This is a genomic window from Bradyrhizobium sp. YR681 (assembly GCF_000282615.1).
In the GTDB taxonomy this organism is placed as follows: domain Bacteria; phylum Pseudomonadota; class Alphaproteobacteria; order Rhizobiales; family Xanthobacteraceae; genus Bradyrhizobium.
Map to the genome: position 1 here is coordinate 1 of NZ_AKIY01000324.1, position 51,695 is coordinate 51,695.

The 51,695-nt window shown below is 63.0% G+C and carries 51 protein-coding genes and 1 tRNA gene; 29 read left to right on the forward strand and 23 right to left on the reverse strand.

Features of this window, described 5'->3' with window-relative positions; all coding sequences use genetic code 11:
- The 3 genes from lptC to PMI42_RS34525 form a co-directional block, all read right to left on the reverse strand.
- A partial coding sequence (gene lptC / locus PMI42_RS34515) for an LPS export ABC transporter periplasmic protein LptC (protein ID WP_008143895.1) occupies nucleotides 1-573 on the reverse strand: 573 nt, incomplete at its 3' end.
- A 157-nt stretch (nucleotides 574-730) separates the two neighbouring features.
- Nucleotides 731-1,345, reverse strand: coding sequence for a ribonuclease D (locus PMI42_RS34520; protein ID WP_008143897.1), 615 nt, complete (start codon nucleotides 1,343-1,345; stop codon nucleotides 731-733).
- 141 nt (nucleotides 1,346-1,486) lie between these two features.
- Nucleotides 1,487-3,010, reverse strand: a complete 1,524-nt coding sequence (locus tag PMI42_RS34525; protein ID WP_008143899.1) for a glycosyltransferase family protein — start codon at nucleotides 3,008-3,010, stop codon at nucleotides 1,487-1,489.
- Between the two features lie 406 nt (nucleotides 3,011-3,416).
- On the opposite strand from PMI42_RS34525, the gene PMI42_RS34530 reads away from it, so the two are divergent.
- Nucleotides 3,417-4,688: an MFS transporter gene (locus PMI42_RS34530; RefSeq protein WP_035967475.1), complete on the forward strand. Its 1,272-nt coding sequence runs from the start codon at nucleotides 3,417-3,419 to the stop codon at nucleotides 4,686-4,688.
- 40 nt (nucleotides 4,689-4,728) lie between these two features.
- Here PMI42_RS34530 and PMI42_RS34535 read toward each other — a convergent pair whose 3' ends face one another.
- The gene (locus PMI42_RS34535; protein WP_240535314.1) at nucleotides 4,729-5,112 is read right to left on the reverse strand and encodes a response regulator; all 384 of its coding nucleotides are present in this window, start codon (nucleotides 5,110-5,112) and stop codon (nucleotides 4,729-4,731) included.
- 101 nt (nucleotides 5,113-5,213) lie between these two features.
- Here PMI42_RS34535 and PMI42_RS34540 point away from each other — a divergent pair, with 101 nt between their 5' ends.
- The 3 genes from PMI42_RS34540 (at nucleotide 5,214) to PMI42_RS38295 (ending at nucleotide 8,565) form a co-directional block, all read left to right on the forward strand.
- Nucleotides 5,214-6,404, forward strand: coding sequence for a GAF domain-containing sensor histidine kinase (locus PMI42_RS34540; RefSeq protein WP_008143907.1), 1,191 nt, complete (start codon nucleotides 5,214-5,216; stop codon nucleotides 6,402-6,404).
- 381 nt (nucleotides 6,405-6,785) lie between these two features.
- Nucleotides 6,786-7,178 (forward strand): hypothetical protein, encoded by a 393-nt coding sequence (locus PMI42_RS34545; protein ID WP_008143909.1) that lies wholly within the window; start codon nucleotides 6,786-6,788, stop codon nucleotides 7,176-7,178.
- Nucleotides 7,179-7,308: 130 nt separating this feature from the next.
- Complete coding sequence (locus PMI42_RS38295; protein ID WP_008143912.1) at nucleotides 7,309-8,565, forward strand: DNA methyltransferase; 1,257 nt, start codon at nucleotides 7,309-7,311, stop codon at nucleotides 8,563-8,565.
- On the opposite strand, the gene PMI42_RS34550 is transcribed toward PMI42_RS38295, so the two are convergent.
- The 3 genes from PMI42_RS34550 to PMI42_RS34560 form a co-directional block, all read right to left on the reverse strand.
- Entirely contained in the window at nucleotides 8,537-10,366 is a 1,830-nt protein-coding gene (locus PMI42_RS34550; RefSeq protein WP_008143914.1) for a hypothetical protein, read from the reverse strand. The genes PMI42_RS38295 and PMI42_RS34550 overlap by 29 nt on opposite strands.
- Before the next feature lie 11 nt (nucleotides 10,367-10,377).
- A complete protein-coding gene (locus PMI42_RS34555; RefSeq protein ID WP_157195869.1) occupies nucleotides 10,378-11,373 on the reverse strand; it encodes an ATP-binding protein in 996 nt (331 codons plus the stop codon).
- A gap of 100 nt (nucleotides 11,374-11,473) precedes the next feature.
- A complete protein-coding gene (locus PMI42_RS34560) occupies nucleotides 11,474-11,728 on the reverse strand; it encodes a hypothetical protein (protein WP_008143918.1) in 255 nt (84 codons plus the stop codon).
- A 383-nt stretch (nucleotides 11,729-12,111) separates the two neighbouring features.
- Between PMI42_RS34560 and PMI42_RS34565 the strand changes: the two genes are divergently transcribed.
- A complete protein-coding gene (locus PMI42_RS34565; protein WP_008143919.1) occupies nucleotides 12,112-12,699 on the forward strand; it encodes a hypothetical protein in 588 nt (195 codons plus the stop codon).
- Nucleotides 12,700-13,130: 431 nt separating this feature from the next.
- Complete coding sequence (locus PMI42_RS38300; protein ID WP_008143920.1) at nucleotides 13,131-13,829, forward strand: recombinase family protein; 699 nt, start codon at nucleotides 13,131-13,133, stop codon at nucleotides 13,827-13,829.
- On the opposite strand, the gene PMI42_RS39825 is transcribed toward PMI42_RS38300, so the two are convergent.
- Nucleotides 13,779-13,991, reverse strand: a complete 213-nt coding sequence (locus PMI42_RS39825; RefSeq protein WP_162137432.1) for a hypothetical protein — start codon at nucleotides 13,989-13,991, stop codon at nucleotides 13,779-13,781. The genes PMI42_RS38300 and PMI42_RS39825 overlap by 51 nt on opposite strands.
- A gap of 42 nt (nucleotides 13,992-14,033) precedes the next feature.
- Here PMI42_RS39825 and PMI42_RS34570 point away from each other — a divergent pair, with 42 nt between their 5' ends.
- From PMI42_RS34570 to PMI42_RS34580, 3 genes are all read left to right on the forward strand, one after another.
- Nucleotides 14,034-14,411, forward strand: a complete 378-nt coding sequence (locus PMI42_RS34570; RefSeq protein WP_008143923.1) for a hypothetical protein — start codon at nucleotides 14,034-14,036, stop codon at nucleotides 14,409-14,411.
- 20 nt (nucleotides 14,412-14,431) lie between these two features.
- On the forward strand, nucleotides 14,432-15,148 hold the full coding sequence (locus PMI42_RS34575) for a hypothetical protein (RefSeq protein WP_240535315.1): 717 nt from the start codon (nucleotides 14,432-14,434) through the stop codon (nucleotides 15,146-15,148).
- Between the two features lie 76 nt (nucleotides 15,149-15,224).
- A complete protein-coding gene (locus tag PMI42_RS34580; RefSeq protein WP_240535316.1) occupies nucleotides 15,225-16,574 on the forward strand; it encodes a hypothetical protein in 1,350 nt (449 codons plus the stop codon).
- A 370-nt stretch (nucleotides 16,575-16,944) separates the two neighbouring features.
- Here the strand turns inward: PMI42_RS34580 and PMI42_RS34585 are convergent, their stop codons facing one another.
- On the reverse strand, nucleotides 16,945-17,181 hold the full coding sequence (locus PMI42_RS34585; protein ID WP_008143929.1) for a helix-turn-helix domain-containing protein: 237 nt from the start codon (nucleotides 17,179-17,181) through the stop codon (nucleotides 16,945-16,947).
- Nucleotides 17,182-17,296: 115 nt separating this feature from the next.
- Here PMI42_RS34585 and PMI42_RS34590 point away from each other — a divergent pair, with 115 nt between their 5' ends.
- Together PMI42_RS34590 and PMI42_RS34595 are read left to right on the forward strand one after the other, a co-directional pair.
- Entirely contained in the window at nucleotides 17,297-17,725 is a 429-nt protein-coding gene (locus tag PMI42_RS34590) for a hypothetical protein (RefSeq protein ID WP_008143932.1), read from the forward strand.
- 114 nt (nucleotides 17,726-17,839) lie between these two features.
- Nucleotides 17,840-18,817, forward strand: coding sequence for a hypothetical protein (locus tag PMI42_RS34595; RefSeq protein WP_157195870.1), 978 nt, complete (start codon nucleotides 17,840-17,842; stop codon nucleotides 18,815-18,817).
- A 1-nt stretch (nucleotide 18,818) separates the two neighbouring features.
- Here PMI42_RS34595 and PMI42_RS34600 read toward each other — a convergent pair whose 3' ends face one another.
- On the reverse strand, nucleotides 18,819-20,477 hold the full coding sequence (locus PMI42_RS34600; protein WP_240535317.1) for a tyrosine-type recombinase/integrase: 1,659 nt from the start codon (nucleotides 20,475-20,477) through the stop codon (nucleotides 18,819-18,821).
- Nucleotides 20,478-20,565: 88 nt separating this feature from the next.
- Nucleotides 20,566-20,652, reverse strand: a tRNA-Leu gene (locus tag PMI42_RS34605).
- A gap of 148 nt (nucleotides 20,653-20,800) precedes the next feature.
- Here PMI42_RS34605 and PMI42_RS34610 point away from each other — a divergent pair.
- Complete coding sequence (locus PMI42_RS34610) at nucleotides 20,801-21,766, forward strand: complex I NDUFA9 subunit family protein (RefSeq protein WP_008143940.1); 966 nt, start codon at nucleotides 20,801-20,803, stop codon at nucleotides 21,764-21,766.
- A gap of 184 nt (nucleotides 21,767-21,950) precedes the next feature.
- Here the strand turns inward: PMI42_RS34610 and PMI42_RS34615 are convergent, their stop codons facing one another.
- A complete protein-coding gene (locus PMI42_RS34615; protein ID WP_008143941.1) occupies nucleotides 21,951-22,757 on the reverse strand; it encodes an undecaprenyl-diphosphate phosphatase in 807 nt (268 codons plus the stop codon).
- Between the two features lie 169 nt (nucleotides 22,758-22,926).
- On the opposite strand from PMI42_RS34615, the gene PMI42_RS34620 reads away from it, so the two are divergent.
- The 3 genes from PMI42_RS34620 to PMI42_RS34630 all read left to right on the forward strand — a co-directional run bounded on the left by PMI42_RS34620 (nucleotide 22,927) and on the right by PMI42_RS34630 (nucleotide 25,740).
- Nucleotides 22,927-23,619 (forward strand): glutathione S-transferase family protein, encoded by a 693-nt coding sequence (locus PMI42_RS34620; protein WP_008143943.1) that lies wholly within the window; start codon nucleotides 22,927-22,929, stop codon nucleotides 23,617-23,619.
- Nucleotides 23,568-24,743 (forward strand): tRNA epoxyqueuosine(34) reductase QueG, encoded by a 1,176-nt coding sequence (gene queG / locus PMI42_RS34625; protein WP_008143946.1) that lies wholly within the window; start codon nucleotides 23,568-23,570, stop codon nucleotides 24,741-24,743. Before PMI42_RS34620 ends, queG begins: the two co-directional genes overlap by 52 nt.
- Before the next feature lie 199 nt (nucleotides 24,744-24,942).
- On the forward strand, nucleotides 24,943-25,740 hold the full coding sequence (locus PMI42_RS34630) for an acyl-CoA thioesterase domain-containing protein (RefSeq protein ID WP_035967481.1): 798 nt from the start codon (nucleotides 24,943-24,945) through the stop codon (nucleotides 25,738-25,740).
- 9 nt (nucleotides 25,741-25,749) lie between these two features.
- On the opposite strand, the gene PMI42_RS34635 is transcribed toward PMI42_RS34630, so the two are convergent.
- Together PMI42_RS34635 and PMI42_RS34640 are read right to left on the reverse strand one after the other, a co-directional pair.
- Nucleotides 25,750-26,217, reverse strand: a complete 468-nt coding sequence (locus tag PMI42_RS34635; RefSeq protein ID WP_008143949.1) for a nuclear transport factor 2 family protein — start codon at nucleotides 26,215-26,217, stop codon at nucleotides 25,750-25,752.
- Nucleotides 26,218-26,362: 145 nt separating this feature from the next.
- Nucleotides 26,363-27,163: an alpha/beta hydrolase gene (locus PMI42_RS34640; protein ID WP_008143951.1), complete on the reverse strand. Its 801-nt coding sequence runs from the start codon at nucleotides 27,161-27,163 to the stop codon at nucleotides 26,363-26,365.
- A 272-nt stretch (nucleotides 27,164-27,435) separates the two neighbouring features.
- Here PMI42_RS34640 and infC point away from each other — a divergent pair, with 272 nt between their 5' ends.
- Entirely contained in the window at nucleotides 27,436-27,975 is a 540-nt protein-coding gene (gene infC / locus PMI42_RS34645) for a translation initiation factor IF-3 (RefSeq protein ID WP_085969949.1), read from the forward strand.
- A 230-nt stretch (nucleotides 27,976-28,205) separates the two neighbouring features.
- Here infC and PMI42_RS34650 read toward each other — a convergent pair whose 3' ends face one another.
- Nucleotides 28,206-28,610: a hypothetical protein gene (locus PMI42_RS34650; protein ID WP_008143956.1), complete on the reverse strand. Its 405-nt coding sequence runs from the start codon at nucleotides 28,608-28,610 to the stop codon at nucleotides 28,206-28,208.
- Nucleotides 28,611-28,885: 275 nt separating this feature from the next.
- Here PMI42_RS34650 and rpmI point away from each other — a divergent pair, with 275 nt between their 5' ends.
- Both rpmI and rplT read left to right on the forward strand, forming a co-directional pair.
- Nucleotides 28,886-29,086: a 50S ribosomal protein L35 gene (rpmI, locus tag PMI42_RS34655; protein ID WP_008143958.1), complete on the forward strand. Its 201-nt coding sequence runs from the start codon at nucleotides 28,886-28,888 to the stop codon at nucleotides 29,084-29,086.
- 80 nt (nucleotides 29,087-29,166) lie between these two features.
- Nucleotides 29,167-29,526 carry a 50S ribosomal protein L20 gene (gene rplT / locus PMI42_RS34660; protein ID WP_008143961.1) on the forward strand — a complete coding sequence of 120 codons (360 nt, stop codon included), beginning with the start codon at nucleotides 29,167-29,169 and terminating at the stop codon, nucleotides 29,524-29,526.
- A gap of 3 nt (nucleotides 29,527-29,529) precedes the next feature.
- Here the strand turns inward: rplT and PMI42_RS34665 are convergent, their stop codons facing one another.
- Complete coding sequence (locus PMI42_RS34665) at nucleotides 29,530-29,946, reverse strand: hypothetical protein (RefSeq protein ID WP_008143963.1); 417 nt, start codon at nucleotides 29,944-29,946, stop codon at nucleotides 29,530-29,532.
- Nucleotides 29,947-30,093: 147 nt separating this feature from the next.
- On the opposite strand from PMI42_RS34665, the gene pheS reads away from it, so the two are divergent.
- From pheS to PMI42_RS34680, 3 genes are read left to right on the forward strand one after another with little or no spacing between them, the layout of a single operon-like run.
- A complete protein-coding gene (pheS, locus tag PMI42_RS34670; RefSeq protein ID WP_008143967.1) occupies nucleotides 30,094-31,176 on the forward strand; it encodes a phenylalanine--tRNA ligase subunit alpha in 1,083 nt (360 codons plus the stop codon).
- Nucleotides 31,173-33,581 (forward strand): phenylalanine--tRNA ligase subunit beta, encoded by a 2,409-nt coding sequence (gene pheT / locus PMI42_RS34675; protein ID WP_008143969.1) that lies wholly within the window; start codon nucleotides 31,173-31,175, stop codon nucleotides 33,579-33,581. Before pheS ends, pheT begins: the two co-directional genes overlap by 4 nt.
- Nucleotides 33,578-34,348 carry a sulfite exporter TauE/SafE family protein gene (locus tag PMI42_RS34680; RefSeq protein ID WP_008143972.1) on the forward strand — a complete coding sequence of 257 codons (771 nt, stop codon included), beginning with the start codon at nucleotides 33,578-33,580 and terminating at the stop codon, nucleotides 34,346-34,348. Before pheT ends, PMI42_RS34680 begins: the two co-directional genes overlap by 4 nt.
- Here PMI42_RS34680 and PMI42_RS34685 read toward each other — a convergent pair.
- Nucleotides 34,345-35,742 (reverse strand): flavin monoamine oxidase family protein, encoded by a 1,398-nt coding sequence (locus tag PMI42_RS34685; protein ID WP_008143973.1) that lies wholly within the window; start codon nucleotides 35,740-35,742, stop codon nucleotides 34,345-34,347. The genes PMI42_RS34680 and PMI42_RS34685 overlap by 4 nt on opposite strands.
- A gap of 187 nt (nucleotides 35,743-35,929) precedes the next feature.
- Here PMI42_RS34685 and PMI42_RS34690 point away from each other — a divergent pair, with 187 nt between their 5' ends.
- On the forward strand, nucleotides 35,930-36,910 hold the full coding sequence (locus PMI42_RS34690; RefSeq protein WP_008143975.1) for a YiiX/YebB-like N1pC/P60 family cysteine hydrolase: 981 nt from the start codon (nucleotides 35,930-35,932) through the stop codon (nucleotides 36,908-36,910).
- A gap of 151 nt (nucleotides 36,911-37,061) precedes the next feature.
- Here the strand turns inward: PMI42_RS34690 and PMI42_RS34695 are convergent, their stop codons facing one another.
- Complete coding sequence (locus PMI42_RS34695; protein WP_007598521.1) at nucleotides 37,062-37,337, reverse strand: metal-sensitive transcriptional regulator; 276 nt, start codon at nucleotides 37,335-37,337, stop codon at nucleotides 37,062-37,064.
- Between the two features lie 63 nt (nucleotides 37,338-37,400).
- On the opposite strand from PMI42_RS34695, the gene PMI42_RS34700 reads away from it, so the two are divergent.
- Together PMI42_RS34700 and nikR are read left to right on the forward strand one after the other, a co-directional pair.
- On the forward strand, nucleotides 37,401-39,848 hold the full coding sequence (locus PMI42_RS34700) for a heavy metal translocating P-type ATPase (RefSeq protein ID WP_008143980.1): 2,448 nt from the start codon (nucleotides 37,401-37,403) through the stop codon (nucleotides 39,846-39,848).
- Between the two features lie 139 nt (nucleotides 39,849-39,987).
- On the forward strand, nucleotides 39,988-40,434 hold the full coding sequence (gene nikR / locus PMI42_RS34705) for a nickel-responsive transcriptional regulator NikR (protein WP_008143982.1): 447 nt from the start codon (nucleotides 39,988-39,990) through the stop codon (nucleotides 40,432-40,434).
- A gap of 143 nt (nucleotides 40,435-40,577) precedes the next feature.
- Here nikR and PMI42_RS34710 read toward each other — a convergent pair whose 3' ends face one another.
- Nucleotides 40,578-41,525, reverse strand: coding sequence for a hydroxymethylglutaryl-CoA lyase (locus PMI42_RS34710; protein WP_008143985.1), 948 nt, complete (start codon nucleotides 41,523-41,525; stop codon nucleotides 40,578-40,580).
- Nucleotides 41,522-42,700 (reverse strand): CoA transferase, encoded by a 1,179-nt coding sequence (locus tag PMI42_RS34715; RefSeq protein ID WP_008143987.1) that lies wholly within the window; start codon nucleotides 42,698-42,700, stop codon nucleotides 41,522-41,524. Before PMI42_RS34715 ends, PMI42_RS34710 begins: the two co-directional genes overlap by 4 nt.
- Nucleotides 42,701-42,804: 104 nt before the next feature.
- On the opposite strand from PMI42_RS34715, the gene PMI42_RS34720 reads away from it, so the two are divergent.
- The 3 genes from PMI42_RS34720 to PMI42_RS34730 all read left to right on the forward strand — a co-directional run bounded on the left by PMI42_RS34720 (nucleotide 42,805) and on the right by PMI42_RS34730 (nucleotide 46,455).
- Nucleotides 42,805-43,737: a LysR family transcriptional regulator gene (locus PMI42_RS34720; protein ID WP_008143990.1), complete on the forward strand. Its 933-nt coding sequence runs from the start codon at nucleotides 42,805-42,807 to the stop codon at nucleotides 43,735-43,737.
- Between the two features lie 336 nt (nucleotides 43,738-44,073).
- Nucleotides 44,074-45,489, forward strand: a complete 1,416-nt coding sequence (locus PMI42_RS34725) for an MFS transporter (RefSeq protein WP_008143992.1) — start codon at nucleotides 44,074-44,076, stop codon at nucleotides 45,487-45,489.
- Nucleotides 45,490-45,714: 225 nt separating this feature from the next.
- Nucleotides 45,715-46,455 (forward strand): sulfate transporter family protein, encoded by a 741-nt coding sequence (locus tag PMI42_RS34730; protein ID WP_008143996.1) that lies wholly within the window; start codon nucleotides 45,715-45,717, stop codon nucleotides 46,453-46,455.
- Nucleotides 46,456-46,534: 79 nt separating this feature from the next.
- Here PMI42_RS34730 and PMI42_RS34735 read toward each other — a convergent pair whose 3' ends face one another.
- From PMI42_RS34735 to nth, 3 genes are read right to left on the reverse strand one after another with little or no spacing between them, the layout of a single operon-like run.
- Nucleotides 46,535-48,163, reverse strand: coding sequence for an MFS transporter (locus PMI42_RS34735; RefSeq protein ID WP_008143997.1), 1,629 nt, complete (start codon nucleotides 48,161-48,163; stop codon nucleotides 46,535-46,537).
- Nucleotides 48,150-49,286: an HlyD family secretion protein gene (locus PMI42_RS34740; protein ID WP_008144000.1), complete on the reverse strand. Its 1,137-nt coding sequence runs from the start codon at nucleotides 49,284-49,286 to the stop codon at nucleotides 48,150-48,152. Before PMI42_RS34740 ends, PMI42_RS34735 begins: the two co-directional genes overlap by 14 nt.
- A 57-nt stretch (nucleotides 49,287-49,343) precedes the next feature.
- Nucleotides 49,344-50,111 carry an endonuclease III gene (gene nth / locus PMI42_RS34745; protein ID WP_008144002.1) on the reverse strand — a complete coding sequence of 256 codons (768 nt, stop codon included), beginning with the start codon at nucleotides 50,109-50,111 and terminating at the stop codon, nucleotides 49,344-49,346.
- 22 nt (nucleotides 50,112-50,133) lie between these two features.
- Here nth and PMI42_RS34750 point away from each other — a divergent pair, with 22 nt between their 5' ends.
- Both PMI42_RS34750 and PMI42_RS34755 read left to right on the forward strand, forming a co-directional pair.
- Complete coding sequence (locus PMI42_RS34750) at nucleotides 50,134-50,652, forward strand: DUF2244 domain-containing protein (RefSeq protein ID WP_008144003.1); 519 nt, start codon at nucleotides 50,134-50,136, stop codon at nucleotides 50,650-50,652.
- Nucleotides 50,653-50,708: 56 nt separating this feature from the next.
- Entirely contained in the window at nucleotides 50,709-51,605 is an 897-nt protein-coding gene (locus PMI42_RS34755; RefSeq protein ID WP_008144005.1) for a methylated-DNA--[protein]-cysteine S-methyltransferase, read from the forward strand.
- Nucleotides 51,606-51,695 lie beyond the last annotated feature (90 nt).

Consider the following 51,695-nt stretch of genomic DNA (forward strand, 5'->3'; position numbering starts at 1 on the left):
GCCCAGCCGATCGGCGGTCAGCGTGCCGTTGGTCAGCTTGACGTCGACGTGCTCGTCCGACGAGACCGTGCCCTTGCCCATGTCGACGAAGGCCGAGTTCAGCCGCGCCTCGTAGCCGGTCGAGGTGCGCAGGAAGATGTCCTTGTGCAAATCGAGCTGCTGCTGCTTGTTGTCGAAGCGGCCGGTGCGGGCATCGAGCAGCAGGGTGGATTTGTCTTCCATCAGCACCTTGGCGCGCAAATCGTTGAGATCGACATGGTCGGCGTCGGTGATGTCCTGCGTCGCGGTCTTGGCCCAGAGCTCGTAGGGCCGCTGGTCCGGGGTGAAGCCGGACATGTGCGGCGATTCCATCGTGATCTTGGTGCCTGTCACCACGAGATTTCCGGAGTCGAGCTTCACGGGAATCTGGAAGGGATTAAGGAAGGTCGAGACGGCGATGATCGCAGCCATGGAGGCAGCCACCGTCACCGGCACCGCAACGCGCAGAATCCGCACCAGCCGGCTGTGGCGCGCCGCGCTGGCAAACTTCGCCGCAAGCGCGGCGTCGTAGGTGGGATTGTGGGCCGAATTCACCACTGCTCCAGGCTATCGCTCGCCTTGTCCGGTCGAAGGCCGCGCCATTGTACCCGGCGGCGCCAGAATATGCAGCCTTTGGCAGGCCATCCTTGGAGAGGCCGCAGGAAAGTGTCCGAAACGGGGCGCTGGCCCGGCCTAGAGGCCGATTGAGCGCTCAGGAATGCGCAAAAATATCCTCTTCCTCCCAGCCCTGGAGGTCGAGCAGGGCGCGGGTCGGCAGGAAGTCGAAACAGGCCTTGGCCAGCGCGGTGCGGCCTTCCCGGACCAGCATGGCGTCGAGCCGCTCGCGCAGGGCGTGCAGATGCAGCACGTCGGAGGCGGCGTAGGCGAGTTGCGGCTCGGTCAGGCTGTCGGAACCCCAGTCGCTGGACTGCTGCTGCTTGGAGAGGTCGACATTGAGCACCTCGCGCACGAGGTCCTTGAGGCCATGCCGGTCGGTGTAGGTGCGGACCAGGCGGGAGGCAATCTTGGTGCAATAAATCGGGCCCGTCATGACGCCGAAGCTCTGGTACAGCACCGCGACGTCGAACCGCGCGAAGTGGAAGATCTTCGTGATGGCGGGATTGGCCAGCAGGGCCTTCAGGTTCGGCGCGTCGGTGTGGCCCTTGGGGATCTGCACCACGTCGGCGCTGCCGTCGCCGGGCGAGAGCTGCACCACGCAGAGCCGGTCGCGGTGCGGGTTCAGCCCCATGGTCTCGGTGTCGATCGCCACCGCTCCGGTGTAGCGGGACAGGTCGGGCAAATCGCCGCGATGCAGGCGTACGGTCATGGCGTTTCAAAACCTCGGGTCGAATCGGTGCGCCTTGGCAGGCTAATACCCTGGACAGACGCTGGCGAGGGCCGGCCGCGATGTATCCGCTGGCCGCCGCAGGCGCAAGCATCGGGCGCGGCCATTTCGCTCGAAAACGCCCTAGTAATTGAGGCGCTGCAGCACGTCGTTGATGCCGAAGGGGCTGGCGCCGACGTCACAAGCGCCGCGCCGCGCGAAGACGCAGGCCTCGATGTCATGACTCGTCATCGCACAGCTTCGCTGCGAGAAATCCGCCGGCAATTCGCCCGCCAGCGCCGCCGGACCGATGACGCGGTTGAAATCCCGCTGGTGCCGCTTCACCAGGGCTGGAAGCTGCCCCTGGGCGAGAGGGTCGGTCGCGTAGAAGGAATAGACGGGCCGACGGGACGCGAGCTGGCCGCGCCCGGGCAAGAAGGGATCGTGCATGCCGTAGAGGGCGAGGCCGCAGAATTCGGCATCGGCGTCGAGGTCCGCCGCCAGACGGGCCTCGCCGATGCCGCGCATCCAATTGTCGCGCATGATATGGGTCGCGCCCGACAGACCGAGCGACAGCAGAACCCAGCCGGCGCAGACCACGGCAAGCGGCCGCAGGCGCCATCCGTCTCGACGCCGCATCAGCTCGGCCCAATCGGCCGAGCCAAGTCCGGCAGCGACGACCAGCAGCACGATCGACAGGAAGATGAAGCGGTATTCCTTGTGCACGATCATGCTGTGAAACGCGATGTTCACGAGAGCCGCGACGATCAGCAGAGGCGCATGTCGCCAGCCGCGCCAGAGCGCCAGCAGCATCAGCAGCGTCGCGCCCGACCACAGGATCGAAATGAGGTGGACGTAGGCGAACGCCGGCGCGACACCGAATTCAGATGCGCGGTCATGCAGGAGGTTTTGCTGAATGTTGAGGACGAGCCACGCAAACGGCGTGGTGCCGTGGGCCATATCGACGCCGGCAGCCAACGCCAGAACGACGCATGCTCCGGCCATCAAGGCGATCGCGCGTCGCGGATGGCTCCAGCACGCCCCGAGCGCGAACACCGCGCAGGCCGGCGCATATTGGAAGCGCCAGACGCAGGCGAGCGCGAGCAGGCCGCCCGCGGTGACGAGACGCTTTCGCGAGAGTTCGCCGGTCAGGAGATAGGCGGCCGGCAGGATCACGGCCGTCGCCAGCGTTTCGCTCAGCGTGTGGGGTGCGAAATAGACCAGCTCGAACCAGACCGTGGCGGCCAGCGCCGCAACGACGGCATGCGACCGGGAGATGCGTTCGCCGAAATGCCAGGCGGTCACGACGATCGACAGCGAGGCGAGCCCGACCATCAGGCGCGGCACCACGAACGCGCCCCAACCGCCCGGCGCGAGCCAATCGCCGAGCGCGACCGGCCCCGCGAACAGGCTCGGCAGAAACCAGCTGCGAATGCCGTCGCGCCATTCCCAGGTGACGACGCCGGGATGGCCGAGCAGACGCCAGGCCGGCTCCAGATATTGATAGATCTCGTCGTTGTGATTGATGTTCGGCCAGAACGCGAGCGGCAGCCGGACGGCCATGGCCAGCAGCAGCAGCGCACAGAGAATGCCGTATCGCGCCGCGAAGCTTTCGGTCCTGACGGCGGGCACGACGACGATGGGCAAAGCTGCGGCGCGACTTGTCATTGCTCTCGGGCTTCGGCGTTCCTGCGTCCGCTTTCCTGCTTCGGCTTTCTTCGGCCTTCCCGGGCTCCGACGGCGAAACCGGGGCCGGTCCGCGCGCTCCCTCATCGTCCGATGCGCGCCTGATCGTGGCTTAGGAGAACTTGTCTAAGGGCGCGTAAATCCCGGCCCTGAAATCGCTCGCTGGTGCGGCCACAGGCCAGCCCTGCGCCTCCCTGCCCGGGACGCCAGACAGATATGTATGACAGCGATTTCAATTGCTTAGGCGGGAAACAGGATAGAACTCCAGGCTTTCGGCCGCCCGGTCACCGGAACCTGCACCGGACGCCCGGTGAAAATCGTCCAGGCGCACCCTATCTGTTGCCAGCCTCCCGCGCCCGTCGCCCCCTTCACCGTGAATGAAAATGACATGACCGAACAGACGCTCGCTGCGCCTATCGACGATCCATCGGAACGCCCGCGCGGCTTTTCGCGCTACCAGTCACTCCTCGTGGCGCTGCTCGCCTTTGCTCAGTTCACGATCATTCTCGATTTCATCATCATGTCTCCGCTCGGCGCCATCATGATGCCCTCGCTCGACATCACGGCCGGACAATTCGGCGTCGCGGTTTCGGCCTATGCATTCAGCGCCGGACTTTCGGGCATCCTGGCCGCCGGCTTCGCCGATCGCTTCGATCGCAAGCGGCTGCTGCTGTTCTTCTATGTCGGCTTCACGCTGGGAACGCTGCTCTGCGCGCTGGCGCAGAACTACCACGTGCTGCTGCTCGGCCGCGTCGTGACCGGATTGTTCGGCGGCGTGATCGGCTCGATCGTGCTGGCCATCGTCACCGATCTGTTCCCGCTGCATCTGCGCGGCCGTGTGATGGGTTTCATCCAGACCGCGTTTGCCGCAAGCCAGGTGCTCGGCGTGCCAGTCGGGCTGTTTCTCGCCAATCACTGGAACTGGCACGTCTGCTTCGCCGCGATCGTCAGCCTGTCGATCCTGGCGATCGCCATCATCGCCTTCGCCATGGAGCCGGTCGACGCGCATCTGAAACTGAAGCAGGACAGAAACCCGTTCCACCATCTGGTCGCGACGATCGGAGAGCCGCGCTACACGCTGGCCTTCGCGGTCACCACGTTGCTGGCGACCGGCGGCTACATGCTGATGCCGTATTCCAGCGCGTTTACCGTGAACAATGTCGGCATCGACATCGTGCACCTGCCGACGATCTATCTCGTCTCCGGCCTGTTCAGCATCGTCACCGGGCCCATGGTCGGCCGTGCCAGCGACGCCTTCGGCAAATACCCGACCTTCGTGTTCGGCTGCGCGATGACCATCGTCATGGTGCTGATCTACACCCATCTCGGCCATGTCTCGCTGGCGACCGCGATTGCCGTCAACGTGCTGATGTTCGTCGGCATCTTCTCGCGCATGATCCCGTCCCAGGCACTAATCTCGGCGATCCCCGATGCGAGCCAGCGCGGCTCGTTCAGCGCGGTCAGCGCCTCGCTGCAGCAGCTCTCAGGCGGGCTCGGCTCGGTGCTCGCCGCGGCGATCATCTCGCAACAGGCTGATGGTTCGCTGCTCCATTTCGAGCGGATCGGCTACGTCGTCGTCACGACGACGATCATCACCCTGGTCGCGATGTATTTCGTGCAGAAAGAGGTGGCGGAGCGGGCGGGGAGAAGCGTGGTTTGAGGGACGAGGGGCAGGCTTGGCGCGCTGGAGATTCCGTCCGCTACGCCCGCGCATCGGCCAGCATTTCAAGCTGGTCCTGAAGCTGGGTCGGGAGGTACGGCTTGGCCATGAACCGCGCCCCGCGCGGGATGTCATTATCGGCAGGGCTGAGCAGGCCGGACGTGATCAGGAGCAGCACGGGTGGCCACCGGTGCCTGATCACCTCCGCAAGCCGCAGGCCATCCATCGATCCGGGCATCTGGATATCGGTAAAGACGACGGTGATCTCAGGTACGGTCTCGAGGAGCTTGACGGCCTCGTCCGCATCTGCGGCTTCCAGAACGTCGAAGCCCATATCCCGCACGATGTCAGCCGCGTTCATGCGAATGAGGAAATCGTCTTCGACGATAAGGATTACATCACTATGCTTACTGAGATTGGACACTTTTGCTCCGGCATAACCGAGCATAAGGTTTGACGGGCTGCTTTGTTCCGCCGAACGTCTCGCGGAGAACCGCGTTGGTTGGAACAGGGCCAGAGTTCATCATGACAATTGACATCAAGGCGGACGTGGATGCCGTCCAGCAGATCGGGGCAGTTCCCAAGATCCTGGATCTGGCTGCGCGCATCACCGGCATGGGCTTCGTCGCGATCGCGCGCGTCACGTCGGCTCAATGGGTTTGCTGCGCCGTTCGCGACAACATCGCCTTCGGTCTTCAGCCGGGCGGAGAACTGCGCGTCGAGACCACCATCTGCAACGAGATCCGGCAGCACGGCAACACGGTCGTCATCAACGACGTGCAGACGGACGGCGTCTTTTGCGATCATCCGACGCCGGCGATGTACGGATTTCGCAGCTACATCTCCGCGCCCATCATCCTGCTCGACGGGATGGTCTGGGGAACGCTGTGCGCCATCGACCCCACGCCGCGAGAGCTGCGCACGCCCGAAATTCTCACCACGTTTCAGCTCTTGGCCGAGCTGATCGCCGCACAGCTTGAGCTCAATCAACGCCTGGAGCGGAGCCAGACCGACCTTCACGCCAGCCAGGCCGACCTTCTGGACGAACGCAACACGGCCGAGCTGCGCGAGCAGTTCATCGGCGTGCTGGGGCACGACCTTCGCAATCCGCTGGCCGCCGTCGATGCGGGCATGCGCATCTTGCTGAGGAATCTCGATACCGGGCGCGCACCCGAAATCGCGCTCGGCGTTCAGAACGCCGTTCATCGCATGGCCGGCATCGTCGAGAACATCATGGATTTCGCGCGCGGCCGCCTCGGCGGTGGCCTGACGATCAGGCGAGATGCGAAGCAGCCGCTGACGCCGGTGCTGGAGCAGATCATCGCCGAGGTCAGGACGGCCTGGCCCAACGTGACGATCAGTTCATCGATCCGGATCGCAGAGCCCATCAACTGCGATCGCGGCAAGATGGGGCAATTGTTCTCGAACCTGCTCGGCAATGCGGTGACGTATGGTGACCAGGGACGGCCGATCCACGTTGCCGCCAAGACCTCCGACGGAACGTTCAATCTGACGGTGTCCAACGAAGGCCCGCCGATATCCGAGAAGGCGCTGGCGAACCTGTTCAAGCCCTACACGCGCGGCGACCGGCCCAGTCAGCACGGCCTTGGCCTAGGTCTCTACATCGCATCGCAGATCGCCCAGGCCCATGGCGGCAAGCTGAGCGCGGTGTCGACCACAAGCGAGACGACATTCTCGCTCGAGATGCCGATCTAGGCGCGCCGACGCAACGCTTTGATTGGGCGTATCTTTCTGGAATTGCCTGGAATCCAGAAACAAATGGTGCCCAGGAAAGGATTGGCTGGACCGATCTTTAAGGTATTGATATTTATAGCCTTTTATTTGACCTGTCGAGGCGTTGTTACACAGTGTTGTTCGCCGCCGGACTTCACGGGACCGCCTTCAAGGACTGTCTTACCGCTGCTAGGCTTGTCGACCAGCATTGGATTCGCGGGGCCAAATGCACTTCTCGACTTTTCCTAGGACAAAATCGCCGCCGCATTTTGCTCCAGAAGTCTTCGATGTGTTTCGCAGACATCGCGAAGAGGTGGGCACTGCCGAACTCACCAAGGGGCTTTCAAGCGACGAAGTCATGTCGTGCTCCGGGGCGATCTCGCCGAACTTGGGTTCGATATTGAGGCAGGCAAGAAGCATGCGCAGAAGCTGAAGCGCCCGGTCTTCTTCGGCGAAGATGGGAAGCCCTCGCGTCAGTATGAAATCGACGGCTTCCGTCCAGAATGGAATTGTGGGATCGAGATCGAAGCGGGCCGCGCATGGATGGGCAATGCCATTTATCGCGACCTCATCCAGGCGATGGTGATGGTCGATTTGACACATCTTATTCTTGCTGTGCCCATGGGCTACCGGTACCTGAGCGGAGGCAAACCCGTCGTGAGCAACGATTATGCGAACACGGTTACCGTAGCGGATGCTCTCTTCAGCCATTCAAGGATCACCATGCCCTACGGGCTAACTGTGATCGGCTATTAGCAAGCTAGGGAAGGTTGGAGTTCGCGGCAGCGTCTGCCTCAGTGCCAGCGTGGGGCTTCCCAGCTGAATCGAGGTAGCCTAATAGGATTCTTTAGGCGGCGTTAACCAAGTTCGCTGTTTATGGTTACCGATGTATGAATCCGCAAACGATACCCTGGCGGGGCTTTCCGTAGCTGCCCAGGCGGCGCTCGTAGCTGCCGCGCGTGACGGCGCCCCCGTTCGCGGATTGACCCACGGCTTCTATAAGTACCCCGCTCGCTTCTCGCCTGTTTTTGCCCGCGCAGCCATTGAGACTTTTACGCAACCCGGCGACCTCGTCCTAGACCCTCATGTTGGCGGTGGGACTTCGCTGGTCGAAGCACTGGCGGCTGGCCGGGAAGGCGTGGGGGTAGACATCAGCACGCTCGCCGAGTTTGTCACGGGCGTCAAATGCACCGTGTTCTCGGAAGCTGAGCTCGCGACCCTCGAACGTTGGGCGCAACGCGTTTCGGCTGCGGTGAACATTCACAAGCCGTCTACAACGATCGCAGACTACGAACAGCTCGGGTACTATAAGCACCTAAAGCATCCGTCCCGATGGCGATTGCGAAAGGCCATCGAACAATCCATCACGAGTGCCACGAGGCTGGGCTCCCCCAGACTTGAGGCTTTCGGTCGCTGCGTTGTGCTTCGCACGGCTCAGTGGGCGCTTGATGGGAGAAGCAGGATAACAGGTATCGGCGACTTCCGTCGCGTGTTGCACGACTCCGCTCAAGAGATGATCGCAGGAGCACATCAGCTTCGAGCCACTGCGAGCGCCAAGGGAGAGCAACGAGCCACGATCTTTCGGCGTAGCGCCATCGGCATGGATACTGAGGCTGGCCTACGCGAGATGCGGGCGCCGCGCTTGGTATTGACGTCTCCTCCGTACCCAGGAGTGCACGTCCTCTATCATCGTTGGCAGGTTGACGGTCGGAAAGAAGCACCGCTACCGTTCATGATCGCGAACAAACTTGATGGTTCAGGTTCGAGCTACTACACGATGGGAGATCGGAAGAACTCCAGTCTCAACACCTATTTTGACAGCATAAAAGGTTCGATGTCATCGGTAGCGGCACTCGCCGATGACAACACAATTATTGTCCAAATGGTCGCCTTCTCATCTCCCGACGCGCAATTACCTCGCTATCTATCGGCGATGCGAGCATCGGGCCTGAAGGAAATGTTCCTTCCCGTCATCGAGAATGAAGGCGACGGCCGGTTGTGGCGTAGCGTTCCTGGCCGACGATGGTACAGCGCTCAACGCGGCGAGACTCCCGGTAGCAAGGAGGTTGTTCTCTTTCATCGCAGAGCGCCTGCCCCAGATAGGCGCATCGCAACTACTTCTCAGCTACGTCCATCAGCTTGATCATTGTCAACGCGACTCGGCGAACTTCGCTTCGACGAGCTTTATCGGCAGCATCGACATCATCATCCTTCTTACCTATCGTCGCCTGATACATCTGATAGAGATGAAACGCGATATGCGAAGTGTATTTGTTTAGTTTGCGTTGAACGTCTTGCTCGGTGTTCCGCTTTGCCAGGGCCTGTCGAAAGTCTCGCAAAGCAGCCATATCTTGGTTGATGATAAGGATAAGGGGTGCCCGCTCCGTCGGCCTAACAAAGGCGCCGGCATCTTCGTCCGTCCATTCGTCTTCATTCCAACACTGCTGCTGGTATTCATCGCGGCTAATAGTCTTTAACTCATACGGCGGGCGCCGCATGGTGCCGGTCTTGAATTCGTCTTCGACGAGTCGTGGCGCCTTTTCGTCTTTCTCTATCGGCTCGGGCGCTTCGACAACGTTGGCGTCAAATGACGTAAAGAGCTGCCGCCCACGCGGACCGCTAGCCGTTACTTCGAAGGTCAAGCGCTCGCCCACCTGCCATTCCGGGCGCGGTGAAACAAGCAAGCTAAAACGCCCAGCCACCGGATCGGCAAAATTCATCTCAGGCTGTGCACCCTTGCCGAGCAGCTTCGCTGACAGCCTCCATTTCGGATCATCGTCCGTAACAAGTTTGTCTTTTCCGTCCCACCGCAGCTTAACGTGAGTATCTGTATCACCTAGGCGAATGTTGACGGGCTGTCGGGAGGTAACCTTCAGCTTGACAGGGTCTTCGACAAGTTTGGGATCAACACTTGGGACATCCGGCCTCGTCAGTACGGAAAGCTCAAGACGGCGCGGCTCGACAATCCCATTAAATCGGGCCGTTATCTTGACCGTTGCCCTTACTGGAAATTCATCTGCGTCGAAATTTTGGTCCGCATTGAAGTTCAAGATGAGCTTTCCGTGGTCATCGAGCTTCTCGTGCTTAACGTTTAGCTCCAGGACCTTTGAATCGCCTTCGACGATCAACTGAGACACCGCCGCCCAGTGCCCCGATGGGATAGACTTGATAGCGATTTCGCGGGGTTGATTTGGACGCAGACGAATAATTGACGCGGCGGGCTGCGAAGTCAGCACGGGATAGTCAGCGCCGACGCCGACGCTTGGCGGCAACAGCGTAACAACGCCGCCCTTATTCACTGTCTTAAAGCCGAGTTCGTCGCCGCTATGGACGTCACCGGCCGAGCCAATTCCATCTACGAAAGAATGTCCCTTATCATGATGAGCATCGATAAGTTGATCGAGCGTCTGCTTGACCTTCTCATCGCCTGCGGACAGCTCCGAGACCGCTTCTTCGGCTTCCTGCTCCAGACGCTCCAGGTCTGGGTCGGATTTCAGGGTGGCGATAATTCGCCTCGTAAGTGCCTCTCGTACTGCCCCACGATAGAACCCCTGCCGAGAGCCCTGCATGAGCTTACCCAGAGCTTCTGGCGCGAGACCATCGACGTCGATCATAATCATCATGCGGGCACGCAAGTAGCGGAAGCCCAGGTCCTGTACGATGAAGCCGTTATCATCGAACTCCTGGCGCTGCCCATTCACTAGATAGACGACGCATCGCTTACCTCGCCCAGCTTCAAGATAGCTACTGAGAGGAGTTGCTCCCTTATCGTCGAGCATGAACTCCTCGCCCTCTTCTACATCCAAAGGGAGCACCGTCTGCTTCTCGGTGCCTTTCTTGGGTTTAGGCGGCAACACAAAGACGCGAATAGAAATCGTACCGAGGTCGGCAACTGGAAGGTCGTCAAATAAAAGCGGCGTGGTCTGAGTAGCGGTCTCTGCCATTGCTCGCTCTCCTACAAGACGGGCTGCTGTGCAAAAGATTTGTCGAGCGCGACGTTCCTACCAAGCATTCGCACACGACGCGCCAGCCGCTGTGCCGTACCTTTCATGGGCTCGGGTGTATTTCTTAACGCGTAGAGCTCGTAAGGCATTACCGGATTGAAGAGAACATGGTTCAGCGATTGGTACATAGTTCGCGCGATCGATGAGTCCGAGACGCCGAAATCGTAGCCAATGTGACAGAAGTGGGCGCCCTGCTCGAATTGAGCCGCGTCAGCTTGCGCAGCGTCTACAAAGGGCACCTCTCCTGCTTCCGTGGCCGCCAAGTAGGCATAGTATGCGCCGCGCAGTCCTTTCGGCTGAATCTCCCGAACGATCGTCCATCCTGCTCCATCGCCCTCACCGCTCTTACGGATATCAGGTGCCCGCCGAGAGACTACGATTGAATATTTGGCAATAGAAAATGCCGATGAGCCACCCTGACCGAAAACGCCAATAAGATAGGGCTTGTCTGCTTTGTCCGTTCGGCCAAGAGAGAGAAGAGAATTGTGAATGTTGGCAGGGGTCTGTCCCATCCCATGATCTCGGATGGTGACGGTGAACTCCTTGCGCTTCTTCTCAAGATCTAGCCTTATGGACAGATGCTTGCGCACCTTATCAGCTAAAGCGCTCTTCTCTTTTCGTTCATCGTCATCGAGCCGTTCGATTGCATCCAGCTTTGGAAAGCCAAAATATCGGAACACTGCTTCTCGCGGGCTTGCCGGCATTGATGCTGTGGGGTTCTTTATACGCTCTTGTAGGCGAGCTAACTCGATGAGCGACTCCATCCCATTCACGAGGCGCTCGGCCAACGGGTTCATCGGCTCCCCCGCAAGCTTGATCCGACCGCCGTTGCCACGATCACGGCCAACGGGCACCCAGTGCAGCTTGCCACGCTGCCATGTCCCAAGACGCTCATCGCCTGGCAACCATTGATACTGATCTGGCGGAACGATCGGCAGCGCCGCCATGATCGTTTCGACCTCTAGGGTCGATCGGGCGCCTAGAAGTCGGCCTAGAAAGTCCCGTGCGTTCGCAGCCATTCCCACCCCCTCGAAGTAGGTCCCCGACCTACAAAGTGAATTCGACCGAATCCTTGGTTCCTGATTGCATCATTCTCGCTTTCAGAGCTTCGACCTCGCGGGTTAGCGCCGCCGCGATTTTTTTCACGTCAGCCTCGGTGTATTCGTAGGCCGACTTATTGCCGAGCTTTGCGATGACTCGGATGGCTTTGATGGCGTTGATCGTGCGGCTCTCAGCTAACTCGACAAACTTGTCCCGCTTTTCCGCCTTGCTCTTCGTTTTCTTGTCCGATCGATCGAGCATTTTCGGGTCCATTTTTTTGATAATTTAGCGCCTATATTTTTTGATAATTTTGCTCATAAATTAGGTTACGAGAAGAGTCTAGAAGATTCTCGGGATTCGATAATTTCTTGCCCAAAGCGAGGCCAACGAATTGGTGCGGGTGACCTCCATTCGGGTGAAACTACTGCGATTCCATTTAGTTATGCGGCGCTGGAAGAGCCTTTTAGAAACGGAGGCACCCAACAACAATCTGTCAGGATGGCGCGAAATGATTCCGACAACGCAAGGGTGATTCTCGGCTCTTCCGGGAGCAAGGCCGAGACGAACCAAACGGCCATCTTCGCAGCGACTAATAACCTCGTGGATCAAGTGCGGGGCGCATTGAAGGCCTGAAGGAGACGACAATGAAACCGAATGAGAGGCCGTGGGCTGATCATGGCAATGTCTCGGAAGATGAAATCTTTCTTGCTGTCGGCAAAGCGCTTTCGCGCTGGGAAATGGTGGAGCATGCCGTCGCTGGCTTGTTCACCGTGGTGACGGTTGGCAACTATCACGCGCCGACTAATCCGATGCTTCGAGCTTATTCGGCCGTTGTAGGCTCTAAGAACAGAATTGATATGGTCCGCGCAGCGCTGCAAAGCTGGCTTCTGGTGTGGCCCGCCTGCCCCTTGGCCTCCAACGCCACCGACGCACTGAACAGGTGCGGAAGTTGGGCGGGACGCAGGAATGATATCGCGCATGGTCTAGTGGACATACTGCTGGACGACTCGCGTTGGTATCTATTCCCTGGCCTCTACGCCGCGAAGGGCCGAACGTTGGCGGCCAATCCGGTGCAGGGAAAACCAGTGTTGCAGCGCCCGGACTATCGCTACAACTCGGAGATCATAGAAGCCTTCTCCGATGAATTTCTAGCGCTCTTTAACCACGTGAACCAAACAACATCAGCGTTGGGCGAGTGGTATCGTATCGCAAGCGGTAGCGGCAAAACCTAGTACATTGCTGGCGCAGATGAGGCGCACTGAAGGACCAAGGCTGGCTTGCCTGAGGCGTGTTGGCTAGAGCCCTAATGGTGAGCGTGCAGATACACTGATGGGCCGATGAATGAACGCATAAGGCCGCGCTACGAGTCCCTCGCCCCGGCCGATATTGCATTAGGGGTACCTTAACTCAGAGGTGACCTCGTGGCGGCGGTTGGCTGTTTCCCCCCGTACCCATGCCAACTTCTGACGCTTCCTTCACGAAGCGGGTATGACCGAGCCCCTGCCCACGTCTCGCTGCTTTCCCGAAGAACGATAGCGGTCACCATCTCTGTCCTGAGTCAATCGGCCACATCGAGCCGCACTATTCGCTGGAATCTCGGCTCGCTAACAATGGTGTCAACGGACGTTGGCTAAGTTGTTTTTGAGCAGGTGAGAGTAGGGGCATGAAGGCGAAGCAACGATTTGTCGCTTACTACCGGGTGTCCACGCGCAAGCAGGGAGCTTCCGGCCTAGGCATAGAGGCACAGAGAGCCGCCGTTGCTGGTTATCTAGGTGACCACAGAGCGAGGGTGGTGGCTGAGTTCACGGAGGTCGAGAGTGGTAAGCGCAGTGATAGGCCGGCCCTGGACCAGGCATTAACCGCCGCAAGGGTACATCAAGCAGCCTTAGTGGTGGCAAAGGTGGATAGGCTCACCCGATCTGTAGGCTTCCTGTCGAGGCTCTTGGAGGCGGGTGTTGATGTGAGGTTCGCAGACCTCCCCGCCATTGAAGGACCCACAGGACGCTTCATGCTCCAACAGATGGCGGCCGTTGCGGAGCTAGAGGCGGGACTGATCTCGTCACGGACTAAGGCTGCGCTCTCCGCGGCTAGGGCAAGAGGGCAACGGCTTGGAGGTGACCGCGGTGCGCAGCTATCCAGCGCAGCTAAGGCGAAGGGGAGACAGGCCCAAGTACCATCGGCACAACGTAGGGCTAACGATCTAGCTCCATTGCTCGAAGAGCTGCGTGCGGGTGGCGCATCATCTCCTACTGAGTTAGCACAGGCGCTTACAGCAAGAGGGATACCTACGGCACGTGGGGCGGGCACGTGGTCAGCGCCACAGGTGGTCCGCATACAAGCGCGGTTGATCGGTAGCACTTAGCACAGCACCAAGCTCAACGTTTGGCATGAATCTTGGAATCAGGAAGACGATTTTGCTTCCATCACCGCACATTTTTTTTGCCCGCATCCATTGGCACTGCGCGTTCGCGTCTCCATATTTTTGATGCAGCATTGTCGCTGCTCTGTCGCGATAGGAGATCACGTGTCTTCCAACTAAGTCGCGCTAAACGATAGGACGAAGAAAATGCTGAGCGTGACTGACGGTGACGCAAGACATCTCGCCGGGATGATGGATTGCTTCGGGCAAGTAGGCATCCAGAAGAATACCATGTTCGTGCGTTTTAAGACGGCTTACTTGGATCGCCTCGAAGTGATCCGCTCAATTTTGGGCACCGATCAAAAACCTAAAGGGCCGTTCGATAATGGCGGCGATTCCAAGAGACTCCAGTATGAGTTGGTGCTCGTTGGGAAAGAGTTGGCCACGCTAGAGAACCTCGTCACGAGCCGCATGTTGACTAATCGGCGCCACGCGTTCCGGCAGACGCGAGATCAACTCCACAAGCTGAGGCAGAGACTGGGCTTGTCCGGAAAGTTGAAGATCGCGCGGCCCGAAGAAATGTGATGCAACCCCGCGCCTCTCGCATGAAGCGGCGCTTGGGTGATGGCTCGGCTTTCGCCCTTCGCTGCTCAATCCCCGATCCGGTCACCGGGCGAGCTTGTGGTCGCCCCACTATGCGAGCGGCCGGGATCGGACTTGCTACACACTTTTGCAGACAGCACGTCGAGCATCGCGCCCGTCATGGCAGCCATTGGCATGGCACCTACAGCGCGACGAAGCTGAAGCCTTACCTCTCAGCTGCGACATCGTACGTGCGATTGCGGGCGGCAAATGACGCGTTCATCACGGCTGCCATCAACGCCATCCGGGCAACGCTAACAGAAGCAGGCCCGGTTGAGATAGCCACTCGGCTTAAGGGCCTGTCGGCGGCCAAGCGGGCAAAGATCGCCTTGGCTCGACTGAGAGTTGCCTGTGTTCCTCCCGAGCGAATTGTGTCGATCGTCCTCGCCGTGTCCGCACTGATCGAAGACGACCCAAAGTCACACCGGACGAAGGAGTTTCGCACAGTCCAAATTGCAAAGGCCGTGCACCGGCTGGCGAGCGGCACAGGGTGGGTGATCTATGATGCTTACGGTCGGGGACACCGTTCGAAAGTGCGGGCTTATCCTAAATCGACTGGGCTGGTTTTGCGGCTGATGGGACGCCTGTTAGAGACGCCCTGCGAGCTTGTGTTAGAGCGCCACCTTCCGGGCGTGCTCACCTACAAACAGCGTTACGGCCGGCGGCCGAAGCCGGGTTAGCCTCGTCCTGAGATTTTCGCGTAACGACCTCGCTTGCGAGAGATCAGGTGGCACTTCGACGGTGCGTGCATGTTCGATGCTTCAGCGGGTCATTTTGAACACCGACCTTAGGCAAGCAGTCTTTCAAGCACCGATGGCCCCTCAATCTAAAACGATGTGGTTCGACCCGCAGCTACGCGCCAAGAGCGCCGAGCTTCAAGAGACGATCCGGAAGCTCAGCGATACCTTATGCGAGCACGAGAGTGCGAGCGGCCCCCGCAAGCGGGCGCGGAAGGACAGCGACCGGAAGAAGTTTGCTGTCGCGGTTGAGGCCCTTGCCTGCAATGTGATTCTGCTGAAAGCCGTTGCCGCCGATACTCTCCTTGCCGTGCCGCGCTCTCACAACTTCATCTGGCAGGGGACGGGGCGAACTAGCCCTGTATTCGAGCAGCACTTCCTGACGGCCATCGCATTGCTGGCCTCGCTTGGACTAATCATCGACAAACAGCGAGGCTATAGGATCTCCGCCAGATTGAAAGTGCCGTCGCTCATTGGGCCGACTGCTCGACTTGCGCAGCATCTGCCCATAGCGCCACCGGATTGGCGCAACGTTTATCAAATTGATGATCCCGCGTTGGTCGTTCTAAAGGAGGGCAAGGACATCGAGGGTCGCGCCGCCCCCATTCGCTATGCCGAGACCGTGCAGACCAAGAAGTTTGCAAACCAAATCCGCCGCATCAACAAATTCTTGCGCGACGCTGACATCGAGGTCATCGGCCAGAACCCGGGCCTCTCTTTGGGAAAGGATGGTCAGATTATCGCGCCCTATCGTCGCTCGCTTCGCCGCGTCTTCAATAACGGTACGTGGATGCACGGCGGGCGTCTTGCTGGCGGCTTCTGGATGTCAATGGAGCGGTCTCAGCGCGAAAATATCCGCATCGATGGCGAGCGGGTTGCAGATGTCGATTATCGACAACTCTTCCCACGTCTCGCTTATGTCCGCGCCGGCCAGCCGCAGCCGGATGGCGATATCTACGACATGTTTGGAGACGGCACCGGGCGCGATGGCTGCAAGAAGCTGATGAACGCAATGCTTTTCGCAGACAACCCACTGGGAAACTGGCCCGAGGACACGCGTCAACACTTTCCCGCAGGCACGAAACTCCGGACAGCAATCGAGATGCTAACGGCCCGCCACGCGCCCATTGCGAAGTTGTTCGGAACAGGACTCGGGTTCCAGTTGATGCGCATCGAGAGCGACATGCTTATTGAGGTTATCACCTATCTGGCGAGCATCGGTGTCACCGCCTTGCCGCTCCATGACGCCGTGCTCGTAGCGGAATCTAAGGCTGAGATTGCCGCAAAGGCCATGCGCGACGTTTTCGAACGTTGGAGCGGCTCCCCGTGCGCGATTGTTTCGGTGCGTTTTTCTTCGAAGCAACAGTAACTTAGGTTGTTACGCCTCTGCTAATGGAGGAGCAACTAAGAGGGGAGACTTAAAGGGTTTTGCTCCAAGCTCTTCTTTATGCACTGCCAATAAGGGATGGGTGAGTGATCACCACCCCCTTAGAGCGGCCGCTTCAGGCAACACCTCCCAGCCTGGTCCCAGGGCAGGGGACCTGAAGGGTGCGCCTTCGTGCAAGGGAGGTCAGCCCCTCACGCCCTGGCTGATACCCTAGCCCACTCCGAAAGGTGGCCTCCATAGGCCGCCCCCCATTGCTTGATGCACAACCGAACTCGCTCTCGGATGTCCCGCGCTGTCGCGCAATGGGTCAGGTGTTGAAAGTGACGCGCCTGACACCGGACGACATTCGGGCCTAGCCCCGGGTCTTCTTCTGGGGCACGAGCAATCGGTCAGGGGAGGTCTTCAAGGCACGGGCCAAGCGGGCAAGGACGATGATGGTGCAGTTGCGGGTGCCTCGCTCCACCTGACTGACGTAGGTCCGATCTAGCCCCGCCTCTAGGGCCAAATCCTCTTGGGACAGCCCTAGCCCTTTGCGGGCCTTCTTCACGGCTTCCGCCAGCACTTCAACGATGCCTGTCTCGTCTTCCATCCACGGGAGCAGGCCGCCATGATGACTTTGGGTCTACGGACTATGAGTCCCATTTTTTCGTTGAGTCGTGATAACTATCGTCTACATTGTGCCGGCCACCACTGAGGAAAGCGCAATGGTCAGCACCGAAAGCACCGCCACAAAGCCGCACGAGGACGACCCCATCAAGGTTCTCTTCGATTTAGCCAGCTATTGGGCCACTGTCTGGGGATTCATCGCGTTTTGCCTTTGGCTCGAACATCAACTTCTCAACCGGCTAGATATCGAGTCAGGCAGCATTCAAATTGCCGTCCTGTTGGTGAGCACACCGGCCCTCTTCTTGGCGACTGTCACGCGCATTGAGAAGAACCCCAAGGCGCGGGTGATTCTAGAACGTGCCCGTTACATCGTCATCCTGATCGCCGCGGCATTGCTCGGGGCCTATCTTCATGCGAACCACAAAGACAACTCCTATGAGATTGCCGTGCGCGACGGTGCCGTTTTGGCCTGCGCCAAAATTCCAGCATGCAAGGCGGAAGCAACAGACTACGCGAACACCCGCTAGCAGCTAGATCGACTTCTGCCCGCAGGAACGATCCTATTGAGCGAGACCCGCGTGTGACCCGTCGCGGAATAGTGCCATTGCGTGGATGCGGTACCCTAAAGAAGAAGGCTAGGCTTGGCCCTCGGTCAACGATATCCTAAGCTGGCATTTTTGAGCCGGTTCAACCCCATGGCGATGTCAAAAGAATTAGCCGATGCCGTCAGTACGACGCTTGGCAACGAAACCGACCCGACAACACGCGTTTACGGCGCTGCAGTTGAAATCCTGAAGCAGAAGCTAGGCGACGAGTTTCTTGCGCGGAAAGTGCGCAAGGCAATACCTCACGATCCATTCCTGCTCAACAAGGGCGGTGAGCAGAGTGAAGAGGAGCAGCGACTGCATATCCAACGGGTCAGCTCGCTTGCGGACGCTCTCTACAAGCTGGAAGGTCAAAAGGGTTTCGATGCGCTCTGCAATCGACTCACACGAAAACGGGCGATTGATCCGGCCTACGCTGATGCTGAGGTTGCCAAGCTCATTGCCCGTCGTGGATATGACGTCGAGATCAAAGCCGAAACTGGTCAGCGCGGCAAAGATTTTGACATGGTGGTCCGCAAGAACGGGGCACCCGACTTGAACGTAGAGGTGACGAGTTCCGACGCAAAAACCTTTCGCCCCGGCACCGTTAAAAACATTCTTCAGTCGAAACGCAGCCAGGTGCCCAAGGGCGAGCCCGCCGGACTTTTTGTATTGTTCCCTATATCTTGGTTCAATGGGCAGCCCAATTTGCTGAAGGAACTGGAGAAAGTCACAAACGACTTCTTCCGGGGAAGCTCGCGATACAACTTTGTCTGCTTTATCTGGCATCCAGTGGAAGTGCGCGGAAACACCTTCATTCATGGCACGATGAGGATGCCGCTCAAGAACAAGCGTGCTGCTTGCCAATATGAAGACCTATCATTTTTCGACGCGCCAACTGAGCGGAAAGAAGAATGGGACCGGGTCAGAGCCGGCGAACCGGTTACCCCCGAGCCAGAAAAGAATTTCGACTTTATGGTCGATTATAACGAAGCCGCCAAAGCGAAGGTAGTTGCGTCAACGACGGGTTCGTAGCCTACGCGACGCCGATGGCGGGAAACTTGGCGATGGCGTTTGCCTTCGCCTTGATGGTCACGTCTCCGTAACCTTCCGAGACATTGCGCGGCGCATGTCCCTGAATGGCATCCAGCACGCGCATCTCAACGCCTTGATCAATGCCGACAGTCTTGAAGCGATGGCGCCAGCCGTGGCTTGGATCAACGTTCTTATCCTTCACCACCTCGCGCACGAATTCATTGACCTTGTTACGCGCTGTCTTCACCGCATTACGCACGCCTAACTCCCCGGCCTTGGGATCAATGAACAGATAACCGCCCTTCGACTTCTCAAAGAACGCCACAAAGCCTTCCTCGATGACTTGCCGATGGAGCACGACATCCCGCGCCTCATCCGTCTTCACCGGCCCGGCTTCAGGCGTCACATGCAGCACCCAGAGTTTACCTTCGCGCCGAACGTCCTCCTTACGAATCTGGATCATCTCGCCCACGCGGCCGCCCGTGAAGGCGCACAACCACGGCACCCACCGCTTGGCCGCTGCGAGCTTCGGGGCTTCCCGGCCGGGCACGAACTCGCGGGCATGCTTCAGGATGGCGATAGCCTCCGAATCGTAGAACCCCTTGGACCGGAGCTTGCGCGACTTGCCGACCTTGATGGTAATCCCTTCGGCCGGATTGCTGGGGAGCCGACGATTGACCACCGCCCATCCAAACACCGTCTTCATGCCCGCGAGGTCGCTATCCTTCACGGTCTTCGGGCTCACGCCGCTCTGCACGCGATAGTCCTTGAAGCGAACGATGTCCTCGGGCGTCACTCGGCTAGCCGTATCGTGCTTCAGGAACGTCACGAGACGCGCCATTGAGTTACGATAGCTCTCATAGGTGCTCTGCTTGCGACCGGCCCGCTTGGCTTCCTTCCACCAATCCTCGACTAACCCAGTGAGGGAATTCTTGGAGGCGCCCCGCTTTGGCTTCTCCTTTTGCGCATCTGCCGGGGCCTGCCACTCGGGGAAGCGAGCGGCCTTGGGGTCGAGCGAGTAGTCTCCCCCAGCATTCCGTTGGCGGCTCGCGAAGGCGTCACGCAGCGCCATCCAAAAGGCGGTGAGCAAGAGAGAGCGTGATTCGCTATCCACACGGCGGATGCCCTTGGTGAGCAAGAGGCGGTCCACGATGGGCCCGAGCGCCTTCTCTAATTTCTTGGCATCACCGTCTCCGCCGACCCGCTCCCACATCTCCGCCACGGCAGCCCAGTGAGCTTCCTGCTCCTCGTGACTCTCAGTGTCAGGTGCCCAGCCGACACCGGGCGTGTGCACCATGGCGACACTCCGGGCGCGGCTCTCGCTGTCCGCCCAGACGCGATAGAGTTCGCCTGCCATGGCCGTCGCCTGCCGGTGGGTCAGATGCGCGGGAGCGTCATTGCGCAGTGCCTCCCAGACGGTTTCCAGATGGGCCGCTGCGAGCGCCTGACGGGTCTTAATCTCGCTCGGCTCTGAGGTGCGAAGGGAGAACCGGACGGCCTGAGCGCCGTCGCTAGGCGTCACGAAAACGAAGCCGTCACCGAGCGGAATTGCCAGTTCGAGACCGGCCGCTTTGCGCCGGACATCAGCCGGAATGCGCTGCACGAAAAGAGGAAAGCGAGACCCAACCCGGCGCATCGGCCGAACAACCCTGAACAGCAATGTTACACCCCATTGTTACACAGTCGGGGCCAACGCAACACTCTGATTGGGCTTATGTATCTGGATTTACTTCATATCCAGAATTGTATGGTGCCCAGGAAAGGACTCGAACCTTCACGGCCGTTAAGCCACTGGCACCTGAAGCCAGCGCGTCTACCAATTCCACCACCTGGGCATGCCGTTTGGGGCACGGAGGCGGTTACTACGGTTCGGTGACGCCGTTGTCAATTCAAGCTTGCCCGGTTTTGGGGATGCGGATTGCGCATCGCAAACCAGACCGGTAGAAGCCTGATATCACGCACTCTTCCGGCAGGATTGGACCCATGGCATCGAATTCGGAAACTCTCGTCACGGTTTTCGGCGGATCGGGGTTTTTGGGCCGGAATGTCGTCCGCGCGCTGTGCCGGCGCGATTACCGGGTCCGGGTTGCGGTGCGGCGGCCGGAACTCGCCGGATACCTCCAGCCCTCCGGCAAGGTCGGGCAGGTCCACATCGTACAGGCCAATCTGCGCTATCCGGCCTCGGTCGAGGCGGCGCTGCGTGATTCGGATGTCGTGATCAATCTGGTCGGTATCCTCGCCGAGGGCGGCGCGCAGAGCTTCGACGCCGTTCAGGCCAAGGGCTCCGAGACGGTCGCCAAGGCTGCTGCTGCCGCCGGGGCCCGGCTGGTGCACGTCTCCGCGATCGGCGCCGACGCCGATTCGCCCTCGCGCTATGCCAGGGCCAAGGCGGCCGGCGAGGCGGCCGTGCTGGCCGCGGTGCCGTCGGCCACGATCTTCCGTCCCTCCGTGATGTTCGGTCCCGAGGACCAGTTCACCAACCGCTTTGCGGCGCTGGCGCGGATGTCGCCGGTGCTGCCGCTGATCGGCGCCGAGACGAAGATGCAGCCGGTCTATGTCGGCGACGTCGCCACCGCGATCGCGGATGCCGTCGACGGCAAGGCCAAAGCGGGCGCGACCTACGAGCTCGGCGGTGCCGAAGTGCTGACCATGCGCGAGATCATCGAGACCATCGTCGCCATCGCCGATCGCAAGCCGATGCTGGTGCCGCTGCCGTTCGGCCTCGCCCGCTTCAAGGCCAACTTCCTGCAATTCGCGCCGGGCGCGTTCAAGCTGACGCCGGACCAGGTCACGCTGCTCGCGCGCGACAATGTCGTGTCGGATGCGGCGAAGGCCGGCGGCCTGACGCTGGAAGGGCTCGGCATCACCCCCGATTCGCTGGAAGCGATCGCCCCGCAATATCTCTGGCGCTTCCGCCCCCAGGGTCAGTTCCAGCGCAAGAGCGCGTAGGCTTGCTCACCTCTCCCGCTTGCGGGAGAGGTCGACGCGAAGCGTCGGGTGAGGGCTTTATCCTCTAGGTGAGTCTTTCCGTGGAGACACCCTCTCCCCAACCCTCTCCCGCAAGCGGGCGCACCGTCATTGCGGCGGCACTTGAGAACCTCAGCTTCGATCCGTGGTGCGCGTGTGCGAGAGATTACCGCCCCAGCGCCAGCGCGATCAGGCCGAGCGTGCCGACGATGACGCGCCACCAGGCGAACACCACGAAGCCGTGGCGGGTGACGTAGCTCAGGAACGTCTTCACCACGATGATCGCGGTGATGAACGACACGATGAAGCCGATCGCGACGACGCCCATGTGGTCCATCGTCATCTCGGAGCGGTTCTTGTAGAAATCGTAGGCGAACGCGCCGATCATGGTGGGGATGGCGAGGAAGAACGAGAACTCCGCCGCCGCGCGCTTGTCGGCGCCCAGAAACATCGCGGCGACGATGCTGGCGCCGGAGCGCGACACGCCCGGGATCATCGCGATGCACTGCGCGATGCCGATATAGAGATACATCAGCAGCGGAAAGCGGGTGGCGTCATGCTCGCGCGCCTTGAGATCGAGCCGGTCGACCCACAGCAGGATGGCGCCGCCGACGATCAGCGAGAAGCACACGACCCACGGATTGAACAGCAGGCTCTTGATGTATTTGCCGGCGACGAGGCCGACGATGACCGCGGGCAGGAACGCCACCAGCACGCCGATCACGAAGCGGCGCGCATAGGCGTCGCCGGTGAACATGCCGATCGCGACGTCCCACAATTTCTTGAAGTACAGCACGACGATCGCGAGGATCGCACCGAGCTGGATCAGAACCGTAAACGAATCCCAGAACGCGCCTTCACCAAGATGGAAGAAACGCTCGGCGAGCAACAGATGGCCGGTCGAGGAAACGGGAAGGAACTCGGTCACACCCTCGATGATGCCGAGGATCACTGCCCGTATTGCGTCTGACATATTTACGGTCCATTTCCGCTGGAAAAGCGGGGTTCTTCTCGCCTATTCCCCCAAATGCTGCAATCGCAAAATGCGTCATCACGCCCTTGCTTCGCGGTTTTGAAGGACTAGTGTGGCGCCGCACAAACATTGATGGATTCTTAAGCACCATCACATAGTCAAAGGCTTCATGTTTACGCTGTTTCATCATCCGTTCTGTCCGCATTCGCGATTCATCCGCCTCATCGCGGGCGAATACGGGCTCGACCTCAAGCTGGTCGAAGAGCGCAGCTGGGAACGGCGCGAGGCTTTCCTGCTGCTCAATGCGGCCGGCACGACGCCGGTGCTGGTGGACGACGAGCAGCCGCCGATCCCGGGCGCGGCGATCATCGCCGAATATGTCGACGAGGCCTACGGACACGAGGTGGGCCTGAAGCGGCTAATGCCGGACAGCGTCACCGAGCGCGTCGAGGTGCGACGGCTGATGGCCTGGTTCAACGAAAAGTTCTTCGAGGAAGTCTCCCACCCCCTCGTCACCGAGCGCATCTACAAGCGCTTCATGAGCGAGGAGAATGGCGGCGGCGCGCCTTCGGCCGATATCATGCGCGCGGCGAAGGCCAACGTGCGCTATCATCTGGCCTATATCGGCTGGCTGGCGCAGACGCGTAACTTCCTCGCCGGCGACCGGATCACCTACGCGGATCTCGCCGCCGCGGCGCATCTCTCGGCGATCGACTATCTGGGCGACGTGCCATGGAGCGAGGACGACGCGGCAAAGGCGTGGTACGCGCGGGTGAAATCCCGCCCGTCGTTCCGTCCGCTGCTGAGCGAATGGCTGGCGGGGGTGCCGGCGTCGCGGACCTACGTGGACCTGGATTTCTGAGCTCCGAGCCGACTGAACTGAAGGCGGCGCTGGCGCGCGAAGCGCGCGCGCTCGGCTTCGACTGCATCGGCATCACCGAGCCAGGCACGATCGAAAGCGCCGGGCAGCGCTTTCTCGAATTCATCGCCTCGGGCGGCCATGGCGACATGGACTGGCTCGCCGCGCAGCCGGAACGGCGTGTCGATCCGCGCGGGCTGTGGGCCGACGTGCGCAGCGTGATCATGCTCGGCGTCAATTACGGCCCCGATTCCGATCCGCTGACGATCCTGAAAGAGCGCACGCGCGCGGCGATCTCGGTCTATGCGCAAGGCGACGACTATCACGATCTCATCAAGAAGCGGCTGAAGGCGCTGGCGCGCTGGCTGGTCGCGGCCGCACCGTCGGAAGTGAAGGTGTTCGTCGACACCGCCGCGGTGATGGAGAAGCCGCTGGCGCAGACCGCGCATCTCGGCTGGCAGGGCAAGCACACCAATCTCGTCTCGCGCGAGTTCGGCTCGTGGCTATTCCTTGGCGCGATCTACACCACGCTCGACCTGCCGCGCGACGGCGCCGAGATCGATCATTGCGGCTCCTGCCGGGCCTGTCTCGACATCTGCCCGACCTCGGCGTTCCCCGCACCCTACAGACTCGATGCGCGGCGCTGCATCTCGTATCTCACCATCGAGAAGAAGGGACCGATCCCGCGCGAGTTTCGCAAGGCCATCGGCAACCGCATCTATGGCTGCGACGATTGCCTCGCGGCGTGTCCCTGGAACAAGTTTGCGCAGGAGGGGCGCGAGGCCAGGCTTGCGGCGCGCGACGAGTTGCGGGCGCCTTCTCTCGCCGAGCTGGCACGGCTCGACGATGCGGCGTTTCGTGCGCTGTTCACCAAGTCCCCGGTCAAGCGCATCGGCCGCGACCGGTTTTTGCGGAACGTGCTGATTGCGATCGGCAACTCGGGGGAGATGGCGTTGGCCGAAGAGGCGCGGCGATTGCTGGAGGATGCGAGCCCGCTGGTGCGTGGGGCTGCTGTATGGGCGTTGGGGCAGTTGGTGGGGCGCAGCGAGTTCGATGCGATGAAGTCTGCCGCGATGAGCGCAGAACGCGATGAAGGTGTGAGGCAGGAGTGGCACACCGCCGCCTAACCCTTCGCTGTCATGCCCCGCGAAGGCGGGGCATCCAGTACGCCGCGGCCTATCGATTCAATCACGACCGCCTCGAAGTACTGGATCGCCCGGTCAAGCCGGGCGATGACACCGTTGCTGTGGCGACGGCGCTTCGCGCCTCCTCACCATGAGGGTCAGAGACTTGATTTCCCCGCGCATTCCCGCAAAGTCGCGCGTTATGACGAACATGCCTTTCTTCACCCGCGACGGCGATACATTCCATCCGACGGAAGTCGCGAACGGCCCCTGGGATCCGAAATCGCTGCACGGACGCGTCATCGTCGGCCTGCTCGGCTTTGCCATCGAGGAGCGCCATTCCGGCCCCGAATTCGTGCCGGCGCGGCTCACCGTCGACATGTTTCGGCTGCCGACGATCGACAAGCCGATCGAAGTGACGACGCGGCTGGTGCGCGACGGACTACGCATCCGCGTGGTCGAGGCGGAGTTTCTCTCGGGCGGCGTCAGCATGGCGCGCGCCTCGTGCCAGTTGCTGCGGCGGACGCAGAATCCGGACGGCAATGTCTGGTCGCCGCCAAACTGGGACGTGCCGAAGCCGGCTGACATTCCCAAGCCGACCGATCCCCGGCTCGGCATGCACGGCAAATGGACGACGCGGCCGATCGTCGGCCATATGGGCTCGCTCGGACCGCGGCGGCTGTGGATGAGCGAGGTGCGCGAGCTCGTGGCGGGCGTGCCGATGACACCGTTCGTCCATGTCGCGGTTGGTGCGGACTTTGCCAGCCCGTTCGCGAACGCCGGCGACAAGGGCCTCGGCTACATCAACAGCGACGTCACGATCTATCTGCACCGCCTGCCGGTGACGAACTGGATCGGATTCGATGTGGTGAACCACCAGGCGACCGACGGCGTCGCGATCGGCGAATGCTGGCTCTATGACGAGCAGGGCCCGATCGGCACCGCGACGGTCGCGGCGCTCGCACAGCGCAAGCCGATGGCGAAGCCGACGGCGCCGTAGGCGATGCCGTCACACAAGGTGCCGCTTCATCTCCGGCCGCGCCTTGAGCTCCGCGCCCTGCTTGCCAACGATTTTCGCGATCCTTTCAGGCGCGAATTTCAGATCGACAAACGCCGGCGCGGTGTTGGCGACCTCGTGATAGCTCACGATCCTGCCGTCACGCAGCGTCATGATCGCAACGCCCTCGAACATCGCCCGCGCGCCGCCTGCTTCCGGCAAGGTTGATTTGTAGCTGAAGGTGTAGCGCGCATAGAGCGTGGTGCCGTCGGTGACGGGGTCGTGCATGTCCCAACGGAAATCGGTCGCCGTGCGATAGAACCAGTCGTCGATCATCGCGGCGATCTTCTCGCGGCCTGCGAACGCGCCGTAGAACACGTCGTGATAGACGCCGTCCTCGGTGAAGAGGTCCGCGAAGGCACGGCCGTTGCGCTGCTCGACCGCGTCGCAGAAGGCGCGAAGCATGGCGGTGGTGGTCATTGGCGATTCTCCCATTCTCGCTCTCCGTCATGCCCGCGAAGGCGGGCATCCAGTACGCCGCGGCCTATCAGCTCAATCACGACCGCTGGTGGAATACTGGATCGTCCGCCTTCGCGGACGATGACATCGAATTCTGGGCGGCAGTTCACCCGATCTCGGCCACCGCGGCAAGAATGCGCGCGATGTCCTGCGGGCGGGAGAGGCGGTGGTCGCCGTCCTGGATCAGGGTCAGCACGACATCGTCGGCCGGCAGGCGATGCGTGAGCGCGAAGGCGTGCTGCCAGGGCACGTCGGGGTCCTGCGCGCCTTGCAGGATGCGGACGGGACAGCCGAGATCGATGGCGCTGCCGAGCACGAGATGATTGCGGCCCTCCTCGATCAGGTTGCGCGTGATCGGATAGGGCGAGCCGTCGCCATAGTCCGATGGCCGCAGCCAGAACCCTTTGGTCTCGATCTCCTTCTTCACCTCGGGCGAGAACTTCTTCCACATCAGCTCTTCGGTGAAGTCGGGCGCCGGCGCGATCAGCACCAGGCCCGCCAGCTGTGCCTTGGCTTGCTGTTTCTCCTGGCGCTTCCTGATCTCGCGGGCGAGCAGCAGCGCCATCCAGCCTCCCATGGAGGATCCGATCAGGATTTGCGGGCCGTCGCAGAACCGCTCGACCACCGCGACGCTGTCCGCGAGCCAGCTTCCGATGGTTCCATCGGCAAAATCGCCGCTGGATTCGCCGTGACCGGAATAGTCGAACCGGACCGCGGCGCGGCCGTGCTCGCCGGCCCAGGCGTCCAGCGCCACGGCCTTGCCGCCCTGCATGTCCGATTTGAACCCGCCGAGCCAGACGAGGCCGGGACCCCGTCCGGCGCGGCGGCGTACCGCGATCCTGCGCGCGGACGGGCCCTCGCCCACATCGAGGAAGTCGAGCACGGCATCGGGAATTGCATTGGTCATGGAACGTTTACTCTGGCTGTGCGGTTTGAGCTGTCCGGACGTGTTTCCGCAGGCGCGGCATCCCTGTTGACCCTTTTATTAGTCCTTGCATTGGTACCAGGGGACGCTTGCGGAACAGAGGCAAGGTGTCTATGTCCGTCACCGTGCCGATGGGCGTGACCGAAATGCCTCGCATTTGAGGCTTTTTCGCCCCTCGCCCGAGCGAATTGCTTGCCGGCAAACCTATCTTCCTGCACAGTAGCCGCCTCTTTCACAACTTTGGAGAACCACCCATTCGCCGTCCTAATAAAGCTCCGCCCGCTGCCAGCAAAGACGGGCCGCGCATCAATGATGATATCCGCAATGCGCAGATCCAGCTGATCGATCAGACCGGTGACAACAAGGGCACGGTCGAGACCGTCCTGGCCATCAAGATGGCCCAGGAAGCGGGCATGGATCTGGTCGAGATTTCGCCGAACGTAAGTCCGCCGGTCTGCAAGATCATGGACTACGGCAAGTACAAGTATTCCGCTCAGAAGAAAGCCGCCGAAGCCCGCAAGCGGCAGAAGACCGTCGAGATCAAGGAGATCAAGCTCCGTCCGATGATCGACGATCATGATTACGACGTGAAGATGCGCGCGATGCAGCGGTTCTTCGAAGAGGGCGACAAGGTCAAGATCACGCTGCGCTATCGCGGCCGCGAAATGGCGCACCAGGAGATCGGCACCAAGCTGCTCGACAAGATCAAGACCGACGTCGCCGAGCTCGCCAAGGTCGAGCAGGACGCACGGTTCGAAGGCCGCCAGGTCGTCATGGTGCTGGCGCCGCGCTGACCCGTTCCTCGAGATCGAGAATTCAACGGCCCGTCCGGATTTCCGGCGGGCCGTTTTGTTTTGGGGATCATACGAGCCGCGGGCTCGGTGCACCTCGCCCGCTTGCGGGAGAGGTCGCCGCGTAGCGGCGGGTGAGGGCTTTCTCCTCTGGGGGTTCTCGCCCAGCGGAGACACCCTCTCCCCGACCCTCCCCCGCAAGCGGGGGAGGGAGCGCATCGAGCGCTTCGAAACTACGTCCGCGTCGCCTGCCAGGTGCCGCTGCACTGGTCGCCGGAAATGATGCCCTTCCACGACCCGGCGCCAACGGCGCCGGCCAGCCGGCCGCCGCCATTGGCATGGGACGCGCCGACCGAGACCTGGACCGCCACGGCACCGGAGCGCTTGACGGTGCCCGAGACCCGGCCGCCGCCGGCGGACGAGACGCGGCTGCCGGTCACGGTGAAGGGGACGCTGTAGCCCGAGCTGCAATTTCCTCGGGTGGTGGCGAAGGTGACGTTCCAGATGCCGTCATAGCCGCCGATGCGGGCATCGGCGGTCGTGGGGGCGATTGCCATGGCCAGCACGGCCAACAGCGCCAGATGGCGCGGGCGGGTAATAACCGAAAAAAAGGAGAACGATCCGGGGAAATGAGCCATTTTGGTCCTGCTTCGAGCGACACGACTTGGACAAGGATGGTAGCAATTCCGAATAGTCGGCGGCCAGGTTCCAGCGGTTCATCGTTGCCAATTCGCCCGTTCTCTGTCATAAGCCCGGCCTTCATCGCCCGGCTGATTAAGGGCTGCCGTGGCGGTGTTTGGTGCGGGTTTCGCGCTTGTTCGTAGAAACCTGAGCACAATCAACGCTCTAACGAGCATTTTTGACGGCCACGCCGCCTTCGCGGGCGGATTTCGTTGGCCATTAGGAGAGCCAAATGCCCAAGCTGAAGACCAAATCGGGCGCTAAAAAGCGCTTCAAGGTGACTGCCACCGGCAAAGTGATGTTCGCCCATCGCGGCAAGCGTCACGGCATGATCAAGCGGACGAAGAAGCAGATCCGTCAGCTGCGCGGCACCGCCGTGCTGTTCAAGACCGACGGCGACAACGTCAAGAAGTACTTCTTGCCGAACGCCTGATCGCGTCCACGATCACTGCCACCTCTGCCGCGCCAAGCGCGGCGATCCGCAAACCAAGTCATCTCTGAAGGATATTTGTCATGTCTCGCGTCAAACGCGGTGTGACCGCCCACGCCAAGCACAAGAAAGTCTACAAGGCCGCCAAGGGCTTCTACGGCCGCCGCAAGAACACCATCCGCGCCGCCAAGCCGGCCGTGGAGAAGGCCCAGCAGTACGCGTTCCGCGATCGCAAGCGCAAGAAGCGGACCTTCCGCGCGCTCTGGATCCAGCGCATCAACGCAGCCGTCCGTCCGTTCGGCCTGACCTACAGCAAATTTATCGACGGCATGGCCAAGTCCGGGATCACCGTGGACCGCAAGGTGCTGTCGGATCTCGCGATCAGCGAGCCCGCGGCGTTCCAGGCGATCGCCGAGAAGGCCAAAGCCGCGCTCGCCGCCTAACGGCTAGCGGGCCTTCTGGCCCGCAGCCTTCAGTGCGCGTTGCGAGTAACGCCGGGCGACCTCTGCCCGGCAAAAAGCAGCGAACGAGAGATACATGGTGCCGGATTTATTCCGGTACTTGAGGTCGCATGCGCGCATCTCGCGCTTGTAGGCCTGCCGTTGCGCCGTGTTGAGGCCGGGCATGAAATCCGCCTCGCACGTCTTCTCGACGGCGGCGCCGAGCTGGACATCGCCGCTCGCGGTCAACTGGCAATCCTGAAACAGTTTCATCGCGCTTTCGCAGCTCTTCTGGGCGCCGATGGCTTCAGCGACCTCGTCCAGCGTCATGGATTTGTCCATGCAGACCATGGCACGCGCCGGTGTCCCGGCGACGGATATGACGACGGCCAGGATGGCCAGGCAGGATCTTGCAAGCGTCACGGACGTCTCCTCGTATCGCCTTGGTGCCGGGCCCCCGCGCGAGGTTCAACCCAGCCGTTCGGAAGGCCGAAATGACCGGCTTTTCGCTTGACGTTACGCCCTTCTGGCGGCGACAACCCAGCCGAATTTAGAGCCAAGGATTTGACAGTGTCCGACCTCGCAACGCTCGAAACATCCATCCTCGACCAGATCGCCGCCACCGGCGACGAAGCCGCCCTCGAAGCGGTGCGCGTCGCGGCCCTCGGCAAGAAGGGTTCGATCTCGGCACTGCTTGCCACGCTCGGCAAGATGTCGCCCGACGAGCGCAAGACGCAAGGTGCGGCGATCAACCAGGCCAAGGACAAGGTCACCGAGGCGCTCGCCGCACGGCGCGACGTGCTGAAATCGACCGCACTCGATGCGCGGCTCGCCTCCGAAACCGTCGACGTGACGCTGCCGCTGCGCGACGCACCGGCGGAAGCCGGCCGCATCCATCCGCTGAGCCAGGTCTGGGACGAACTGACCACGATCTTCGCCGACATGGGCTTCTCGGTCGCCGAAGGTCCCGACATCGAGACCGACGATTACAACTTCACCAAGCTGAATTTCCCGGAAGGCCATCCCGCGCGCGAGATGCACGACACCTTCTTCTTCCATCCGAAGGAGGACGGCTCGCGCATGCTGCTCCGCACCCACACCTCGCCGGTGCAGGTGCGCACCATGCTGAGCCAGAAGCCGCCGATCCGCGTGATCTGCCCGGGCCGCACCTACCGCATCGATTCGGATGCGACCCACACGCCGCAATTCCACCAGGTCGAGGGCCTCGTCATCGACAAGCACTCGCATCTCGGCCACCTCAAATGGATCCTGCACGAGTTCTGCAAGGCGTTCTTCGAGGTCGACCACATCAACATGCGCTTCCGGCCCTCGTTCTTCCCGTTCACCGAGCCGTCGCTGGAAGTCGACATCCAGTGCCGCCGCGACAAGGGCGAGATCCGCTTCGGCGAGGGCGAGGACTGGCTCGAGATTCTCGGCTGCGGCATGGTGCATCCAAACGTGCTGCGTGCCTGCGGCATCGATCCCGACGAGTACCAGGGCTTTGCCTGGGGCATGGGCATCGACCGCATCGCCATGCTGAAATACGGCATCGCCGATCTGCGCCAGCTGTTCGACAGCGACGTCCGCTGGCTGGGCCATTACGGCTTCAAGCCGCTCGAAGTGCCGACGCTGGCGGGAGGGCTGAGCTCGTGAAATTCACCCTCTCCTGGCTGAAGGATCATCTCGAGACCGACGAGCCGCTGGAAAAACTCGCCGACAAGCTCACCATGATCGGGCTCGAGGTCGAGAACATCGAGGACAAGGCGAAGGCGCTCAAACCGTTCACCATCGCGAAGGTGATCTCGGCCGAGCAGCATCCGAATGCGGACCGCCTGCGCGTCTGCATGGTCGACACCGGAAACGGTGCTGCGCCGGTGCAGGTCGTGTGCGGCGCGCCGAACGCGCGCGCGGGTCTCGTCAGCGTGTTCTCGCCGCCCGGCACCTACATTCCCGGCAAGGATATCACGCTCGGCGTCGGCACCATTCGCGGCGTCGAAAGCCGCGGCATGCTGTGCTCGGCGGCGGAGCTGCAGATCTCCAACGACCATGACGGCATCATGGAATTGCCGGCCGATGCGCCGATCGGTGCGGGTTACGCCGAATGGGCCGCGCTCGGCGATCCCGTGGTCGAGATCAATTTGACGCCGAACCGGCAGGACTGCACCGGCGTGCACGGCATCGCGCGCGACCTTGCCGCTGCCGACATGGGCAAGTTCAAGGACCCCACCATCAAGCCGATCAAGGGTGAATTCCCTTGTCCCGTGAAGGTCACGGTCGAGGACGCGGCGCTGTGTCCGGGCTTCGCGCTGCGCCTCGTGCGCGGCGTCAAGAACGGCCCGTCACCGGAATGGCTGCAGAAGCGACTGACCGCGATCGGCTTGCGCCCGATCAACGCGCTGGTCGACATCACCAATTTCATGACCTACGACCGCGCGCGGCCGCTGCACGTGTTCGACGCCAAAAAGGTGAAGGGCAATCTCGTGGTGCGCCGTGCCCGCGACGGCGAGACACTGCTCGCACTCGACGGCCGCACCTACAAGCTCGATCCCGCTACTTGCGTGATCGCTGACGAGCACGGCGTCGAATCGCTCGCCGGCATCATGGGCGGCGAGGCCTCGGGCTGCGACGAAGCTACCACCGACGTGCTGATCGAATCGGCGCTGTGGAACGAGATCAACATCGCCCAGACCGGCCGCAAGCTCGGCATCAATTCGGATGCACGCTACCGCTTCGAGCGCGGCGTCGATCCGGCCTTCATGGTGCCGGGACTGGAGCTCGCGACCAAGCTGGTGCTGGAGATGTGCGGCGGCACGCCGTCCGAGACCGTCGTGGTCGGCAAGGCATTTGGCGACGATCGCGTGATCGATTTCCCGGTGACCGAAGTGAAGCGGCTCTCGGGCATCGAGGTGCCGCAGCCCGAGATGAAGCGCATCCTGACCCATCTCGGCTTCATGATGGCGGGCCCGGGCCCGGTGGTGAAGGTCGCGGTGCCCTCGTGGCGCTCCGACGTGCACGGCAAGGCCGACATCGTCGAGGAGGTCGTCCGGATCTACGGCGTCGACAAGGTGCCGATGACGCCGTTCGAGCGCGGCGACGACGCACGCAAGCCCGTGCTGACGCCGCTCCAGCTCCGCACCCGCCGCGCGCGGCGCGCGCTGGCGAGCCGCGGCATCGTCGAGGCGGTGACCTGGTCCTTCATCACGAAGCCGGCGGCGGAATTGTTCGGCGGCGGCCAGCGCGAGCTGGAGGTGGCCAATCCGATCGCGGCAGATCTGTCCGACATGCGGCCGACCCTGCTGGCAGGCCTGATCGCGGCGGCACAGGCGAACGCCAATCGCGGCGTTGGCGATGTCGCGCTGTTCGAGGTTGGTCAGATATTCAAGGGAGATCGCCCGCAGGATCAGTTCATGGCGGCCAGCGGCGTGCGCCGCGGCCTTGCATCCGCGGCAGGTCCCGGCCGTCACTGGACGGGCTCGGCACAGGCCGATGTCTTCGACGCCAAGGCCGATGCGCTCGCGGTGCTGGCCGCCGCCGGTGCGCCGATGCAGGCACTTCAGATCGTCGCCGGCGGACCGGCCTGGCTGCACCCGGGACGCTCCGGCACGATTCAGATCGGGCCGCAGAACGTGCTCGGCACCTTCGGCGAGATGCATCCGCGCGCGCTCGAAGCGCTCGGCGTCGACGGTCCGCTTGTCGTGTTCGAGGTGATCCTCGACCGCATCCCCGAGGCGAAGAAGAAGCCGACCCGCGCAAAGCCCGTACTCGAGCTGTCGGCGTTCCAGCCTGTTACGCGTGACTTCGCCTTCATCGTCGATCGGAGTGTGAAGGCCGGCGACATCGTCCGTGCCGCGCAGGGCGTCGACAAGAAGCTGATCACCGGCGTGAACGTCTTCGACGTCTACGAAGGCAAGGGCATCGACGACGGCAAGAAGTCGGTCGCGATCGCCGTGACGCTCCAGCCGCGCGAGAAGACCCTGACCGACCAGGAGATCGAGGCTGTCGCGACGAAGATCGTGGCGGAAGTCACGAAAAAAACTGGTGGCACGTTGCGCGGATGACCCTTGCGGATTTTCTTCCGAAGGACGTCAGCCTCACCATTGCGATGGCGCTCTGCGCCGTCGCGTTCGTTTCCGGCACCGCGCGCGGCTTTTCCGGCTTCGGCTCGGCGCTGATCTTCATGCCGCTGGCGAGCAGCTTCGCCGCGCCGCGGCTGGTTGCCGCGCTGCTCCTCGTGATCGATTTCGTCGCGGCCGCGCCGCTGCTGCCGGATGCGTGGCGGAAGGCAGACCGCAAGGCTACCGCGGTGATCGTGCTGGGCGCATTGATCGGCGTGCCCGTCGGCACCTATTTCCTCAGCGTGCTCGAACCCGTCACCACGCGCTGGATCATCTCCTGCTTCGTCGCAGCGCTCCTGCTGCTGCTATTGTCGGGCTGGCGCTATCGCGGCAAGGACCACGCCTGGCTCTCGGTCGGCATCGGCGGCCTCTCGGGCTTCTGCAGTGGGCTCGCGCAGACCGGCGGCCCGCCGATCGTCGGTTACTGGCTCGGCCGCCCGATCGCGCCGATCGTCGCGCGCGCCAACATCTTGCTGTTCTTCGGCGCGTCGGATTTCTTCTCGATGGTCAGCTACGCGACGACGGGCCTGATCTCACGCGAATCGCTGCTGCTCTCGCTGATCGTCGGCCCGGTCTACGCGGTCGGCGTCGCCTTCGGCGCCTCGCTGTTCGGCCGCGCCAGCGAAAAAGTGTTTCGCGCCATCTGTTACGCGCTGATCGCGATGGCCGTCATTTTCGGGCTTCCGGCGCTGGACGGGATTTTGCGCTAGTTGGCCTGCTGCCGCGGCGCGCGGCGCTTCTTGGTCGACTGCGTCGGCACGTCGGCCGCCTCGTCCTTGAGCGCGCCGATCTTGCGCAAGGCCGCGTCCGCGGCGCGTTCGCCGCTTTCCCAGGCGCCGTCGACGGTGCCCCACAGCGTCTCGTGGGTGGCTTCGCCGGCGATGAACATGTTGCCGATCGGCTCGCTCAAGATCTTTCGCGAGAGCTGGCCGCCCGGCGCGGACGCCGACATCGCGCCCATCACGAAGGGGGAGGCGTTCCAGCGCGTGGCGCTGGTCTTCTTCACGGTGGCTGCGGCCTCGCTGCCGAACAGTTTTGTGATCCACTCCTTTGCGAAGGCCGCCATCGCCGCCTCGCCCTGCTCGGAGAGGTCGCGGCCGAAGGAGCCGCCGACGTCGATCGAGCACAGCGAGGAGCCCCCGATATTGGCGTACATCAGTGCCGTTCGCGTCGAATTGCTCTGCTCGATCAGGATGTCGTCGCGCGACAGGCCGAGCGGATTGCCCGGCAGTTGCAGCACGATGTGGTCGTAGCTGCCGAGGGTGAGCTTTGACGCCGCGTCCAACGTGCGCTTGGGGATGTCGGGCCCGAACTTGATCGCGCCAGACGTCAGCACATTGGTCGAAACCGTGACGATGGCGGCGCGCGCGGCGATCTTGCCGGATTGTGTTTCGACGCTGACGTCGCGGTTGCTCCAGGTGATGCGGCTCGCCGGCGTCGACAGCGCGGTCGGCACCTGCTCGCCGAGCTTGCCGATCAGCGTACCCAGGCCCTGACGGCAGGCGATCGCGGCATTGCGATCCTGCGCGCGCGCCTTGTCGATCGCGGAAAGCTCCTTCAAATCCTTGCCGGCAAAGCCAGCGCCCAGCATGAACTCGGCCGCGCTCGCCCAATCGCCGAGATCCTTCGGCAGCACGGAGGCGCAGGCGGTATCGAGCTTGCCGCGCGCGGCCTCGTCGATGGCGCGGTTGGCACGCACCAGCGCCGCCAGAAATTCTTCGGTCTCTCCGGCACGCGCATTGCGGCGGCCGATCCGCATCTTCTGGCCCGACGGCGCCGGCAGCACGTCGAGTCCGCCGCTGCGCGCCAGCCGGATCATCGGATTGGTTTCGGGATTGTGCATCCAGCGCGCGCCGCGGTCGAACGGCACGTCGAAGGTCGTGCTGTCGGTGATGCAGCGGCCGCCCACTTGCGAGGCTGCTTCGACCACCACGACCTTGCGATTGGCCGCCATGACGCGCCGCGCCGCGGCGATTCCGGCAGCCCCCGCGCCGATCACGACGATGTCGACCTCGCGCGGCACGGGTGCGGCGGTCGCGCGCAGGACCGGCATCGCGGCAAGAACCGCCGGCGCGACAAGGAAACCGCGGCGCGTGATTGTCATGTCATGGTTTCCGGAGACTTGCGGCGAACGGGAACAGCCCGCGAACCTTGCCGCATCTGATGTTGCACGGCAACCATCATGGTGAATCAATCGTGCTTGATCTCACAGACTGATGAACCGAATGGCAATACGTTTCGACCATGATAGAGAAGGAAAAAAACGGCCAGAAAGGCCGGGGGAGCTCGACATGGGGACGGTCCTGGATTCAGTCGGCAAGTTGATTGCCGCGTACCTCTCGAAGGAGGTGCCGGGCTATGAGCCGTTCACGCCGAGCGACCCGGAGCATCTGCGCGGCGTCATCGAGCCCGGCGACGTGCTGCTGGTCGAGGGCAACAACCGCATCTCCGGCATCATCAAATATCTGACGCAGTCGACCTGGTCGCATGCCGCGCTCTATGTCGGCCCGATCGAGGGCGCCGAAGAGCCCGACGGCGAGCCGCATGTGCTGATCGAGGCCAATATCGGCGAGGGCGTCACCTCCGCGCCGCTGTCGAAATATTTTCCGTATCACACCCGCGTCTGCCGCCCGGTCGGGCTGTCCTATGAGGACCGCACCACGGTCTGCCGCTATGCGATCAACCGCATCGGCTTCGGCTACGACACCAAGAACATCGTCGATTTGATGCGCTTCCTGTTTCCGCTGCCGATCCCGCAGCGTTGGCGGCGCCGCATGATCGCGATCGGGTCGGGCGATCCGACCAAGATCATCTGCTCGGCGCTGATCGCGCAGGCGTTCGACGCTGTGCGCTATCCGATCCTGCCCAAGATCACCAAGGCCGGCAGCCGCGCCGCGCGGCGCGAGATCCTGCACATCCGCGATTCCTCGCTCTACATGCCCCGCGACTTCGACATCTCGCCCTATTTCGAAGTGGTCAAACCCACCATCGTGCACGGCTTCGACTACACCGCGCTGCACTGGGCCGACAAGCAAAAGCCGCTCGAGGAGGTAGCGGGCTCATTCGGGGTGTTTCCAGAAACGTTCAGTGCGCCGCCGCTCGTTCCTGAAGCGATTGACGAAGCGGCGCCGGATGAAGTTCCGGCTGAGCAAGTGATGAGGGAGGCGGCCGCGGAGATGAGCGTCGCCTTCTCCGAGCATTTCGTGCTGCTGAACGAACTCGCGACGTACCGTGAGCGACGCCGCACTGACGCCTGCGAGATCGCGGCGTAGCTGGCGCCCACGTCGTTCCGGCGAACGTCGGGAGCGAGATCGCTCCTCTCTTTCCACCGTCATTGCGAGCGCAGCGAAGCAATCCAGACTGCCACCGCGGCGGGATTCTGGATTGCTTCGTCGCTACGCTCCTCGCAATGACGGTGAGAAGCTACCTCTCCGCCCGCCCGATCACCGCCATCAGCTCCGCGATCTTTTCGCGCTGATCGGCCTTGTCGCCGCTCGCAATCGCGTGCTCGACGCAATGGGCGACGTGGTCCTTCAAGACCTCTTCCTCGACACGGCGCAGCGCGGCACGCACCGCCGAGATCTGCGTCACGATGTCGATGCAATAGCGGTCTTCCTCGACCATTTTCGACAGGCCGCGAACCTGGCCCTCGATCCGGCCGAGACGTTTTCCGACAGATGCCTTGATGTCCTTGCGCATGGGGTCTATATACCCCTACCGGGTATGGGTTGCAAGACCCGGGCACAAGGCCGGAGCATGGGAATGAACGACGCCGAGCATAAGCATCATCACGACGCGGACGGTCACACCGGATGCGGTTGTTCGAGCAAGGCTGCGGCGCCGGCTCCCAAACCCGCGGCTTCGTGCTGTGGCGGACATGGCGATCATGCCGGCCACACCCATGACCACAATGGCGCCGCGGCAAAGGTGCTCGATCCCGTCTGCGGCATGACGGTCGATCCCGCGACGTCAAAGCACCGGTTCGAGCATCGGGGCGAGACCTTCCATTTCTGCTCGGCCGGCTGCTGCGGCAAATTCGCCGCCGATCCCGCAAAGTATCTCACCAAGAACAAGGCGGGCGAGCCGGAGATGCCCGCGGGCACGATCTATACCTGCCCGATGCATCCGCAGATCCGCCAGGTCGGCCCGGGCAGCTGCCCGATCTGCGGCATGGCGCTGGAGCCGGAGGTCGCGAGCCTGGAGACCGGGCCCAATCCCGAGCTGGCCGACATGACACGGCGGTTCTGGATCGGCGGCGCGCTGGCCGTGCCGCCGGTGGTGCTGGAGATGGGCGGTCATCTCGCGGGCCCGCACAATTGGATCGACGCGACGCTGTCGAACTGGATCCAGCTCGTCTTCGCGACGCCCGTGGTGGTTTGGGCCGGCTGGCCGTTCTTCGTTCGCGGCTGGCAGTCGCTGCTGACGCGCAACCTCAACATGTTCACGCTGATCGCGATGGGCACCGGCGTTGCCTATGTCTACAGCCTGATCGGCACCATCGCACCGCAGATTTTTCCGGCGACCTTCCGTGGCCATGAGGGCGCGGTTGCCGTCTATTTCGAGGCGGCCGCCGTCATCACTGTGCTGGTGCTGCTCGGCCAGGTGCTGGAGCTGCGCGCCCGCGACGCGACGTCGGGCGCGATCAAGGCGCTGCTGCAGCTTGCGCCAAAGACCGCGCGCCGCGTCGATGCAGATGGCAGCGAGCACGAGGTCGAGATCGACACGCTCCATGCCGGCGATCGCCTGCGCGTTCGTCCGGGCGAGAAGGTGCCGGTCGACGGCGTCATCCTGGAGGGACGCTCCTCGCTCGACGAGTCGCTCGTCACGGGCGAATCCATGCCGGTCACCAAGGAGGTCGACGCCAAGGTGATCGCAGGCACGCTCAACCAGTCCGGCAGCTTCATCATGCGCGCCGACAAGGTCGGCCGAGAGACGCTGCTGTCGCAGATCGTGCAGATGGTCGCCGATGCGCAGCGCTCGCGCGCGCCGATCCAGCGGCTGGCCGACCAGGTCGCCGGCTGGTTCGTGCCCGCCGTCATCGCCGTCGCCCTCGCCGCCTTTGCCGCCTGGGCCTGGTTCGGGCCGGAGCCGCGGCTGGCCTTCGGCCTCGTTGCCGCGGTCAGCGTGCTGATCATCGCCTGCCCCTGCGCGCTGGGGCTGGCCACGCCGATGTCGATCATGGTCGGTGTCGGCCGCGGCGCGCAGGCGGGCGTCCTGATCAAGAACGCGGAATCGCTGGAGCGGATGGAGAAGATCGACACGCTGGTGGTCGACAAGACCGGCACGCTGACCGAGGGCAAGCCCAAGGTGGTCGCGATCGTGCCCGCTCCCGGCTTTACGGAAGACGACATCCTTCGCCTCGCAGCCAGCGTCGAGCGCGCCAGCGAGCATCCGCTCGCCGATGCCGTCGTGCGCGCGGCCAAGGAGAAGCAGCTCGCGCTCAGCCCGGTCGAGGGGTTCGATTCGCCGACCGGCAAGGGCGCGACCGGCAAGGTCGAAGGCAAGACCATCGTGCTCGGCAATGCCAGGTATTTTGCATCGATCGGGATCGACACCGGGGCACTCGACACCGAGGCCGAACGCCTGCGTGGCGATGGCGCAACGGTCATCAACATGGCTGTCGACGGCCGGCTTGCCGGCCTGTTCGCGATCGCCGATCCGGTCAAGGCCTCGACGCCCGAAGCGCTGAAGGCGCTCGCGGCCGAGGGCATCAAGGTGATCATGCTGACCGGCGATAATCGCACCACGGCGGAAGCGGTGGCGCGCCGGCTCGGCATCGCCGAGGTCGAGGCCGAGGTGCTGCCGGACCAGAAGAGCGCGGTGGTCACGAAGCTGCAAAAGGCCGGCCGCAGCGTCGCGATGGCGGGCGACGGCGTCAACGACGCGCCGGCACTGGCGGCGGCCGAAGTCGGCATCGCCATGGGCACCGGCACCGACGTGGCGATGGAGAGCGCCGGCGTCACCCTGCTCAAGGGCGACCTTGTCGGCATCGTGCGGGCACGAAAGCTGTCGCAGGCGACGATGAGCAACATCCGCCAGAACCTGTTCTTCGCCTTCATCTACAACGCCGCCGGCATCCCGATCGCCGCGGGCATTCTCTATCCGACGTTCGGCGTGCTGCTGTCGCCGATCATCGCGGCGGCGGCGATGGCGCTGTCCTCGGTGAGCGTGGTCGGCAACGCGCTGCGGCTTCGTGCGACGCGGCTGTGAAGGGCCAGGATCTGCGTAGCCCGGATGGAGCGAAGCGTAATCCGGGGTCTGCTAACGTATCGGCACCGCCCCGGATTGCGCTACGCTCCATCCGGGCTACGGTTCAGCGGACATGAGCGGCACGCGCGGAGAGGACCTGATGCAGCGGATCACCATCACGATCGAGGACGACCTTCTGGCGGAGATCGATGCCGCAGCCGAGGCGCGCGGCTACCAGAACCGCTCCGAGATCATCCGCGACCTCGCGCGCGCCGGGCTTCAGCAATCCGCAGAGGACACAGCGCAGACCGGCCAATGCGTCGCCGGCCTGGTCTATGTCTACGACCACGCCGCGCGGGACCTCTCGAAGCGCCTGGTGCAGGAATTCCACGGCCATCACGACCTCGCGCTGGCGACGCTGCATGTCCATCTCGACGAGAACAACTGCATGGAGATGACGGCACTGAAGGGCTCGGCCGACGAGGTCAAGCATTTCGCCGACCACATCATCGCCGAACGCGGCGTGCGCTATGGCCGCGTGGTGATGATTCCGACGGGGGAAGGCAAGCCGGCGAAGGCGCGCAAGCACGGGCATCGGCATGAGTGAGCCCACGCTCTCGTGCCCCCGCAGCGCAGCGCTTCTTCAGCGGTGCGCTGCAGAGCCGGGGCCCATCTCACCGCTAGCGCAAGCTTCTGGCCCCGGCTCTGCGTCGCGTCTGGGACACGAGAGCGACATTTAGAGCTTCAGGATCACGCCGCCTTCGCGGCACTCCCACCCGGCAACCCCGCCCGCGCCATGCCGCCATAGAGCTGCTCGTTCGGCATCTCCTCGCGCAGGATCTTCCGCACCGCGATCAGCTTCTCCAGGTCGATATCAGTTGCAAACCCCTTGCTCTCGCACAGGAACACAAGGTCCTCGAACACCACATTGCCGGTCGCGCCGGGCGCGAAGGGGCAGCCGCCGAGGCCGCCGAGCGAGCCGTCAAGAATGCGGACGCCTTCGTCGAGCGCGGCGGCGGCGTTGGCGATGCCCATGCCGCGGGTGTCGTGGAGATGGATGCAGATCGGCTTTGAGCCGGCGAGCTTCACCGCGGCGCGCGACAGTTCGCCCACCTGCTTCGGCCCGGCATAGCCGACGGTATCGGCGATCGCGACGAAATCGACACCGGCCTCGAGGCATCTGTCGACCAGCCGCAGCACCTCGGCGGGCTCGACCGCGCCTGTTATCGAGCAGCCCAGCGCCATCGAGATCGCGGCGTTCACCAGCGGCTTGTGGGCGCTGGCATCGCGCATCTCGCAGAGCCGCTTCACATTGGCAATCGCGGAATCGCGCGAGCGATGGGCATTGGCCTGGCTGTGTTCTTCCGTGGCCGAGACCACCGACGCGATCTCGCCAATGCCGGATTCCAGCGCTTCGTTGACGCCGCGCTCGTTGAGTGCAAGCGCAATGCCGTGGGCCCCGCGCAGGCGCGCCACGGTCCCGATGACATCACGGACGTCGACGAATTGCGGAAAGGTTTTTGCCGGCAGGAACGAGCCGACCTCGAAATGCCTGACGCCAGCGGCGTATTCCTCGCGCACCCAGCGCTGCTTGGCTTCGGTCGACGGAATCGTCTTCACGAGCTGAAGCCCGTCGCGCAGGCCGACCTCGCGCAGGCTGACGCGATCTGCGGGGTAAATCGTCTCGATCCGGCTCATGCGCGCCTCCCAGCGGCTTTTGACGTGATGTCGTCGGTGTCATCGATCTCGGCGCGAACCGCTGATGTGTCGGCGCCGAGCGGCGCGACCTTCAGGCCTTCGCCAAAATGGCTGCCGTTCCATTCCAGCGGCAGCGTCGGCACATGGAACGGCTTGCCGTCGGCGGCAACGTTGGTAACGAGCCCGCCCGGCCGCAGCACATGCGGATCGGTGAGCAGGTCCTCGGGACGGTTGATCGGCGAGAAGCAGATGTTGAGCGCGTCGAGCCGTTGCGACAGCTCCGCCACGTTCCACTTCCGGATGATCTCGGCCACGCGCGGAAGGATCCTCGGCCGCGCCAGGATGCGATCGGTCGTGGTCCGCAAGCTGGGATCATCGAGAAGATCGGTCAGGCCGAACTCGCGGCAAAAGCTCTGCCAATGGCCCTCGGTCACGACGCCAATGAAAATGCGTCCATCGCCGGCGGCATCGAAGATATCGTAGATCGGCCAGGCGTGCTCGCGCTCCGGCATCGAGCGCGGCTTGTTGCCGGTCATCTCGTATTCGACCATGTGCTGGGCGACCAGAAACAGGCAGTTCTCGAACAGGCCGATGCGGATGTCGGCGCCGTCGCGTTTGCCCCCGCGCTTCTGGTAGAGCGCGGCCAGGATCGCGATCACGCCGAACATGCCGCCCATGATGTCGTTGGCGGAGGAGCCGACGCGCTGCGGCTTGTCCTTGGTGCCGGTCATGGCAGCGAGCCCCGACATCATCTGCACGACCTCGTCGAGCGCCGGGCGATGCTCATAGGGGCCGGACAGAAAGCCCTTGTGGCCGGCGATGATCAGATGCGGATGAAGGCGACGCAGTTCCTCGGCACCCAGTCCATGCTTCTCAAGCTGGCCGTCGCGAAAATTTTCGAGGAACACGTCGGCCGTCTCCAGCAGCCGGTGCATGGTGTCGCGATCCCCCGGCTTCTCGAAGTCCAGCACGACGCTGCGCTTGCCACGGTTGAACAGTGGAAAGAACGCCGTGCCCATGCCGCCGAGACTTCGCGTCTTGTCACCGGCAGGCGGCTCGACCTTGATCACCTCGGCACCGAGTTGCGCGAGAATCATGCCGCAGGTCGGGCCCATGACCATGTGCGTCATCTCGACGACCCGCACGCCTTCGAGCGGCAATCCGGTTTCGGTCATGGGCACTCCTGTTCGTTCGACTTCGAAGACTAGGCCTTCACAAGCCATCTGAAAAATATAATCTGTCGAAGATTACCTTCGCAGTTCTAGAACGCTGGACCAACATGGATTCGCGCCAGCTCCGCTATTTCATCGCCGTCTACGAGCAGCGGAACCTGTCGCGCGCGGCCGACCAGGTCAACGTCGCGCAATCCGCGCTCAGCCATCACATCTCGAACCTGGAGGCCGAGTTCGCAACGCCGCTGTTCGAGCGCAAGTCGCGCGGCATGGAGCCGACCGCGGCCGGCGAGCGGCTCTACGAGCACGCCCGCATCATCCTGCGCGCGATGGCGGAGGCCGAGACCGAAGTGCGCGAGGGCGCCCGCGTCATTGCCGGCGAAATCTCGATCGGCATGGCCAATTCCGGCGTCAAGGCGATCGGCGTCGAGCTGATGCGCATCGTGCTGACCAAATATCCAAAACTCAAGCTGTCGCTCACCGAGAGCCTGTCCGGCGCGACGCTGATGCATCTGATGGTCTCCAATGTCGACCTCGCGCTGGTCTACAATCCGCCGTCGGAGAAGGAGCTGATCACGGAAGCCGTGCTTGAAGAGGAGATGTTCCTGGTCGGCATTCCAAAGCTGGTCGGCAAGGGCAGGACGCCGATTCGCTTCGAGGAGCTAAATCGGCTGCCGCTAATCCTGCTGCGCTACGGCCTCGGCCTGTCCTCGCGCGCGCTGCTGGACGATCCGGTGCTGCTCAAGCGGCTGGAAGGCGGTGCCATCCTGCACGCCAACTCGATCACCGGCATGACCGGCGCGCTGGTGGAAGGGCTCGGCTGCACCATTGCGACAAAGCTGTTCGCGCGGGAGGAACTCGCCGCCGGCCGCCTGATCGCGCGCAAGGTGATCGAGCCGAAGCTGACCCGCACGCTCTATCTCTGCCGCCTGCGCAACCGTCCGATGACCTATGCGATGGAGGAGATGCGGCGGCTGATGCTGGCGCTGATCGCCGAGCAGGTGCGGGGCGGCGGCTGGCAGGCGGAGCTGGCGGGGTAACGCTTCCACAGCGGCGGTGCGCTCCCTCTCCCGCTTGCGGGAGAGGGTTGGGGTGAGGGTTCTCTCCGCATCGGGATTGTCCCATTGCGGAGAGAACCCTCACCCGGCGCTGTGCGCCGACCTCTCCCGCAAGCGGGAGAGGTGACCGAGTTCGCTGGCCGGCTGTCCTGCCTCTCATCAGCTTCGTTCGAAAATCTCGAACGCTTCCATCGATATGTTCTTCTGGATTTCCGGCGTCGGCCGGCCAACATGGCGCGATCCGGCAGAGTTCACGACACACCACAGAGATGAGCCGCCGGCAAACGCGCGCGACCCGCGCGCCACGGGGAGGACATCATGAGCGTTGTCGGCATCGACACAGGCTTTGAGCTCGGCACAGCGCCATCCGTCCCCGACGAGATCTCGCGGCGGCTCGAGGCGATGCCGGGGACGGCCCATGTCTGGCGCCTCGTCATCCTGCTCTCGCTTGGCGGCTGCTTCGAGATCTACGATCTGTTCCTGACCGGCTATATCGCACCGGGGCTGAGCCGCAGCGGATTGCTCTCCACGACGACAACGGCTTTCTTCGGCTTCTCCGGTATCGGCGCCTTCGTCGCCGCGACCTTTGCCGGCCTGTTCGTCGGCACCTTTTTCCTCGGCTTCCTCGCCGACCGCTTCGGCCGCCGCGCGATCTTCACTTACGCCCTGCTCGGCTACACCGCGGCGTCCGTGATCATGGCCTGCCAGACGTCTTCGGAAGGCCTTTTGTTCTGGCGCTTCCTTGCCGGCATCGGCATCGGCGTCGAGGTCATCACCATCGACGCCTACATCACTGAGCTGGTGCCGAGCCGGATGCGCGGACGCGCCTTCGCGGTGAACCAATCGATCATGTTCGTGGCCGTGCCCGTCGTCGCCTTCCTCGCCTGGTGGCTGGTGCCGCTGTCGCCTTATGGAGTCGAAGGCTGGCGCTGGGTGGTGTTGATCGGTGCTGCCGCCAGCATGATCATCTGGGTGCTCAGGCTGTTCCTGCCCGAGAGCCCGCTTTGGCTGGCGCGCCACGGCCGCAACGAGGAGGCGCTTCGCATCCTCGGCACGCTGGAAGCCGCCAGCGGTGTCGCCGGCTCACGGCCCGTGATCCCGTCCGCGCAGCAGGCAACACGGCCCGTCGCGCGCGTCAGCTTCGCCGATCTGTTCCGGCAGCCTTATCTTTCGCTCGTCGTCCTGTTCATGGTGTTCAACCTGTGCCAGGCCTTCGGCTTCTACGGCTTTGCCAATTGGGTGCCGACGCTGCTGGTCGAGAAAGGCATCACCGTCACCAAGAGCCTGCAATATTCCTTCATCGTCGCCTTCGCCTATCCGATCGCGCCGCTGCTTGCCGCGAGCTTTGCCGACAGATTCGAGCGTCGCTGGATCATCGCGGGCGCCTGCGTCGCCATCATCGTGTTCGGCGTGGCATTCGCGCAATTGACCGAGCCGGCGCTGCTGATCGTCTGCGGCGTGCTGCTGACGGCCTGCAACACCACGATGTCCTACGCCTATCACGCCTATCAGACCGAGGTGTTTCCGACGGAGATCCGGGCGCAGGCCTCCGGGCTCGTCTATTCGATGAGCCGGCTGAGTGCGACGTTTTCGGGCTTCATCGTCGCCTACATGCTGAAGGAGGCCGGCGTGACCGGCGTGTTCGGCCTGATCACCGCGGCGATGCTGATCGTGGTGATCGCGATGACGCTGTTCGGCCCGAACGTGCGGGGCAAGCCGCTGGATGCGGTGTAGCGGAGGTCCTTCCCCGTCATTGCGAGGAGCTCTTGCGACCAAGCAACCCAGAATCTTTCCGCGGAGAGAGCCTGGATTGCTTCGCTACGCGCGAAATGACGGAGAGGAGGCACCTTCATGAGCACCCCTCTCACCACATTTGCGGATACGGCCAGGCCAGCGTCCCTTGCCGAAGCGGCCCGGGGTGTCTACCTCTCGCGGGTGGTTTTCGTGAGAGGAACTCCGATGCTGGATGCCGCCGTGAAGGCGCTGTCGCAAATGGTCTCGCCGCCGATGCGTTCGATCCTGTGGCGATCGATCGGGCTCGCGCTCGTGCTGATCACCGTGCTGGCGATCGGCCTGCAGCGGCTGCTGAGCTGGTTTGCGACCTATGGCGAGATCTGGCTGGAAGGCCTGCTCGGGCCGGGCTGGCATTCCTCGCTCGAGGTCCTGTCCTGGATCGTCTCGATCGCGACCGGCCTCGGCGTCGTGTTCGGCGGTGTCTTTTTGATGCCGGCGATCACCTCGCTGGTGGCGAGCCTGTTCGTCGACGACATCGCCGATATCGTCGAGCGCGAGCATTACCCCGCCGAGCGGCCCGGCGTCGCGCTGCCCATCGGCCAGGCGATCCTCGAGGGCATCAAGACCGCGCTGCTGACGATCCTGGTTTATCTCGTGGCGCTGCCGCTGGTGCTTTTTGCCGGCGCCGGCTTCCTGATCTTCTTCCTCGCCACCGCCTGGCTGCTCGGCCGGGAATATTTCGAGCTCGCGGCGATGCGGTTCCGCTCCCCGGAGGAAGCCAAGGCGATGCGGCGCGACAATGCCGCCACCATCTTCACCGCCGGCCTCTTCATCGCCGCTTTCGTCTCGATCCCGATCCTGAACCTGGCGACGCCGATCTTTGCCATGGCTTTCATGGTCCACATGCACAAGCGGCTGTCGGGCCCGCGCCCCGAGCTGATCGAGCCGGCACGCCAGATGCGGTGACGGTCTCCACCTCTCCCCGTCGGGGAGAGGTGTACGGAGTTCGCGGCTTATACCGAGATACCTGAAACTCACCGGGGCGTTACGTCACCCGCACTCCGCATCTGCGCAGCAGCATCCTGGCGAAGCCGAACGGCGCCGGCGTGAACGGGCCCGGCGGCGCGCGGGTGATCAGGGCGATGCAGCCGAGCGCGGCCATCGCCAGCCAGAAGCACAGCCAGAAGCCGTCGATATAGGCGAGCACATTGGCCTCGCGCTGGACGAAGCTTGCGAGCGTGCCGACCGCGCGCGCCTGCGCCAGACCGGCGCCGTGGGCGGAGAAGTGATCGGCGAGTTGCTTGAGCGCGCGCACGACATCGACGTCGCCGACCGTGAGATTCTGGCCGATATAGAAGGAATGGACCTGCTCGCGGACGCGCAGCCACGTTCCCATCAGCGCCACGCCGATCTCGGCGCCGCCGAGCCGCATGATCTGGATGTAGGCGGCAAACGACGTGGCGCGGCTCGGATCGGAGTTCGACAGCGCCATGATGATGATCGGCAGCAGTGTCAGCGACTGGCCGACCGATTGCAGCAGCACGATGCCGACAAAATCCTCGCGCGCCCAATCGTGGGTGAGCTGGGTGCCCCAGAGGTTGGCGGCGGCGAAACACGCAAAGCCCAGCACCGTCACCACGCGCGCATCGAAATGCCTGAGCAGCCAGATCGAAACAGGCACCAGCACGAACATCGGCAGCGCGCCGTAGGTGAGCAGCAACTGCCCACTCTGCTCCGGCCTGAGCAGGCCGACATTGCCGAGGAAGTTCGGCACCAGCGACGAATTGGAGAGCGACGTCAGCGTGTAGAGCAGAATCACCACCAGCGACAGGCCGATATTGCGCGAGAACAGCACGTTCACATGCGCCCAGGGCTGGCGCACCAGCGACTCGTTGACGAGGAATGCTGCGAACAGCACCGCGCCGCCGACCAGCAGTGCCATCACCGTACCCGAGCCGAGCCAGTCCAGCCGGTTGCCCTGGTCGAGGCCGGCATAGATCATGCCTACCCCCGCGCCGAGCAGCAGCATGCCGCCCCAATCGGCCTCGCTCAGCAGCGCACGGTTCACCGGCTCGTTCGGCGTGCCCAGATAGACCATCAGGCCCATCAGCGGCGCGATCGCGACGCCCTGCCAGTACAGCCATTGCCAGCCGAGATGGTCGACATAGAAGCCGACCAGCGAGCTCGACGTATCCAGCGCGAAGCCGACGCGGATCGAATAGATCGAGATCGCCGGCAGCCACCAGCGGATCGGCAAGTTACGGAACACGATCATCAGGGTCGCCGGCACGAAGGTGCCGAGCAGCAAGCCGTGCACGACGCTGAGCGCAAGCAGGCTCGGATAGTCGTGCACGAGGGGGATGATCAGCGATACCGCGGCATAGACGAGGCTGGGGATACCGAGCACGCGGCGCAGGCCGAACACGGTGGCGAGCCAGGCCACCGCGGGCGCGATGAAGATCTGCGAGCCGATCCCGGCGGTGGAGAGCCAGGCGCCTTCGTCGAAGGAGAGCCCGAACGCACCGCGCAGATCGGGCAGGCCGACCGTGGTCAGCCGGCTGTCGAAATTGGCGAGGAAGGAGCCGAGCAGCACCGCCGCCACGGCGAACAAGGGTTGTGGCGCGACGCCGCCGCGCGACAGAGGACCGCGGCTGGAATCTTCATTTTCCGCCATTGCCGGCCTTCGTGTCGATACTGGTGACGACCGACATGCCGGGCACGAGCCGCATCAACAAGGGCTGGTTGTCGTCGAACTGGATGCGCACGGGAATGCGCTGCACGACCTTGGTGAAATTGCCGGTGGCGTTATCAGGCGGCAGCAGCGCGACCTGCGCACCGGTCGCGGGCGCGATGCGCTCGACCCGGCCGCGCAGCTTCTCGCGTGGAAAACTGTCGACGGTGATCTCGACCGGCTGGCCCGGCGCGACATGCGTGAGCTGGGTCTCCTTGTAGTTCGCGATCACGTAGACCTTGGGCAACGGCACCACATTGATGAGGTTGGTGCCGATATTGACGTAGTCGCCGGGCTGCACCTGGCGCTCGCCGGCGACGCCGTCGAACGGTGCAACGATCTTCGTATAACCGAGCTTGAGTTTTGTGCTCGCCAGCGTCGCCTTGGTGGCTTCGAGATCGGCGGCGCGCTGTTTCCTGGTGCCTTGCAGGACCTCGATCTGATGTTGTTGCGCGGCGATCACTGCGCGGCTCGCCCGCACATCGGCCTGCGCCTTGGCGTAGCCCGCGACCGCCTGCTCGAAGCGCTGCCGCGTGCCGGATTCGGTCTGCGACAGCGATTGCTGGCGGTCCTGCTCCTGCTTGGCCTCGACCGCGAGCGCCTCCGCCGACAATCGCGCGGCCTCGGCCTGGGCGATGGTTGCGTATTGCAGCTCGATCTGGTTCGCCAGATTGTCGAGCACGGCCTGGGCGGCGGCAACGGCAGCCTCGGATTGCGCGACCTGGGCCTGATAGTCGGCGGGATCGATCTGGATCAGGAGATCGCCGGCCTTGACGCGCTGGAAGTCGGTCACCCCCACGGTCAGCACCTCGCCGGAAACGCGGCTCGCCAGCCGCGTCAGCTCGGAGCGCACATAGGCGTCATTGGTGGTCTGGACCACGGCGTTGCCGACCCATTCGTCGAAGCGCAGCGTCGCCAGCGCCACGAAGGCGAGCGCGACCATGACCGCGAACAGCGGGATCGCGAACCGGCTCCAGAACGAGGTCGCCGGCGGCTGCGTCGGCTTCGGTGGCGGCGCCGGTGTGGCAGCAGGTGGCGACGACGAGATTTGTTCCTGCTGACTCACGACTGGCTCCCAAAACCGACTTGCTTCACATCGTTCCGGAACGGCGGCAATATTGCCTCACACCGTCTTCTCCGGCCATCGGCAAAGATCGTTGATCAGGCATACCTCGCAGCGCGGCTTGCGCGCGAGGCAGGTGTAACGGCCATGCAGGATCAACCAGTGATGTGCGTGCAGCATGTATTCGGACGGAATGATTTTTTCCAGCCCGAGTTCGACGTCGAGCGGCGTCTTGCCGGGCGCAAGCCCGGTGCGGTTGCCGACACGGAAGACATGCGTATCGACCGCCATGGTGTGCTCGCCAAAGGCCATGTTGAGCACGACATTGGCGGTCTTGCGCCCGGCACCGGGCAATGACTCGATCTCGGCCCGCGTGCGCGGCACCTCGCCGCCGAACTCGCTGAGCAGCTTTGCCGACAGCCCGATCACGTTCTTCGCCTTGGTGCGATAGAGGCCGATGGTCTTGATGTAGTCGCGCAAGCGCTCCTCGCCGAGGTCGAGCATCTTCTGCGGGGTGTCTGCGACCTCGAACAGCGCGCGCGTCGCCTTGTTGACGCCGGCGTCGGTCGCCTGCGCCGACAGCACCACCGCGACCAGCAGCGTGAACGGATTGACGTGCTCGAGCTCGCCCTTCGGCTCGGGATTGGCTTTGTGAAAGCGGCTGAAGACCTCGCGAACCTCGGCCGGCGTCCAGGGTTTGGTGGCCTTGAGGGATTTCTTCGCCGGTGCCGATCCCTTAGCGGGCTTGGGCGTCGCAACGGCTGTCTTTGCCTTTTTCTTCGGCACGGCGGCTTTGCGCGGGACCGGCTTGCGGGTGATTTTCGCCATGATCGGGATATACTGAGGGACGATGAGCACAGGCAACGAAATTGAGCGCGACAGCGAGCAGCAGATTTTCTCGGCGCTGCTGACGCCGCACCGCTCGCTGAACCGCACCGGTTTCCTCGCCGTGATGCTGTTCCTGAGCGTCGTCAGCTTCGTCACCGGCCTCGTCTTCCTGATGATGGGGGCCTGGCCGGTGTTCGGCTTTTTCGGCCTCGACGTGCTGGTGATCTGGTGGGCCTTCAAGGTCAATTTCCGCACCGCGCGGGCGCGCGAGGAGATTACCGTTACGACGTCAGAATTGCGGGTGCGGCGCGTCAGCCATCACGGCCACGTCGCCGAATGGACCTTCAATCCGCTCTGGGTCCGCCTCGACATGGAAGTCGACGAGGACTTTGGCATCGAGCATCTCTATGTGATCTCGCGCGGCCACCAGATCAGGATCGCACGCCATCTGGGACCTGACGAAAAGGCAAGTTTTTACAAAGGCTTGGTCGAGGCGTTGAACGCCGCCAAACGTGGCCCGACCTATAATCCGATCTCCTGATCGCCGGATCGGGAATCGGGTGGTTTCGACCCGGCGCCGCGCCTACATTTCCGGTCATGATGACACTCGCCATACATGACCAGCGCCTGGCCAGGCCGGGCTCCCAGAACGCCGCGCTGCGCGATTACGATTCGGTGCGCCGGGCCATCGCCTTCATTTCGGAAAACTGGCGCACGCAGCCGACCATCGAGGCGATGGCGGATGCCGCCGGCGTCACGCCGGATGAGCTGCATCATCTGTTCCGCCGCTGGGCCTCGATCACACCGAAGGCTTTTATGCAGGCGCTCACGCTCGACCATGCCAAGGGTCTCTTGCGGGATTCGGCGAGCATCCTCGATGCAGCGCTCGACTCCGGCCTGTCAGGTCCGGGCCGGCTGCACGATCTCTTCGTCACCCATGAAGCGATGTCGCCGGGCGAATGGAAGAACGGCGGCGCGGGCCTGACGTTGCGCTACGGCTTCCATCCCTCGCCGTTCGGCACGGCGATCGTGATCGCGACCGATCGCGGACTATCCGGACTTGCCTTCGCCGACCCCGGCGAAGAGCAGGCCGCGCTCGCCGACATGACGCGGCGCTGGCGGAACGCCACTTACGTCGAGGATCACGAAGGCACCGCATCGCTGGCGCAGCGCATCTTCGACACAAAACTGTGGCGGCCCGACCAGCCGCTGCGCGTGGTGATGATCGGCACCGATTTCGAGGTGCGGGTGTGGGAGACGCTGCTGAAGATCCCGATGGGCCGCGCGGTGTCCTATTCCGACATCGCCTGCAACATCGACAGCCCGAAAGCCTCGCGCGCCGTCGGCGCCGCGGTCGGCAAGAATCCGGTCTCGTTCGTCGTGCCCTGCCACCGCGCACTCGGCAAGAGCGGCACGCTCACCGGCTATCACTGGGGTATCACCCGCAAGCAGGCGATGCTGGGCTGGGAAGCCGGGCAGCTGGGGATGCAGTAGGCAGGTCTACTCCCTCGCCCCGCTTGCGGGGAGAGGGTTGGGGTGAGGGGGAGTCTCCGCAGGGACGGTGACAGTCGGACTCGCGGAGAG

Bases quoted from the DNA above. Each gene is read 5' to 3' on its own strand.
- PMI42_RS34520 (WP_008143897.1), bottom strand. From the start codon at position 1,345: ATGACCGTACGCCTGCATCGCGGCGATTTGCCCGACCTGTCCCGCTAC.
- PMI42_RS34525 (WP_008143899.1), bottom strand. From the start codon at position 3,010: ATGACAAGTCGCGCCGCAGCTTTGCCCATCGTCGTCGTGCCCGCCGTC.
- PMI42_RS34530 (WP_035967475.1), top strand. From the start codon at position 3,417: ATGACCGAACAGACGCTCGCTGCGCCTATCGACGATCCATCGGAACGC.
- PMI42_RS34540 (WP_008143907.1), top strand. From the start codon at position 5,214: ATGACAATTGACATCAAGGCGGACGTGGATGCCGTCCAGCAGATCGGG.
- PMI42_RS38295 (WP_008143912.1), top strand. From the start codon at position 7,309: ATGTATGAATCCGCAAACGATACCCTGGCGGGGCTTTCCGTAGCTGCC.
- PMI42_RS34550 (WP_008143914.1), bottom strand. From the start codon at position 10,366: ATGGCAGAGACCGCTACTCAGACCACGCCGCTTTTATTTGACGACCTT.
- PMI42_RS34555 (WP_157195869.1), bottom strand. From the start codon at position 11,373: ATGGCGGCGCTGCCGATCGTTCCGCCAGATCAGTATCAATGGTTGCCA.
- PMI42_RS34560 (WP_008143918.1), bottom strand. From the start codon at position 11,728: ATGCTCGATCGATCGGACAAGAAAACGAAGAGCAAGGCGGAAAAGCGG.
- PMI42_RS34565 (WP_008143919.1), top strand. From the start codon at position 12,112: ATGAAACCGAATGAGAGGCCGTGGGCTGATCATGGCAATGTCTCGGAA.
- PMI42_RS38300 (WP_008143920.1), top strand. From the start codon at position 13,131: ATGAAGGCGAAGCAACGATTTGTCGCTTACTACCGGGTGTCCACGCGC.
- PMI42_RS34570 (WP_008143923.1), top strand. From the start codon at position 14,034: ATGCTGAGCGTGACTGACGGTGACGCAAGACATCTCGCCGGGATGATG.
- PMI42_RS34575 (WP_240535315.1), top strand. From the start codon at position 14,432: ATGAAGCGGCGCTTGGGTGATGGCTCGGCTTTCGCCCTTCGCTGCTCA.
- PMI42_RS34580 (WP_240535316.1), top strand. From the start codon at position 15,225: ATGCTTCAGCGGGTCATTTTGAACACCGACCTTAGGCAAGCAGTCTTT.
- PMI42_RS34585 (WP_008143929.1), bottom strand. From the start codon at position 17,181: ATGGAAGACGAGACAGGCATCGTTGAAGTGCTGGCGGAAGCCGTGAAG.
- PMI42_RS34590 (WP_008143932.1), top strand. From the start codon at position 17,297: ATGGTCAGCACCGAAAGCACCGCCACAAAGCCGCACGAGGACGACCCC.
- PMI42_RS34610 (WP_008143940.1), top strand. From the start codon at position 20,801: ATGGCATCGAATTCGGAAACTCTCGTCACGGTTTTCGGCGGATCGGGG.
- PMI42_RS34615 (WP_008143941.1), bottom strand. From the start codon at position 22,757: ATGTCAGACGCAATACGGGCAGTGATCCTCGGCATCATCGAGGGTGTG.
- PMI42_RS34620 (WP_008143943.1), top strand. From the start codon at position 22,927: ATGTTTACGCTGTTTCATCATCCGTTCTGTCCGCATTCGCGATTCATC.
- queG (WP_008143946.1), top strand. From the start codon at position 23,568: ATGGCTGGCGGGGGTGCCGGCGTCGCGGACCTACGTGGACCTGGATTT.
- PMI42_RS34630 (WP_035967481.1), top strand. From the start codon at position 24,943: ATGACGAACATGCCTTTCTTCACCCGCGACGGCGATACATTCCATCCG.
- PMI42_RS34635 (WP_008143949.1), bottom strand. From the start codon at position 26,217: ATGACCACCACCGCCATGCTTCGCGCCTTCTGCGACGCGGTCGAGCAG.
- PMI42_RS34640 (WP_008143951.1), bottom strand. From the start codon at position 27,163: ATGACCAATGCAATTCCCGATGCCGTGCTCGACTTCCTCGATGTGGGC.
- PMI42_RS34650 (WP_008143956.1), bottom strand. From the start codon at position 28,610: ATGGCTCATTTCCCCGGATCGTTCTCCTTTTTTTCGGTTATTACCCGC.
- rpmI (WP_008143958.1), top strand. From the start codon at position 28,886: ATGCCCAAGCTGAAGACCAAATCGGGCGCTAAAAAGCGCTTCAAGGTG.
- rplT (WP_008143961.1), top strand. From the start codon at position 29,167: ATGTCTCGCGTCAAACGCGGTGTGACCGCCCACGCCAAGCACAAGAAA.
- PMI42_RS34680 (WP_008143972.1), top strand. From the start codon at position 33,578: ATGACCCTTGCGGATTTTCTTCCGAAGGACGTCAGCCTCACCATTGCG.
- PMI42_RS34685 (WP_008143973.1), bottom strand. From the start codon at position 35,742: ATGACAATCACGCGCCGCGGTTTCCTTGTCGCGCCGGCGGTTCTTGCC.
- PMI42_RS34690 (WP_008143975.1), top strand. From the start codon at position 35,930: ATGGGGACGGTCCTGGATTCAGTCGGCAAGTTGATTGCCGCGTACCTC.
- PMI42_RS34695 (WP_007598521.1), bottom strand. From the start codon at position 37,337: ATGCGCAAGGACATCAAGGCATCTGTCGGAAAACGTCTCGGCCGGATC.
- PMI42_RS34700 (WP_008143980.1), top strand. From the start codon at position 37,401: ATGAACGACGCCGAGCATAAGCATCATCACGACGCGGACGGTCACACC.
- nikR (WP_008143982.1), top strand. From the start codon at position 39,988: ATGCAGCGGATCACCATCACGATCGAGGACGACCTTCTGGCGGAGATC.
- PMI42_RS34710 (WP_008143985.1), bottom strand. From the start codon at position 41,525: ATGAGCCGGATCGAGACGATTTACCCCGCAGATCGCGTCAGCCTGCGC.
- PMI42_RS34715 (WP_008143987.1), bottom strand. From the start codon at position 42,700: ATGACCGAAACCGGATTGCCGCTCGAAGGCGTGCGGGTCGTCGAGATG.
- PMI42_RS34720 (WP_008143990.1), top strand. From the start codon at position 42,805: ATGGATTCGCGCCAGCTCCGCTATTTCATCGCCGTCTACGAGCAGCGG.
- PMI42_RS34725 (WP_008143992.1), top strand. From the start codon at position 44,074: ATGAGCGTTGTCGGCATCGACACAGGCTTTGAGCTCGGCACAGCGCCA.
- PMI42_RS34730 (WP_008143996.1), top strand. From the start codon at position 45,715: ATGCTGGATGCCGCCGTGAAGGCGCTGTCGCAAATGGTCTCGCCGCCG.
- PMI42_RS34735 (WP_008143997.1), bottom strand. From the start codon at position 48,163: ATGGCGGAAAATGAAGATTCCAGCCGCGGTCCTCTGTCGCGCGGCGGC.
- nth (WP_008144002.1), bottom strand. From the start codon at position 50,111: ATGGCGAAAATCACCCGCAAGCCGGTCCCGCGCAAAGCCGCCGTGCCG.
- PMI42_RS34750 (WP_008144003.1), top strand. From the start codon at position 50,134: ATGAGCACAGGCAACGAAATTGAGCGCGACAGCGAGCAGCAGATTTTC.
- PMI42_RS34755 (WP_008144005.1), top strand. From the start codon at position 50,709: ATGATGACACTCGCCATACATGACCAGCGCCTGGCCAGGCCGGGCTCC.